This is a genomic window from Luteibacter sp. ME-Dv--P-043b (assembly GCF_030209605.1).
Classification (GTDB): Bacteria; Pseudomonadota; Gammaproteobacteria; order Xanthomonadales; family Rhodanobacteraceae; genus Luteibacter.
This window is the reverse complement of the sequence record NZ_JARVRT010000003.1, coordinates 1-55,565: the sequence shown is the minus strand read 5'-3', so window position 1 is coordinate 55,565 and position 55,565 is coordinate 1. Positions and strand designations below refer to the sequence as shown.

The 55,565-nt window shown below is 65.9% G+C and carries 55 protein-coding genes, 1 tRNA gene and 1 pseudogene (1 of these 57 running past the window's edge); 18 read left to right on the top strand and 39 right to left on the bottom strand.

The window, feature by feature from the left end; genetic code table 11:
* A protein-coding gene (locus QRN34_RS01730) for an S-(hydroxymethyl)glutathione dehydrogenase/class III alcohol dehydrogenase (RefSeq protein ID WP_036140827.1) crosses the window boundary here: on the bottom strand, positions 1-81 show its 5' portion. The gene continues 1,032 nt to the left of window position 1, outside the view; only the first 81 of its 1,113 coding nucleotides appear in the window; its start codon is at positions 79-81; its stop codon lies off the left edge, out of view.
* Positions 82-212: 131 nt separating this feature from the next.
* Here QRN34_RS01730 and QRN34_RS01725 point away from each other — a divergent pair, with 131 nt between their 5' ends.
* From QRN34_RS01725 to QRN34_RS01710, 4 genes are all read left to right on the top strand, one after another.
* Positions 213-1,109, top strand: a complete 897-nt coding sequence (locus tag QRN34_RS01725) for a LysR family transcriptional regulator (protein ID WP_285401450.1) — start codon at positions 213-215, stop codon at positions 1,107-1,109.
* A gap of 389 nt (positions 1,110-1,498) precedes the next feature.
* On the top strand, positions 1,499-1,660 hold the full coding sequence (locus QRN34_RS01720) for a hypothetical protein (RefSeq protein ID WP_185754331.1): 162 nt from the start codon (positions 1,499-1,501) through the stop codon (positions 1,658-1,660).
* A gap of 615 nt (positions 1,661-2,275) precedes the next feature.
* Positions 2,276-2,881: an NAD(P)H-dependent oxidoreductase gene (locus QRN34_RS01715; RefSeq protein ID WP_285401449.1), complete on the top strand. Its 606-nt coding sequence runs from the start codon at positions 2,276-2,278 to the stop codon at positions 2,879-2,881.
* A gap of 104 nt (positions 2,882-2,985) precedes the next feature.
* A complete protein-coding gene (locus QRN34_RS01710) occupies positions 2,986-3,168 on the top strand; it encodes a CsbD family protein (RefSeq protein ID WP_036140824.1) in 183 nt (60 codons plus the stop codon).
* 58 nt (positions 3,169-3,226) lie between these two features.
* Here the strand turns inward: QRN34_RS01710 and QRN34_RS01705 are convergent, their stop codons facing one another.
* The gene (locus QRN34_RS01705) at positions 3,227-3,352 is read right to left on the bottom strand and encodes a hypothetical protein (RefSeq protein ID WP_255349640.1); all 126 of its coding nucleotides are present in this window, start codon (positions 3,350-3,352) and stop codon (positions 3,227-3,229) included.
* 176 nt (positions 3,353-3,528) lie between these two features.
* Here QRN34_RS01705 and QRN34_RS01700 point away from each other — a divergent pair, with 176 nt between their 5' ends.
* Complete coding sequence (locus tag QRN34_RS01700) at positions 3,529-3,678, top strand: hypothetical protein (protein WP_185754330.1); 150 nt, start codon at positions 3,529-3,531, stop codon at positions 3,676-3,678.
* On the opposite strand, the gene QRN34_RS01695 is transcribed toward QRN34_RS01700, so the two are convergent.
* A complete protein-coding gene (locus QRN34_RS01695; protein ID WP_185754329.1) occupies positions 3,675-3,851 on the bottom strand; it encodes a hypothetical protein in 177 nt (58 codons plus the stop codon). The genes QRN34_RS01700 and QRN34_RS01695 overlap by 4 nt on opposite strands.
* Before the next feature lie 209 nt (positions 3,852-4,060).
* Here QRN34_RS01695 and QRN34_RS01690 point away from each other — a divergent pair, with 209 nt between their 5' ends.
* The gene (locus QRN34_RS01690; protein ID WP_285401448.1) at positions 4,061-4,765 is read left to right on the top strand and encodes a Crp/Fnr family transcriptional regulator; all 705 of its coding nucleotides are present in this window, start codon (positions 4,061-4,063) and stop codon (positions 4,763-4,765) included.
* 5 nt (positions 4,766-4,770) lie between these two features.
* On the opposite strand, the gene QRN34_RS01685 is transcribed toward QRN34_RS01690, so the two are convergent.
* The 4 genes and pseudogenes from QRN34_RS01685 to QRN34_RS01670 form a co-directional block, all read right to left on the bottom strand.
* Positions 4,771-5,052 carry a DUF3820 family protein gene (locus tag QRN34_RS01685; RefSeq protein WP_285401446.1) on the bottom strand — a complete coding sequence of 94 codons (282 nt, stop codon included), beginning with the start codon at positions 5,050-5,052 and terminating at the stop codon, positions 4,771-4,773.
* The gene (locus tag QRN34_RS01680; RefSeq protein WP_285401444.1) at positions 5,045-5,281 is read right to left on the bottom strand and encodes a hypothetical protein; all 237 of its coding nucleotides are present in this window, start codon (positions 5,279-5,281) and stop codon (positions 5,045-5,047) included. The genes QRN34_RS01685 and QRN34_RS01680 overlap by 8 nt, the downstream gene beginning before the upstream one ends.
* A 68-nt stretch (positions 5,282-5,349) precedes the next feature.
* Positions 5,350-5,595, bottom strand: a complete 246-nt coding sequence (locus QRN34_RS01675; RefSeq protein WP_285401443.1) for a DUF2188 domain-containing protein — start codon at positions 5,593-5,595, stop codon at positions 5,350-5,352.
* Positions 5,596-5,746: 151 nt separating this feature from the next.
* Positions 5,747-6,475, bottom strand: a pseudogene (locus tag QRN34_RS01670) (NAD(P)-binding domain-containing protein); the annotation flags it as partial.
* 114 nt (positions 6,476-6,589) lie between these two features.
* Here QRN34_RS01670 and QRN34_RS01665 point away from each other — a divergent pair.
* Positions 6,590-7,612, top strand: coding sequence for a TraB/GumN family protein (locus tag QRN34_RS01665; RefSeq protein WP_285401441.1), 1,023 nt, complete (start codon positions 6,590-6,592; stop codon positions 7,610-7,612).
* On the opposite strand, the gene QRN34_RS01660 is transcribed toward QRN34_RS01665, so the two are convergent.
* From QRN34_RS01660 to QRN34_RS01645, 4 genes are all read right to left on the bottom strand, one after another.
* Entirely contained in the window at positions 7,579-8,637 is a 1,059-nt protein-coding gene (locus tag QRN34_RS01660; RefSeq protein WP_285401440.1) for a DUF4105 domain-containing protein, read from the bottom strand. The genes QRN34_RS01665 and QRN34_RS01660 overlap by 34 nt on opposite strands.
* Positions 8,634-9,047, bottom strand: a complete 414-nt coding sequence (locus QRN34_RS01655; RefSeq protein ID WP_285401438.1) for a PAS domain S-box protein — start codon at positions 9,045-9,047, stop codon at positions 8,634-8,636. Before QRN34_RS01655 ends, QRN34_RS01660 begins: the two co-directional genes overlap by 4 nt.
* Before the next feature lies 1 nt (position 9,048).
* Entirely contained in the window at positions 9,049-9,420 is a 372-nt protein-coding gene (locus QRN34_RS01650; RefSeq protein ID WP_285401436.1) for a response regulator, read from the bottom strand.
* Positions 9,421-9,535: 115 nt separating this feature from the next.
* Positions 9,536-10,066: a tetratricopeptide repeat protein gene (locus QRN34_RS01645; RefSeq protein WP_285401434.1), complete on the bottom strand. Its 531-nt coding sequence runs from the start codon at positions 10,064-10,066 to the stop codon at positions 9,536-9,538.
* A gap of 125 nt (positions 10,067-10,191) precedes the next feature.
* On the opposite strand from QRN34_RS01645, the gene QRN34_RS01640 reads away from it, so the two are divergent.
* Positions 10,192-11,172, top strand: a complete 981-nt coding sequence (locus tag QRN34_RS01640; protein ID WP_285401432.1) for an NAD(P)H-quinone oxidoreductase — start codon at positions 10,192-10,194, stop codon at positions 11,170-11,172.
* A gap of 12 nt (positions 11,173-11,184) precedes the next feature.
* Here the strand turns inward: QRN34_RS01640 and QRN34_RS01635 are convergent, their stop codons facing one another.
* From QRN34_RS01635 to tpiA, 5 genes are all read right to left on the bottom strand, one after another.
* Positions 11,185-11,643: a hypothetical protein gene (locus QRN34_RS01635; RefSeq protein ID WP_285401430.1), complete on the bottom strand. Its 459-nt coding sequence runs from the start codon at positions 11,641-11,643 to the stop codon at positions 11,185-11,187.
* A gap of 19 nt (positions 11,644-11,662) precedes the next feature.
* Entirely contained in the window at positions 11,663-13,726 is a 2,064-nt protein-coding gene (locus QRN34_RS01630; RefSeq protein WP_285401428.1) for a bifunctional diguanylate cyclase/phosphodiesterase, read from the bottom strand.
* Positions 13,727-13,920: 194 nt separating this feature from the next.
* Positions 13,921-14,005 (bottom strand) — tRNA-Leu (locus QRN34_RS01625).
* Positions 14,006-14,038: 33 nt separating this feature from the next.
* Entirely contained in the window at positions 14,039-14,458 is a 420-nt protein-coding gene (secG, locus tag QRN34_RS01620) for a preprotein translocase subunit SecG (RefSeq protein ID WP_285401426.1), read from the bottom strand.
* Between the two features lie 24 nt (positions 14,459-14,482).
* On the bottom strand, positions 14,483-15,232 hold the full coding sequence (gene tpiA, locus QRN34_RS01615) for a triose-phosphate isomerase (RefSeq protein WP_285401423.1): 750 nt from the start codon (positions 15,230-15,232) through the stop codon (positions 14,483-14,485).
* Between the two features lie 159 nt (positions 15,233-15,391).
* Between tpiA and QRN34_RS01610 the strand changes: the two genes are divergently transcribed.
* The gene (locus tag QRN34_RS01610; RefSeq protein ID WP_285401421.1) at positions 15,392-17,845 is read left to right on the top strand and encodes a DUF3772 domain-containing protein; all 2,454 of its coding nucleotides are present in this window, start codon (positions 15,392-15,394) and stop codon (positions 17,843-17,845) included.
* 4 nt (positions 17,846-17,849) lie between these two features.
* On the opposite strand, the gene QRN34_RS01605 is transcribed toward QRN34_RS01610, so the two are convergent.
* The 5 genes from QRN34_RS01605 to QRN34_RS01585 all read right to left on the bottom strand — a co-directional run bounded on the left by QRN34_RS01605 (position 17,850) and on the right by QRN34_RS01585 (position 24,996).
* Positions 17,850-19,487 (bottom strand): serine hydrolase, encoded by a 1,638-nt coding sequence (locus tag QRN34_RS01605; protein ID WP_285401419.1) that lies wholly within the window; start codon positions 19,485-19,487, stop codon positions 17,850-17,852.
* Between the two features lie 66 nt (positions 19,488-19,553).
* Positions 19,554-20,459, bottom strand: coding sequence for a DMT family transporter (locus tag QRN34_RS01600; protein WP_285401417.1), 906 nt, complete (start codon positions 20,457-20,459; stop codon positions 19,554-19,556).
* Positions 20,460-20,561: 102 nt separating this feature from the next.
* Positions 20,562-22,394 carry an ABC transporter ATP-binding protein gene (locus QRN34_RS01595; protein WP_285401415.1) on the bottom strand — a complete coding sequence of 611 codons (1,833 nt, stop codon included), beginning with the start codon at positions 22,392-22,394 and terminating at the stop codon, positions 20,562-20,564.
* Between the two features lie 23 nt (positions 22,395-22,417).
* The gene (locus QRN34_RS01590; RefSeq protein ID WP_285401413.1) at positions 22,418-23,062 is read right to left on the bottom strand and encodes a Pr6Pr family membrane protein; all 645 of its coding nucleotides are present in this window, start codon (positions 23,060-23,062) and stop codon (positions 22,418-22,420) included.
* A gap of 2 nt (positions 23,063-23,064) precedes the next feature.
* Positions 23,065-24,996, bottom strand: a complete 1,932-nt coding sequence (locus tag QRN34_RS01585; protein ID WP_285401411.1) for a M1 family metallopeptidase — start codon at positions 24,994-24,996, stop codon at positions 23,065-23,067.
* Positions 24,997-25,181: 185 nt separating this feature from the next.
* On the opposite strand from QRN34_RS01585, the gene QRN34_RS01580 reads away from it, so the two are divergent.
* Together QRN34_RS01580 and gnd are read left to right on the top strand one after the other, a co-directional pair.
* A complete protein-coding gene (locus tag QRN34_RS01580; protein WP_285401409.1) occupies positions 25,182-26,153 on the top strand; it encodes a glutathione S-transferase family protein in 972 nt (323 codons plus the stop codon).
* Between the two features lie 71 nt (positions 26,154-26,224).
* A complete protein-coding gene (gnd, locus tag QRN34_RS01575) occupies positions 26,225-27,229 on the top strand; it encodes a phosphogluconate dehydrogenase (NAD(+)-dependent, decarboxylating) (RefSeq protein WP_285401407.1) in 1,005 nt (334 codons plus the stop codon).
* Between the two features lie 181 nt (positions 27,230-27,410).
* On the opposite strand, the gene QRN34_RS01570 is transcribed toward gnd, so the two are convergent.
* The 4 genes from QRN34_RS01570 to QRN34_RS01555 all read right to left on the bottom strand — a co-directional run bounded on the left by QRN34_RS01570 (position 27,411) and on the right by QRN34_RS01555 (position 31,309).
* Positions 27,411-28,391 (bottom strand): cation diffusion facilitator family transporter, encoded by a 981-nt coding sequence (locus tag QRN34_RS01570; RefSeq protein ID WP_285401405.1) that lies wholly within the window; start codon positions 28,389-28,391, stop codon positions 27,411-27,413.
* A gap of 90 nt (positions 28,392-28,481) precedes the next feature.
* Positions 28,482-29,465, bottom strand: a complete 984-nt coding sequence (locus tag QRN34_RS01565; protein ID WP_285401403.1) for a malate dehydrogenase — start codon at positions 29,463-29,465, stop codon at positions 28,482-28,484.
* A 37-nt stretch (positions 29,466-29,502) separates the two neighbouring features.
* Positions 29,503-30,702, bottom strand: coding sequence for an aminotransferase class I/II-fold pyridoxal phosphate-dependent enzyme (locus QRN34_RS01560; protein ID WP_285401401.1), 1,200 nt, complete (start codon positions 30,700-30,702; stop codon positions 29,503-29,505).
* Positions 30,703-30,802: 100 nt separating this feature from the next.
* The gene (locus QRN34_RS01555) at positions 30,803-31,309 is read right to left on the bottom strand and encodes a peptidylprolyl isomerase (protein WP_285401399.1); all 507 of its coding nucleotides are present in this window, start codon (positions 31,307-31,309) and stop codon (positions 30,803-30,805) included.
* 238 nt (positions 31,310-31,547) lie between these two features.
* Between QRN34_RS01555 and QRN34_RS01550 the strand changes: the two genes are divergently transcribed.
* Positions 31,548-32,546 (top strand): hypothetical protein, encoded by a 999-nt coding sequence (locus QRN34_RS01550; RefSeq protein WP_285401397.1) that lies wholly within the window; start codon positions 31,548-31,550, stop codon positions 32,544-32,546.
* A gap of 4 nt (positions 32,547-32,550) precedes the next feature.
* Here the strand turns inward: QRN34_RS01550 and QRN34_RS01545 are convergent, their stop codons facing one another.
* Positions 32,551-34,293 (bottom strand): 3-hydroxybutyrate oligomer hydrolase family protein, encoded by a 1,743-nt coding sequence (locus QRN34_RS01545; protein WP_285401395.1) that lies wholly within the window; start codon positions 34,291-34,293, stop codon positions 32,551-32,553.
* Positions 34,294-34,531: 238 nt separating this feature from the next.
* On the opposite strand from QRN34_RS01545, the gene QRN34_RS01540 reads away from it, so the two are divergent.
* Positions 34,532-34,957 (top strand): hypothetical protein, encoded by a 426-nt coding sequence (locus QRN34_RS01540; protein ID WP_285401394.1) that lies wholly within the window; start codon positions 34,532-34,534, stop codon positions 34,955-34,957.
* Here QRN34_RS01540 and QRN34_RS01535 read toward each other — a convergent pair.
* On the bottom strand, positions 34,941-36,230 hold the full coding sequence (locus QRN34_RS01535; RefSeq protein WP_285401393.1) for a glycosyltransferase: 1,290 nt from the start codon (positions 36,228-36,230) through the stop codon (positions 34,941-34,943). The two genes, QRN34_RS01540 and QRN34_RS01535, sit on opposite strands and share 17 nt — an antisense overlap.
* A gap of 147 nt (positions 36,231-36,377) precedes the next feature.
* On the opposite strand from QRN34_RS01535, the gene QRN34_RS01530 reads away from it, so the two are divergent.
* The gene (locus QRN34_RS01530) at positions 36,378-38,570 is read left to right on the top strand and encodes a pilin (protein WP_285401391.1); all 2,193 of its coding nucleotides are present in this window, start codon (positions 36,378-36,380) and stop codon (positions 38,568-38,570) included.
* A 127-nt stretch (positions 38,571-38,697) separates the two neighbouring features.
* A complete protein-coding gene (typA, locus tag QRN34_RS01525) occupies positions 38,698-40,542 on the top strand; it encodes a translational GTPase TypA (RefSeq protein ID WP_036140795.1) in 1,845 nt (614 codons plus the stop codon).
* 389 nt (positions 40,543-40,931) lie between these two features.
* On the opposite strand, the gene QRN34_RS01520 is transcribed toward typA, so the two are convergent.
* Positions 40,932-42,005, bottom strand: a complete 1,074-nt coding sequence (locus QRN34_RS01520) for a mechanosensitive ion channel domain-containing protein (protein ID WP_285401388.1) — start codon at positions 42,003-42,005, stop codon at positions 40,932-40,934.
* A 71-nt stretch (positions 42,006-42,076) separates the two neighbouring features.
* On the opposite strand from QRN34_RS01520, the gene QRN34_RS01515 reads away from it, so the two are divergent.
* The gene (locus tag QRN34_RS01515) at positions 42,077-42,607 is read left to right on the top strand and encodes a mismatch-specific DNA-glycosylase (RefSeq protein ID WP_285401386.1); all 531 of its coding nucleotides are present in this window, start codon (positions 42,077-42,079) and stop codon (positions 42,605-42,607) included.
* Here QRN34_RS01515 and QRN34_RS01510 read toward each other — a convergent pair.
* Positions 42,583-43,815 carry a cytochrome c gene (locus QRN34_RS01510; protein ID WP_285401383.1) on the bottom strand — a complete coding sequence of 411 codons (1,233 nt, stop codon included), beginning with the start codon at positions 43,813-43,815 and terminating at the stop codon, positions 42,583-42,585. The two genes, QRN34_RS01515 and QRN34_RS01510, sit on opposite strands and share 25 nt — an antisense overlap.
* 4 nt (positions 43,816-43,819) lie before the next feature.
* Positions 43,820-44,521 (bottom strand): c-type cytochrome, encoded by a 702-nt coding sequence (locus QRN34_RS01505; RefSeq protein ID WP_285401381.1) that lies wholly within the window; start codon positions 44,519-44,521, stop codon positions 43,820-43,822.
* 130 nt (positions 44,522-44,651) lie between these two features.
* Here QRN34_RS01505 and QRN34_RS01500 point away from each other — a divergent pair, with 130 nt between their 5' ends.
* Entirely contained in the window at positions 44,652-46,235 is a 1,584-nt protein-coding gene (locus QRN34_RS01500) for an amidase (protein WP_285401379.1), read from the top strand.
* A gap of 22 nt (positions 46,236-46,257) precedes the next feature.
* Here QRN34_RS01500 and QRN34_RS01495 read toward each other — a convergent pair whose 3' ends face one another.
* The 9 genes from QRN34_RS01495 to cmk all read right to left on the bottom strand — a co-directional run bounded on the left by QRN34_RS01495 (position 46,258) and on the right by cmk (position 55,075).
* Positions 46,258-46,662 (bottom strand): DUF2628 domain-containing protein, encoded by a 405-nt coding sequence (locus QRN34_RS01495; RefSeq protein WP_285401377.1) that lies wholly within the window; start codon positions 46,660-46,662, stop codon positions 46,258-46,260.
* 128 nt (positions 46,663-46,790) lie between these two features.
* A complete protein-coding gene (gene galU / locus QRN34_RS01490) occupies positions 46,791-47,669 on the bottom strand; it encodes a UTP--glucose-1-phosphate uridylyltransferase GalU (protein WP_285401375.1) in 879 nt (292 codons plus the stop codon).
* Positions 47,666-49,564 (bottom strand): nucleoside-diphosphate sugar epimerase/dehydratase, encoded by a 1,899-nt coding sequence (locus QRN34_RS01485; protein WP_285401373.1) that lies wholly within the window; start codon positions 49,562-49,564, stop codon positions 47,666-47,668. Before QRN34_RS01485 ends, galU begins: the two co-directional genes overlap by 4 nt.
* On the bottom strand, positions 49,551-50,588 hold the full coding sequence (locus QRN34_RS01480; RefSeq protein ID WP_285401371.1) for a glycosyltransferase family 4 protein: 1,038 nt from the start codon (positions 50,586-50,588) through the stop codon (positions 49,551-49,553). Before QRN34_RS01480 ends, QRN34_RS01485 begins: the two co-directional genes overlap by 14 nt.
* The gene (gene lapB / locus QRN34_RS01475; protein WP_285401369.1) at positions 50,585-51,757 is read right to left on the bottom strand and encodes a lipopolysaccharide assembly protein LapB; all 1,173 of its coding nucleotides are present in this window, start codon (positions 51,755-51,757) and stop codon (positions 50,585-50,587) included. The genes QRN34_RS01480 and lapB overlap by 4 nt, the downstream gene beginning before the upstream one ends.
* A complete protein-coding gene (locus tag QRN34_RS01470) occupies positions 51,754-52,014 on the bottom strand; it encodes a lipopolysaccharide assembly protein LapA domain-containing protein (RefSeq protein ID WP_285401367.1) in 261 nt (86 codons plus the stop codon). Before QRN34_RS01470 ends, lapB begins: the two co-directional genes overlap by 4 nt.
* A 150-nt stretch (positions 52,015-52,164) precedes the next feature.
* Positions 52,165-52,467 (bottom strand): integration host factor subunit beta, encoded by a 303-nt coding sequence (locus QRN34_RS01465; protein WP_036140786.1) that lies wholly within the window; start codon positions 52,465-52,467, stop codon positions 52,165-52,167.
* Between the two features lie 84 nt (positions 52,468-52,551).
* Entirely contained in the window at positions 52,552-54,225 is a 1,674-nt protein-coding gene (rpsA, locus tag QRN34_RS01460; RefSeq protein ID WP_285401364.1) for a 30S ribosomal protein S1, read from the bottom strand.
* Positions 54,226-54,394: 169 nt separating this feature from the next.
* Entirely contained in the window at positions 54,395-55,075 is a 681-nt protein-coding gene (gene cmk / locus QRN34_RS01455) for a (d)CMP kinase (protein WP_285401362.1), read from the bottom strand.
* Positions 55,076-55,193: 118 nt separating this feature from the next.
* On the opposite strand from cmk, the gene QRN34_RS01450 reads away from it, so the two are divergent.
* Positions 55,194-55,457: an acyl-CoA-binding protein gene (locus tag QRN34_RS01450; RefSeq protein ID WP_036140784.1), complete on the top strand. Its 264-nt coding sequence runs from the start codon at positions 55,194-55,196 to the stop codon at positions 55,455-55,457.
* Positions 55,458-55,565 lie beyond the last annotated feature (108 nt).

Genomic DNA, 55,565 nt, shown 5'->3' with positions numbered 1-55,565 from the left:
CGCCTTCGGACCCTGGACATCCACTTCTTCGATGGACAACGGCTTTCCTGCTTCCCAGGCAACAGCGGCGCGAGACTTCATGGCGGGCAATTCCTCTTACACTAAAGGCGGAACCGGCATGGCAGCCGGCGGTAGCGAGGATTTTAGCCATCCCCGGGCCTGTCGATTAGCCGCCCTGCAGGTGAAGCATTTTTACAGGGGAGCAAAGATCGATGCGTGCTTGGGACGGGATGGACGCCTTCGTCGAAGTGGTACGGCTAGGCAGCTTCTCCGCCGCCGCCCGCAGCCTGGGACTGTCCACGGCCTTCGTCAGCCGTGCCGTGAGCGCGCTCGAGCAACGACTCGGCACGCAGTTGCTGCACCGGACCACCCGCAAGCTCCGCCTCACCGACGCCGGGCGTCTTTACTACGAACACGCGCGACACCTGCTGGAAGGCTTCGATGCCGCCGACCAGGCCATCGTGGACTTCCAGGACGGATTGCGAGGCAACCTGCGCATCAGCCTGGCAACCACCTATGGCGAGCGCTACGTGGCGCCACTGGTCAATGCCTTTCTTGCCCTCCACCCCCAACTGGGCGTGGACATGGATTTCTCCAACCGTACCGTCGACCTCATCGAGGAGGGCTACGACCTGACGGTACGCACTGGCCTCCTGCCGGATTCCAACCTGGTGGCCCGACGCCTGGGCGAACGGCGGCTGTTCGTCGTCGCCTCGCCCGCCTATCTGTCGACGAATGCAGCGCCGGCGACACCCGACGACCTCGCCGGGCATACGCTCCTGCTGGGATCGGCCAGTCACTGGATCTTCGCCGAGCACGGCCAACCGCGGCAGCGACCTGTCCAGGGCCGCTATCGGGCCAGTTCAGGCCAGGCCTTGCTCGACGCGGTGCACCGCGGGCTCGGCATCGCTCAGCTGCCCGACTTCTACGTGGAGCAGGCATTGGTCGAAGGAAGCCTGGTCTCCCTGCTCGATCCATGGCGTTACGAGCACGGTGCGGTGTGGCTGGTGTACCCGCAGAGCCGCCACCTTTCCCCCAAGGTTCGCCAGCTTGCCGACTTCCTGGTGGAGCGGCTCCAGACACCCCCGTGGCGCCGAACGATCGTTTGAGTTAAACTAGGGTTAACGGATACAGCTGAAACGGTGAACGAAAGCCCGCGGTAAGGGTCTCTGGAAAGCGCTCCGACACACCGTCCGACGATTTTCTTGAACCTTTTCCTCACAAGCCTGTCCAACCTTTCAATGCCCGGGACCCCTTGTAATGTCCCGAGCCGCCCATACAAAAGGCGTGTAGTAAACTCGTTAGTTCAGGAATTAAGCCCTATCGGGTGATGACGAAAGCCTAACGAACCGATTGTTCACCAAACGAAACGGACTAACCGCCCAGCGCGCCTTCTTCAAGGCCCTGCACCGGCGTAAGGTCCCCACCACGTCAAAGACCGGCGACGTTGGTGCCAGAGCATTTCGCATCCGGTCACAGACGACTGGGAGACACGACCATGAACGAACTTCGCAACGAATACGGCATCACCACCTTCGAATACTCGACCGGCTTCCGTGCAGGCGACAGCAGCACCGGCCTCGATCTGTTCGGCGGTGAAATGGACGGTTACGACTGGCTGGGCGAGGTTGCCAGCCGACTCAGCGGTGACGCGGTCTAGGATCGCGTCATAGCCCGAAGCGCTTGCGCTCGGGTCATGGTTCCTGAAAAACGCATCGAGGCCCGTCATATGACGGGCCTCGATGCAGTAAAGACGACGCGAGGCCTGGTGGCCCGGTCGTGGCGGATAAACCGACGTCCGCCCCCTCAACCTTCCCCTTAGCCTCCGGCCCACCGGCGGCTTTCGCTTGCCTGGAAGCCTTCGGCCTGCCCGGGCACGCGGTAGAACGCCTCAGGGTTCAAGGAATCCGGATAGCCAACGCCTCGGGTGCCACAGGCGACGGGCCGCTGTCGTCTTCCGGTTGATCCGGGTGAGCAGGCCGTTCCTGCGGTTCCGTGCCCGGGCTACCGCCCGGTGTCTCGGGCCGCGGATCGGTCGGCGACTCTTCGGGAAGGACCGGTGAGCGACCGGGGGTTTCGGGCACGTAAGGACTTTGCATAGCGTCGGCAACCGTCAGCGTCATGGTGCATGCACGTTGCGCGACCCCGCGTGATATCGCTGTCACTTCGATGTCATCGGTGCAGGCCGTTACCGACGACATGCACATCCGAACGACATGTGCTGCACACCCCTTGTCCGAGGTTGGCGCTCCCCCTCGAACGAACGGAGCGTTGTATGGCACTCAAGGCCCTCGGACTGAACTGCACGCTTACGCGATCGCCCAAGCCGTCATCCAGCCAGAAATTGCTCGACCAGTTACTGGAAGGCCTGGAACGGCATGGCGTGGATGTCGACAGTGCGCGCGTGGTCGACCTGGACATCAAGCCCGGCGTCAGCCACGACGAAGGCAACGGTGACGCCTGGCCAGCGCTGCGCGAGCGCATCATGGCAGCGGACATCCTGGTCATGGTCACACCCATATGGATGGGCCAGCCCTCGAGCGTCAGCAAGCGTGTCGTGGAGCGCATGGACGCCATCCTGCGAGATATCGGAGACGATGGACGCTACCCGACGTTCGGCAAGGTCGGAATTGTCGGTGTGGTGGGCAACGAGGACGGCGCCCACCATGTCACCGCCGAACTCTACCAGGCGCTGGCCGATGTCGGCTTCACGATCCCGGCGGGAAGTTCCGCTTACTGGGTGGGTGAAGCCATGTCGGATACCAACTACATCGACTTGAAGAAGACACCGGCGAAAGTTTTGCAGACCATTGCAACGCTGACGACCAACGCTGCACATCTGGCCAAGCTGCTCAAGGCGTCCGGCTATCCGGCACCCTGAATACCATCAACCGGTGCCCACGCTTGCTTCACGCGGCGCTCATGGCGTCGAGGCGTAAACAGGGGACGCTGCGAATGACGCAGAGCCTGCAGAGGAACACCACCATGGACAAGAATCGCACCGAAGGCACCAAGCACGAAGTCAAGGGCGCCGTGAAGGAAGTGGTCGGCAAGGTCACCGGCAATCACGCGAAGGAAGCCGCCGGCAACATCGAGAAGAACGCCGGCAAGGCGCAGAAGGAAGTAGGCAAGGCCGCCGACAAGGTGCGCGACGCCGGCAAGCACTAAGTGCTTTGCACGAGGGACCCCAAGGGGTCCCTCGCTTTACGGGTACGCCCAACTACCCTCAGGTACAACCCCTGACCAGGAAGATCAGCAGCAGAACGGGAATGGGCACGCCCAGCACCCACAACAGGATGTACCCGATGCCGCCTTTCTGTTTGTCAGCCACCGCAATCTTTCCCTCGTCCATCGGACGTCCCTCCTCGTTGTTAACCGGAAGTCAGCGTCCATGGACAAGCGTGCATCCTGCGTGACGCGCACGACATGAGCCGTTTCGCAATAACGAAAGGCATGCACGCCATCGACGTGCTGGCGGTGACGCTGGACACTTGATCGGCACGACGCCGTGATCGGGAAATCGTACGCATGAACCGCACACGCTATTACGCACTCATCGCGCTGATTGTCGCGATGGTGGCCATCGTGGTCGTGGGAGCCATCCACAAGGGTGGTCCGGCCGGCGACACCCCGGACGACGGTGCGCGTGCGCCGGCAAGTCACGCCGCCGAGCGCTAGGCCGTCTGTTCTTCCACTGACTGGGCCGCGTCGTGGACGGCGGCGGCGCGCTGCATGGCCACCAGGAATTCGGTGCCGTAACGCATGACGAACGGCGCCACGGTGCCGGGCACGAAGCCCTCGGGCAAGCTGACGGTCTCTGATTCGGGCAAAAGCGTGGATCGACGTGCCATGGCCTGTAAGGCCCCCTTGTGGTTCCCCCAAGCGCTCTTTACTAAGGCAAATGCCAAACGGCGTCAAGCCTCCGCGATGCCATGGCCCCGTGCCATGACATGACCTCCCTTGCGGCAAATCGGCGCAAGCACCTGATCGGCTCCATGACTGTGCACCCGGCGGCGTAAAATGAAGATGCACGCCCTTCCGGCGTGCATGGAGGTCTACCGTGCCGCACCGTCTCGCCGCCGACAAGCGCCCCGCTCCCGCGCGTCGCACGTCGGCGTGCTGCAATGCCGCCTGTCGCCATGCCGAAGCGTGCGAAGCCACACGAGGTGGCGACCCTGCCCTCCTCGACATGCGCGATGTCGTCGAACGGGTGGGCCCCTTCTCGGATGGCGATCGCCTCGTGCAACCGGATGCCCCTCACCGAGCGGCCTTCGCCGTTCTCAACGGCATGGCCAAGACCGTCGGCGACGGCCGCGTGCTGGCGTTTCACCTGCCCGGCGAACTGTTCGCCCTGGAGGTCGCACGGAACGGAACGCACGGGCGTTCCGTCATGGCCGTGGGCAAGACATGGTTTTGCCGGTTTCCCCGCGAGGCCGTCGATGCGCTATGCGTGGAAAACGACGCGCTGACACGCCACCTCCGCATGCTGCGTCGGCGGGAACACACCGTCACCCGACATGCCGCGGAGGGCGTTGCCGCATCGAGGGTCCGCGACTTCCTCATCGACCTGCTGGACCGACGCCGCCGTTTCGACGAACACGCCCGCACGATCCCGTTGCCGATGTCGCGCGACGACATCGGCTCCTACCTGCGAATGAGTTCAGCCACGGTGACGCGCATGCTGGCGAAGCTGCGCGGCGACGGCATCATTGCCGTCCATGCGGACGGTGTGGACATCATGGACGACATCGCGCTGCGGCGTTGACCCGCTTAGGTCGGTCCACGCGTATCCCGTCGCCGCGCGGGCTGCCTGAGCGGATCGAGCAGGCTACGCAAGCCGTTGTGGTCGAGTTCCAGCATGATGGACAGCAAACGTCCCAGTTCGCCAGGAGGGAAGCCCTCACGCGCGAACCAAGCCAGATAGGGACCGGGCAGTTCCGCGATCGGCTTTCCCTTGAATTTACCGAACGGCATGATGGCCGTCGCGAGACGTTCCAGGTCGGCGCGAAACGTATCGGACGGTTCCGTCGGCGGCTGCGCGGGATCAGTCATCGCCCGGATCGAAGCCCTCGCGCTCCTTCATGAGCTTGCGAGCGGCTGCAACGCCCAGGTTAAGGCCTTCCGCGCAGGCGTCTTCCTCGTTCTCGTGCAGGGTGGTACAGAGCTTTTCGGCAACCTCGTCGCCGTCTTCGCTAATGACGTATTTGCCGCGCCAGCGCCCCGGCTTTGCCACGTAACATGAGCCTTCCACGTCGAAGTAACCGATCTTGCGATGCGTCATAGGTGGGATGATCCTCGTTCCAGCGCATCATCCTAAGCATCGGGCATCAAGACGACGTGCACTGGTGGCTACAGCAGTCCGCTGACCGGGCGCTTGGCACTGGATTCGAACTCGCGCCAGATGCCGTCGGCACCTTCGACCGAGACGAGTACCTGCAAACCGTTCTGTGCACCGAGCAGCTTGGACTGCTGAACGGCATAGGCGATGGCGGCGACACGCGTGTCGAAATTTTCCGTGGGCACGCCGTTCATCTGCACATGCCACAAGCCAGCAAGGTCCGGGCTGAACGGGATGTCGTAAATGACCAGGGCCATGGAAAAATGCGTAACCTCGAAGTTCCGTCGATGCGCTCGCGACGAGCGAGACAGTCCTGCCACGGAAGGGATGCGCAAGACTATCCGTTCGTACGTGTCGCCACAATGGAAGAAATGCCCAAAAAAAGCTTCACATGAAAGTCACGGCACATCAGCGCGGCGAGCCATCATCGCCCGGGCTGCGCGAGGTAGCACGCCATTCGGGGAGGCGATCACGGCCGGCGTCGAGCAGCCCCTGGCGCACACCCTCGATGTCACGATTGGACCCGTAGACGGGCGTGCCGGGCTGTTGCTTCCAGGAGTCCGCCAGCGTGCCGGCATCCACGCCATCGAAGCCGATGTCGTCGACCAGCTTCAGCACCTTGGCCTTGGCATTGGGGTCGTCGCCTGCCACCGGCAGGGCGATCCGGCGCTCGGCTGTCGATGGCACGCCCAGGCTGCCCAGGTGCTCGGCGTGGATATTGTTGAAGGCCTTGATCACCGGTCGCTTGAGTTGTTCAGCCACCCACTGGCTCTCGGTCAGGCCTTCCTCGATGCCGGCGATATGGCCATCGCGCTGCTGCGGATAGTAGTTGCCCGTGTCGATCACAACCGTTTCCAATGGCACGTCGGCGAACAGGTCGCCCGGCAGGTCGGGAATGCGGGACTCCGGAATGGTGACGACCACCACCTCGCCCCCGCGTGCTGCCGCTTCCACCGTCACCGGCACCGCGCCGGTCTCCGCGGCAACGGCGGACAAGGTCTCCGGGCCGCGCGAGTTGGCGATCAGGACATCGTGACCCGCTTCGCGAAAACGCCTGGCAAGCGCCTTGCCGATGTGGCCTGCGCCGATAATGCCGATCTTCATGTGCGGAACTCCGGTCCGGGAAAGTGATCCATGTTCACGATCCCATGTGAATGCCGGGCGAGCACCCGGTTAAGCGGTCACCCGGGCCAAGCGGCACTCCTCCCTTCAGCGTTCCTCCTTTAGCCTAACGCCATGACCCCGAACCGCATGCTCAGAGCCCTTGCCGCCCTCGGCCTCGTCCTGTCGGCAGCCCTCCCCGTTGCCGCGCAGACGCCACCGCCCGCCGTGCCACCGCCGGCCACGTCCGTGCCCCTGCTGGAAGCGGTGACGGTCAGTGGCGAGCAGCCGGGCCCGGGCTTGTGGCGGGCAAGCCGAGGGGGCCACACGCTGCTGATCCTCGGCACGCTCACCCCGCTGCCCAAGAACATGACCTGGCAGACGCGGGAGATCGACGAGGCACTGGCCCATACCGGGGCGCTCATCCTTCCGCCCAAGGTGGAGATCAAGCCCAATGCCGGGTTCTTCGGTCGCCTTGCGCTACTGCCCTCGCTGATCGGGGTGCGCAATTCGCCCGATGGCAAGACGCTGCAGGAGACCGTGCCACCCGACGTCTACGCCCGTTGGCTCACGGTGAAGGCGAAGTACATCGGCGACGATCGCAAGGTGGAGCGCTACCGGCCCCTTTTCGCCGTGCTGGAGCTGTACAAGGCGGCCATACGCAGCAGTGGCCTGGCCCGCTCGGGCGGCGTCACGCGCACAGTGATGGACCTGGCGACGCGCCACGGCGTAAAGCAGGTACCCGTCGAGTACACCCTGCTGGTCGACGATCCGCGCGCCGTGGTGAAGTCGTTCAAGCGTTCGAACCTGGACGACGTGGCGTGCTTCGCACAGAGCATCGACAACATCGACGCACAGCTGGCCGACATGGCCCGCCGTGCCAATGCGTGGGCGACGGGCGATATCGCCGCGCTGCAGGACGAACGCACCGCCCGGCAACGCATCACCTGCATGAACGCGGCGACCGACAGCGGCATAGCCCAGCAGATCGGCCTGACCGACATACCCAAGGCCGTGCGGGAGCGCTGGCTTGCCGCCGTGGATACCGCGGTGGCCGCCAACGACCAGACCCTCGCCATCGTGCCGCTGGACGACCTGCTGGGCACCGACGGCTACCTGAGCGCACTAAGCGCCAAGGGCTATAAGGTGTCGGCACCCGACGATGACGACTGAACCGACGGGACGCCGACGCGTATGGCCGACGAAAAATCGTCTTCCGCGGTGGTGGTCCGGGCACGGTCGGTGATGCGCCCGAGGCGCCGCCAGGTCTCCACGCCCAGGCGTGGGTCGAGCGCGCCGACGTCCATGAAGTATTCCGGTAGGTAACCCGTGAGCAGCAGGCGCGGGTCCAGCGGCAGGCCGCTGTCGATGCGCCGTGCCATGCGATAGACGATGGTGGTGCAGTTGGAGGTCACCGTGTTGTAGAAACGCGGCTCGTGCGTCATCCGGTTGGCGGCTTCCACGTAGGACACGAACAGCGAGCGCATGGCCTCGCGTGGCATGCGCAACGGGAACAGGTAGTCGTCCTCGCCGCGCACGTTGGTCCTGACGCGAACGATATCGCGCTCGTCGGCGGCAAGCAGGATCAATTCGAACTGCTTGAAGAACCCACCCACCTCGGAAAAGGCCTCGCCTCGCTCCCGCCGGATCTCGACCGAGAAGACCAGGTGGCGTCCGTCGTCGAAACCGAACGACAGCATGGCGTGCGCGATGGCCTCGCCCGACCAGTAGGAGAGGATCGCGTCCACCCCGGTGAGGTGATCGAGATCGTACTGGCGGGTTTCCCATCGTGCGTCGTAGTCGTCATCCGTGCGCCAGTCGAAATGGCGAACGTTGTGCAGGGTGACGCGCGAGCCGTCGATGGTTCCCGACACCAGCCGGCTCACGTCGTCCGCCCAGACGCGATCGTTCGACGGCCGCACGGTGGTCCACCACAGGACCAGTGCCGACAACGCGACCAGCATCGCCACCGGCGCCCACCAGGGGCGCCAGACGACCAGGGCGGCGCACAGGCCCAGCCACGCCACCGACCATGCGCCCGCGCCGACCATCCGCACGTAGGACGGCCCGGGCAGCTGGTAGCTCAGCGCAAGCGTGCCCCAGGCACCCGAAACGAACAGCACCAGCCCCACCGCCGCGCCGACGAGGACACGGGCAAGCAGGCGATATGTCCCGCCACGCGCGACACGGCTTCTCATCCGGGGCGCGGCTCGCCGACGGCGTCGTGGACCAGCACCGCCCCCACCTGGTCACCGTCCCGATCGCAGACCGGATACGACGTACCCTGCATGACCTGGCGGCTGCCGTCGGGGCGTCGCACGACCCATCGGGCATGCCGAATGGTCTCGCCGTGTTGGACGGAACGGGTCAGGGGCAGGTCATCGGAGGGATAGGGACGCCCTTCCTCCGTGAACAGGCCATACATCCGGCTGTAGTCTTCGGGGATCACCGCCAGCCGCACCCATCCGTGCAACTGGGCGGCGCGATCGTTGACATGCACGATGGCGCCGGCGGCATCCACGACGATGACTCCGAAATCGGTGTCCTTCAGGCTGCGCCACGGCTGTCCACCGTACGTCCACGGCTCGTCGAAATCGATACGCGACATGTCACCCCCTGGTCGATGTCGCCTGGTCCAGTGCATTTTCCAGCTGGTGAAGACTATACGGTTTGCAGACGACGGGCGCGCGGTACGTTTCGGGAATATCCGTGCTGAGCGTACCGGTGGCCAGCACGTAGGGAATGCCCCGCCGCTGCAGCTCGTCCAGTACCGGATAGGCCATGACACCCTGCAGGTCGAGATCGACCACCGCCACGTCGAACTGTTCCATCCGGGCGAGGCGGAGCGCATCCGTCAGGCAGGACGCGGACGCGGCGATGTCGAAGCCCAGCCGCTCCGTGAGCAGGTCCTTCAGCGCGGCAGCCAGGTCCGCATGGTCTTCGAAGACGATCACGCGCCGCGCCACATGGATGCTGCTCATGGAACCCCCGGACTTGCGGTGCTGTCTCCCCTTGCAGGCACGCTACACCGGTTGCCCACTGCCAGCCATACACCGAATGGCAAGGGCGCGCCGCCCCCGCCGAACGAGCCGAACCTCATGGCGCGGACGCGTCGTCCGCTGCTTCGACGATGAACGGTGGCGCGCCGCCATCGGCCTTGCCGTGGGAGCCGAGGTCGTCGCCGACCTTGGCCAGCCGCTGGGCGATACGTACGCCGTCACCGCGCAACGGATCGCCGGGCTTGCCCGCTTGTGCGCTGTCGATCATCGCCGCCTGTGCCTGCTTCAGGCGGACCACGCCCAGGTTATAGAGGGCCCGCGCATCGCCTGGCCTGATCTGGATCGCGCGGTCGTAAGCCAGCACGGCGTCGTCCTGTCGCTGCAGCCGGAAACGTGCATTACCCAGGTGGAACCAGGCATCGGCGTCGTCCGGAGCATCACGCACGAGCGCTTCGTAGAGGTCGGCGGCACGCTGCATGTCGCCATGGGCATACGCCAGGTGGGCCTCGCGCTCACGCTGCGCCACGTCGGCGCCCTGAGGCGATTCGGGCAAGGTCCCATGTGCGGCGCAACCCGCCAGCGCCATCAGGCCGGCAAGGAGCGAAGCCCGCAGTGTCACGTTCGTCATGGGTATCCCATCTCCATCGGCTTTGCCGTGCAGCTTGTCGCCTGGCCTGCAGCGCGTCAATGCGGCACACCCGCGCACGCGCCTCTTCACCCTCGCCTCGCGCGGGCGGCGCGATGCTCGTCGGCATGAAAGCCATCATCTTCGACGACTTCGGCGCGGCCGACGTACTGCACCTGGGCGAGGTGGACGATCCCACCCCGCGTGACGACGACCTGCTGGTGCGCGTGCACGCCGCGGGCGTGAACCGGGCGGATATCATCCAGCGCACCGGGGGCTACAAGCGGGACAACTTCGGCGACTCCCCGGTCATGGGCCTGGAAATCGCGGGCGAAGTGATCGCCGTGGGGCGCAACGTGCACGGCCATGCCGTGGGCGATCGGGTCATGGGTATCGTCGGCGGCGGCGCCTACGCGCCCCTGGCGCGCATCGACCACCGCATGGCCATGGCCATTCCGGAGGGCATGGACTATGCCGACGCCGCCGCGATCCCCGAGGCCTTCGTCACCGCCCACGAAGCGGCCTTCCACCTGGGACGCCTGGAATCGATGGATGCCATCCTGGTGCACGCCGGCGCGAGTGGCGTCGGCTCGGCCGCCATCCAGTTAGCCCACGCCGCCGGGGCACGCGTGTTCGCGACCGCCAGCGAGGGCAAGCTGGACCGCGTCCGCGGGTTCGGTGCGGATGTCGCCATCGACTACCGTGGCAGCGACTTCGCCGAGGCGATCGCACGCGAAACGGAAAAGCGCGGTGTGGACGTGATCGTCGACTTCATCGGTGCCTCCTACTTCGACCGCAACCTGGCCTCGCTCAACCATGGCGGACGCCTGGTCGAGGTGGGTCTGCTGGGCGGCAGTGCGAAGGCCAGCCTGCCCCTGGACCAGTTGCTGTACCGGCACCTGCAGATCATCGGCACGGTGATGAAATCCCGCCCCGCGGCGGTCAAGCAGGCCATGACACGGCGGTTCCGCGAGCGCTGGCTGCACCGTTTCAACGACGGCACGCTGCACCCGGTGGTCGATAGCCGCTTTCCCCTCGCGGAGGCCGCGGCGGCTCACGCGCACATGGAGTCGGGCAAGAGCGTCGGCAAGATCGTCCTCACGATGTGAGGACGATCGCTGTCAGGCCTTGAAGAAGGCGTCCGGTGTTTCCACCGCCAGCGGCTCATGCAACTCGAGCGTGCGACCCGCGTCGGCATAGGGCGCATACGGGACATAGATCAGGCGCGCGATCCCCGGCGCTTCGATATGCACGCGTATGCCGTTCCGGACAGGGGAGTTCAGCTCGGCCGGAATGGTCACGGGCGCAAGGAGGGCAGCCGCGGCCACGCCACCGTCGGCACAGGCACGTGTGAGCGCCTCCGCCGTCGACCAGTACACATCCAGGATGGGCGACTGCTCCACGTCAGGCGCAACCTCCCCTTGCACGGCGGAAAATTCACCGTGCACGGCCGAAAACTTGCCGTCCGTCGAAATGACCATGCCGAACGGATAGAAGTCGCCCTCTTCTTCCAGCCTGCCCTTGGCGAACGAGACGGTGAACTCGAAGAGTCGGTCGATCGGATCGGCGGTCTGGTTCATGGCGGTTCCGGTGGGTGCGTCAGCGCGCATCGTAATGCACCGGCATCGACAACGCGACCTGCGCGGGGGGCACCGGCCTGCCCAGCAGGTATCCCTGCAGTACGTTGCAGCCCAACCGCGTGAGCAAGGCCTGCTGCTCGGCGGTTTCCACGCCTTCGGCGACGATCTTCAGACCGAGGGTCTTGCCCAGGGCGACGATGGCCGAGACGATCGCCTCGTCGTCGTTGCCTTGCGTCAGCTCGGCGATGAAGCCCCGGTCGATCTTCAGTTCGTTGGCCGGCAGCTGCTTGAGATAGAGCAGGCTGGAATAACCGGTGCCGAAGTCGTCGATGGAAATGCCGATGCCCAGCGCCGCCACCTGGTTGAGGATGGCCAGGCTGGTGGCCGCGTCACGCATGGCGGTGGATTCGGTCACTTCCAGCACGAGGTGCCGCGGCTCGAGTTGGTGGCGATGCAGCGTGTCGCGCAGCACGTCGAGCAGGCCGGCATGGGTCAGCTGCACCGTGGACAGGTTGACCGCCACGGTCCAGTCCGTGTGCCCCTGCGCCTGCCATACGCGCATCTGCCGGCAGGCCTCGTCGATCACCCAGTTGCCGATGGGCACGATCAGCCCCGTGCGTTCGGCAACCGGCAGGAATTCGTCGGGCGCGATGATCCCCCGCCCGGGCGGTTGCCAGCGCAGCAGGGCCTCGACGCCGATCATGGGCCCCGCGGGGGACACCACCTTGGGCTGGTAGTGCAACAGGAATTCGCCGTTGTCGACGGCCCGCCGCAGGTCATGCTGCAGCTGCAGCTGCTGGTGCACGTTGGCATTCATCGCTTTTTCGAAGAAGCAGTAGCCATTACGCCCCTGCTCCTTCGCGTGATACATCGCCGCGTCGGCGTTGATCATCAGCTCGTGCGTGGTTCGCCCGTCCTCGGGGTAGATGGCGATGCCGATGCTGGCGGCGACATGGATGGCGTGGTCGTCGATCACGTACACCGCCGCCAGTTGGTCGACCAGGCGCTGCGACAGTTCCGCGGCGTCTTCCGGGCCGCGGATGTCGAGCACCAGCACGAACTCATCGCCACCCAGCCGTGCCACCGTGTCCTGTCCGCGCCCCAGCTTCAGGATACGAGCCGCTACTTCCTTGAGCAGCAGGTCGCCGACGTGATGTCCGTAGACGTCGTTCACGGCCTTGAACCCGTCCAGATCGACGAAGAGAACGGCAAGCTGGCGCCGGTCGCGTTCCGCCATGTCGATGGCGTGCTCCATGCGATCGCCGAGCAACACGCGATTGGGCAAGCGCGTCAGGTTGTCGTGCAGCGCGAGCTGCACCAGTTCGCTGTTTGCCCGGTCCAGCGACAGGGCCAGCGCGTCCGCACGAACGTCCAGCATGGACACGATGAGCGTGATGGCGAACACGGCGAGACTGACGACAATGACGACGAACGCAAGCCATTTCGCATCGATACCGGTATAGGCGGCACCGCACCAGCTATCCGCGGGGAACGCGGAAGCCGCCATCCCGGTGTAATGCATGCCGACGATGGCACAGCCCATGACCAGCGACGCGCCCAGCCGTGCCAGCACCACCCGCTCGCTATCGTGACGCAGGCGAAACGCGATCCACAAGGCGGCACCCGACGCCAGCACCGCGATCGCCACCGATGCCGCGAACAACCAGGGATCGTAGATCACCCCCGGCTGCATCTTCATCGCGGCCATGCCGGTGTAGTGCATCGTGGCGATGCCTGCCCCCAGCAGCAATGCACCGCCACAGAGGCGCCGGCGAGGCAACTGCGGCAGGCAGACCAGCCACAGGGCGAAGGCGGATGAGCCGACGGCGATCACCAGCGACAGCGCGGTGAGGCCCAGGTCGTAGCCCACGGCGATAGGCAACCGGAACGCCAGCATACCGATGAAATGCATCGACCAGATGCCGAAGCCCATGGCCACGGCGCCGCCGATCAGCCACAGCAACGAGGCACGGCCTCGCGCACCCGTCACACGGCTGGCCATGATCAGCGCCGTGTAGGACGCCAGCACGGCGACAACGAGCGAGAACACGACGAGGATGCCGCTATAGCTGCTTGCGAGCATGGAAAAGGGTTTGCCTGATGACGTCACCGCAGCATGCGGCTATAGGCGAGTATCGGCAAATTTACCAAATTATTGAGCTTTAGCGATCATCGAGTGTCTATGCATTCAGGTAGCGGCACCGGGTATTCGGGCACAAAAAAACCCGCTTTCGCGGGTTCGTTTGCGATCCGGTTGAGGTACTCCGAATCTTGCGTTGGTGCCCAAGGGGGGACTCGAACCCCCACAGCCTAAGCCGCTACCACCTCAAGGTAGTGCGTCTACCAATTCCGCCACCTGGGCATAACTTTTACAGCGTGTTGCAGGTATCGCTGATTACTTCTTGGCCGGTTCGGCGGGAGCCTGCGAGGCATCCTGCTTGGCAGCCGGGGTGTCGCCATTGGCAGCGGCGGGTGCCTGCGGCACGTCCGACGCAACCGGCTTCACCGGAGCATTGCTGGCGGGAGCGGCCGGGACCGTGGCACCGGACATCACGCCGAGATCCGCGGCCGGCTGCGGAGCACCCGAGCGACCGAGATAAATACCCATACCCAGGCTGAGCACGAAGAACAGTGCCGCAAGGATGGCGGTGGCCCGCGTCATGAAGCTGGACGAGCCGCGCGCACCGAACACGGTGGCCGACGCGCCGCCACCGAAACCGGAACCTGCGTCCGCGCCGGCACCGCGCTGCATGAGGATCAGCACGATCATCGCCGCGGCGATCAGGATATAGAAAACGCTGAAGAGGATGAACATGTCTTCTTGTTTGCCGTGTCGCGATTATCGCGCCGCGGCGCATATATCCAGGAAATCGGACGCTACGAGAGACGCACCGCCGATGAGTCCCCCGTCTACGTCCGGCTGGGCGAAAAGTTCGGCCGCATTGGCCGGCTTGACGCTTCCGCCGTAAAGCACCCGGGTCAGGAGCGAGATATTAACATCCTTTTTTGCCAGTTGGCTACGGATGAACGCATGAATTTTTTGCACCTTGTCCGGGGTGGCGGTTAGCCCCGTGCCGATGGCCCAGACCGGCTCGTAGGCAATCACGATGTCACGGAAAGCGTCCACGCCCATATGGTCCAGCACCGTGCCCAGCTGGCGGCCGATGACGGCCTCGGCCTGCCCCGCTTCGTGTTCGTCCTGCGTCTCGCCGACGCAGAGGATGGGCGTGAGGCCGGCATGCCGCGCGGCATGCACTTTCCTCGCCACCAGCGCATCGGATTCGCCATGGTACTGGCGACGCTCTGAGTGGCCCGCCAGTACCCAGGCGGCGCCCACGTCGCGCAGCATGCTGCCCGCCACTTCACCCGTGTAGGCGCCAGGTTGCGTGTGTTCCGATACATCCTGCGCCCCGAAACCCAGGCCGCTGGCAGCGTAGCGGCGCGCCAGGTCGTGCAGGAAGACGGCCGGCGGAAACGCCACGATGTCGACAGTGCCGGGCAACGCCTTTACCACCGCGCCGATCAGGTCGTCCGCCATGCCCGGCGAGCCATGCATCTTCCAGTTACCGGCGACGAGCTTCGTGCGCATGGGTCGGGTTTCCGTACGGGACTAGGGGCGGCAGGATAACGGCGGGTCACGGTGTGGCAAAGCTGCATTGCCGCATCGCCGGCCCGCGCGGGCCCTTTCGACCAGCGTAACGCAGCGACCGGCGTCCGGCATGGCCCGACCTGCCTTATGATCGCCCGCATGCGTACATTGAGAATTCTCTTCATCGCCCTGCTCGTCGCCACGAGCGGCCCCGTCTTCGCCCAGAGCGACGACGATTCCACGGCCTCGCCGGCACCTGCCGCGGTTGCCACGCCAGCCCAGCAGCTGGACGACCTTCGCGGCCAACTCGACCAGGTCGAGAAGGCCATGAAGGACGACCAGATAACGGACGGCAAGATCGACGACCTTCGTGGCAAGGCCACGGACATCGTGTCCAGCGCCCAGGCCGTCTCCGGCACGCTGCGCTCCAGCCGCGACGCCGCCAAGGCGCGTCTCGACCAGCTCGGCCCCGCACCGGCCGCCGGAGCGAAGGAAGCGCCCGAACTGGCGGCCTCGCGCAAGGACGCGACCAAGGCGTTCAACGCGGTGGATGCGCAGGTCAAGCAGGCCGACGGCATCGCACTGGAAGCGCAGCAGACCTCCGGCCAGTTGGCCGACCTGCGCCGCATCCGCTTCCAGCAGACCATCTCGCAGCGGACCAATTCCCCGCTGTCCCGCGCGTTCTGGTCCGATCCGGCGCAGGCCTTCCCGCGCGACTCGTCCAACCTGCGGGATTTCGGTAACCAGGTGAAGACCGACCTGGTTGGCAGCTGGACGCAGGGCAACCGCACTGCGCTGGTCACGTGCGTGCTGTTCGGCCTGCTGCTGATGACGGCCGTGCGCTTCTACATCGAACACCGGGTGCGCCACCTCACCGCCAACCGCATGCCGCCCGGCCGCCTGCGGCGTTCGGCCCTGATCCTCGGCATCGCGCTGACCTCCACCCTCACCACCGGCCTGGGCACGCAGTTGCTTTACCTGGGCATCAACTGGAACGACACGCTCAGCCACGACACCGACGAAATGGCCCGGCATGTCGTCAGCCTGGTGTTCTTCAGCGCCTTCGTCGCCGGTCTCGGTCGCGCCCTGATCTCCGCCAAGCGACCCTCCTGGCGGTTGCCCGCACTGGCCGACGAGACGGCCATGCAACTGCGGCGTTTCCCCATGGCGTTCTCCCTCGCCATCGTGCTGTTCCGCTTCCTCGAGGACCTCAACCGCACGATCGGCACCAGTCTTGCCGCGACGGTCATGACCAGCAGCGTGCAGGCGGTGGTGCTGACCGTGCTGGCGGCGCTCGTGCTGATCCGGCTTGGACGCACCCACCGCGCCGAAGGCGAGGACGAGGCGCCTCCCTCGCGCCCGGTCTGGACCAGCGTGCTGATCGCCGCCGCGTGGATCGCCATCGTCGCCGCATGGGTCGGCCTGCTGCTGGGCTACGTGTCGTTCGCGGCCTTCATGGCCGGGCGCGTGGTCTGGATCACCATCGTGATCGCGGCCACCTACCTCGCGATGCGCCTGGTCGACGACCTCTTCGAAACGCTGCTCTCGGAAAAGGGCCCGATGAGCGCCCGCGCCCAGGCCGTGTTCGGTACGCATCCCCGGTTGCTGGACCAGGCGGGCGTGCTGCTGTCCGGTGTCGTGCGCCTGGGCCTGTTCCTGCTCGGCCTGTCCGCCGCGGCGGCCGGTGCCGGCGGCAGCGTGCCCGATCTGCTCGAACTGGGCGGCAAGCTGCAGTCGCTGAAGATCTACAACGTCGAGCTGAAGCCCGACCAGATCCTCACGGCGATCGGCCTGTTCTTCGTCGGCCTGCTGGCGGTACGCACGGCGAAGAACTGGCTCGCCGACCAGTACCTGCCGCGGACCAACCTCGATCCGGGCATGCGCAGTTCGCTGACCACCCTGCTGGGGTATGTCGGCGTCGTCGTCGTCGTGGCGATCGCCCTGCTGGCGATGGGCCTGTCGGTACAGAACGTGGCCTGGGTGGCCTCGGCACTGTCCGTCGGCATCGGCTTCGGCCTCCAGGCCATCGTGCAGAATTTCATCTGCGGCCTGATCCTGCTGGCGGAGCGACCGGTCAAGGTGGGCGACTGGGTGGTGCTCGACGACGCGGAGGGCGACATCCGGCGCATCAACGTCCGCGCCACCGAGATCCAGGTAGGCGACCGGTCGACCATCATCGTGCCCAACTCGTCGTTCATCACCAAGCCGGTGCGGAACATGACGATGGCCAACCCGCAGGGACGCGTGCAGATCAAGATGCCGATGCCGCTGGACAGCGATCCGGTGGACGTGCGCAGCCACATGCTGGAAGCCATGGGCGCACACAACGCCGTGCAGGAGAGCCCTGCCCCGTCGGTCACCCTGGACGGCATCGATCGCACGGCGATGATGTTCGTCGCCACCTGCTACGTGGGCAGCCCGCGCGACGTGGGCAACGTCAAGAGCGACCTGCTGTTCGACATCATCGCGCGCCTGCGCGGCGCGGATATCCCGCTGCTGCGTCCGCAGGACCTGGTGCTGCGCTCCGGCGGTGCCATGCCTGAGATGCCGGGGCCGCCAGGCCCGACCGCCGCCGGTGCGCCGAAGGCATCGACGGACGATCCAGCAGGCTGAAGCGTTACTTCACGGGCGTGAGCCGCAGGTCCTGGAAGTCGAAGCTGAAGTCCGTCAGCGGCGACACCGGTTCCATGCGGATCTCGCGGACCTTGCCGTCCGGGTCCAGCGCGAAGTTGACGAACGCATCGCCGTTGAGCGAGCGATCGTCCCAGTGGGCGATGAACGTATCGTGCTGCCACGGCTCCAGCGTGCCGGTGAGCTGCGCCGTCTTGGTGAACGTCATGACCAGCTTGCCGCCCTGCCGGGTCACCTTGACGTCGCCGTACCACGGGTCACGGTACGTGCCCACGTAACCGTCCAGCGGTAGCGACGGCTTGGTGCCTTTCATGCGCGCCGCCTCGTGCGTCTTCATGCTGTCGTCGGCGTTGCCCTCGGATTTCTTCACGCCGGCCGCGTAGGCGGCGATCCAATCCGTCTTCGGTGCATCGGTGAAGGCATCGAGGGCGCGCATGGTGACCGCCTGGAAGGCGGCGCCGCTTTCCTGGTTGGTCAGCACCACGATGCCCAGCTTGAGATCGGGCACCATGGTCACGCGCGACACCATGCCCGGCCAACCGCCGGTGTGCCAGACCAGCTTGTGGCCGCGGTAGTCGGATACGAACCAGCCTTCGCCGTAGCCCGAGAAATTCGGCCTAGCCGCCTTCAGTTCGGGCACGCTGGGTTCAGGGATGCGGATGGGCGTGATCAGCGACCACATCTCGGCCTGGCGCTTCTCGCTGAACAGGCGTTGTGACTTGCCGGCGGCGTCGGTGTAGGTACCGCCGGCCAGCTGCATGGTCAGCCACTTCGACAGGTCGTGCACGCTCGAGTAGATGCCGCCGGCGGACGGATTGTTGCTCCACGACATGGGTCCGACCGGCTTCAGGTCCTTGAAATCGAACTTGGCATGGCCCGTGGCGATATCGTCGTTCGGCCCGATCGTGGTCGGTGCGTGCGTCTGCGACTCGGTCATGCCCAGCGGCACGAAGATGCGGTCGCGTACGAAGTCGGCCCACGGCTTGCCGGTGACTTCCTCCACCACCAGGCCGGCCACGGCGAAGAGAATGTTGTCGTACGCGTACTCGGCGCGGAAGCTGTTGGTCAGCGGCACGTAGCGGAGGCGCTGTACCACTTCACGGGTGGTGTACGAGGTGGTCGGCCAGTACAGCAGGTCGCCCGCGCCCAGGCTCAGACCGCTGCGGTGCGCGAGCAGGTCGCGGATGCGCATCTCGCGGGTGACGAACGGATCGGACATCTGGAACCACGGCAGCCGGTCGACCACGCGATCGTTCATGTCCAGCTTGTTCTCGTCGGCGAGGATGGCCAGCGACGCGGCGGTGAACGCCTTGGTGTTGGATGCGATGGCGAACTGCGTGTGTGCGTCCACCTTCTTCGGCTCACCCAGCTTGCGCACGCCCGAGCCCATCTCCAGCACGAGCCGGCCGTCCTTGACGATGGCCACCGCGATACCCGGTACGTCGAACTGCTTGCGCGTGGCATCGACGTAGGCGTCGAAGTCGGCCAGGGCAGCCGGACGGGCCGGTGCCGCGGTCGTTGCCGCGGATGGCACCGAAGCCGCATCCTGCGCCGGCGCGGCCAGCGCACAGGCGAGGCTGGCGCCACCGACGGCGAGGATATGACGAACACGAAGACGCGACATGCAAGGCCCCTGCGGCAAAAAACGATGCCGGGACTATTCCACGCATCGTCGTCCGGGGAAAGGGCCTCAGGCCACCTTGCGCTGCTGGCTGAGCAGCACGCTGCCGAGGATGATCGCGCCGGCCAGCGCCATCGTCGGGGTCAGCGCCTCGCCAAGAAACATCCATGCCCAGGCGACGCCGAACAACGGCACCAGGTAGGTCGCGGTGGCGGCACGCGGTGCGCCGATGCGCTGGATCAGGCGGAAATAGAACGCATAGGCCAGCCCGGTGCAGAGCACACCCAGCGCGATGACGGCCAGCCACGACGTCGCCGGGATGGGTGCGTCCGGCCAGGTCAGCGCGGCCAGGGGCGCGGTCAGCACGGTGGCGCCGAGCAGGCAGCCGGCAGCGACGGCGGTCGGGGCGATATCGGCGAGGTAACGTTTGATGAGGTTGCCGGCCAGCCCGTAGCAGAAGGCGGCCGCGGCACCGGCGAGCGCGGCCGGCGCCACGTTGTCGCCCGCCGTCCGCCCGCTGGCCAGGATCAGCACGCCGGCGAAACCGGCCACCAGCGCGATGGCCTTGCGCGTGCCGATGCGCTCGCCGAAGCCGACGAACGCGACCAGCGCGGCGAACAGCACCGTCATGCTGTTGGCGATGGCACCGATGCCTGCGGGAGCGCGCTCGGCGCCCCAGGCGAACAGCGTGAACGGCACCGCGGCACTGAGCGCGCCGAGCGCCAGCATCTTCCAAAGGTGCGACAGCCGAAGGGTCTTGCGTGCCCGCAGCAGCAACGGCAGCAGCACCAGCGAGCCGAACAGCAGCCGGGTCGCCACCATGGGAAACGGCCCGAAATCCTTCGCCGCCACCCGCATGAACAGGAACGATCCGCCCCAGATGGCGCCTAGCGCGACCAGTTCCACGGGTGTCCGCCAGTCGCGGTCTACGCCGGCAAGGCGGTTGTCGATCGGTGCATCGCTGGTGGCGGACATACGTACCTCTCCCTTGGGTAACGCCATTGTCGCCGGAACCGGACGGGCCACAAGCGCATTGCGTGCAAGTCAGCCTCGCATTCGTTTCATATCGGCGGCCGTTTACTCCGCGCCGACGAAACCGCCGGTCTGGTGCGCCCACAAACGCGCGTACAGGCCACCCTGGGCGATCAGCTCCGCATGGGTGCCGGTTTCCACGATGGCGCCGTGGTCCATGACCACCAGGCGATCCATCTTCGCGATGGTCGAAAGACGATGCGCAATGGCGATGACGGTCTTGCCGCGCATCAGCGTTTCGAGGCTTTCCTGGATGGCGGCCTCGGCTTCGGAATCAAGCGCCGAGGTGGCTTCGTCCAGCACCAGGATGGGCGCGTCCTTGAGCAGCACCCGCGCGATGGCGATGCGCTGTCGCTGCCCGCCGGACAGCTTGACGCCCCGCTCGCCCGCATGGGCGTCGTAGCCGGTGCGGCCCTCGCCGTCGGACAGCAGCGGGATGAACTCGTCCGCGCGTGCCTGGCGCACCGCCTCGGCCATCTCGGCCTCGGTGGCATCGGGTCGCCCGTAGAGCAGGTTGTCGCGGATGGACCGGTGCAGCAGCGAGGTGTCCTGGGTGACCACGCCGATCTTCGACCGCAGGGATTCCTGGGTCACCCCCGCCACGTCCTGGCCATCGATGAGGATCTGGCCGTCTTCCAGGTCGTAAAGGCGCAGCAGCACGTTGACCATGGTGGACTTGCCCGCGCCGGACGGGCCGACCAGTCCGATCTTTTCGCCGGCGCGCACCGTGAGATCGAGGCCACCGATGATGCCGCCGGCCTTGCCGTAGTGGAAGTGGATGTCCTTGAAGTGCACCTCGCCGCGGGTGACCGCCAGCGGCGCCGCGCCGGCACGGTCCACCACCGTGCGCTCCTGCGCCAGCGTGGTGATGCCGTCCTGCACGGTGCCGACATCCTCGAAGATGCCGTTGACCACCCACATGATCCATCCGGACATGTTATTGATACGAATGACCAGGCCCACCGCGAGCGCCACCTGACCGGTGGACACCGTGCCGCGCGACCACAGCCACAACGCCAGGATGCTGGTACCGGCGATCAGCAGGCCGTTGAGGGCGGTGATCGACGCATCCATGGTGGTGACCATGCGGCTGGACGAGCGCACCTTGTCGGTCTGCTCGACGATGGCTTCCTTCGCGTAGGCTTCCTCGCGGTTGGTATGCGCGAACAGCTTGAGCGTCATCACGTTGCTGTAGCCGTCGACGATACGGCCCATGAGCTTGGAGCGCGCCTCGGAGGCCTTCCACGAGCGCTCCTTCACGCGTGGCACGAAGAACACCAGCATGCCCACGTAGCAGGCGATCCAGCCCACCAGCGGCATCGCCAGCCAGATGTCCGCCCGCGCGAACAGGTAGATGGAGGTGCCCGCGTAGACGGTGACGTACCACAGCGCATCGACCACCTGCACGGCGGACTGCCGCAGCGACGGTGCCGTCTGCATGATGCGGTTGGCGATGCGGCCGGCGAAATCGTTCTGAAAGAACGAGAGGCTTTGCTTCAGCACGTAACGATGGTGCTGCCAGCGCATCATGCTGGTCATGCCGGGGTTCAGCGCCTGGTTGACCAGCAGGTCGTGCAGGCCGATGGACACGGGACGCAACACCACCACCACGAAACCCATCCACCACAGCGTGCGGGCATGGGTGGCGAAGAACGTGGCAGCGGGCGTCTTCTGCGCCATGTCCACCAGTCGGCCGAGGAAGTCGAAAAGCGCAACTTCGATCAGCGCCACGGCCAGGCCCACGACCAGCGCGGCACCGAAGATCTTCCATACCTGGCGGAGGTAGAACGCGTAGAAACGTACGACGCCCTTCGGCGGGGTCTGGTCGGGGACCTCGCGGAAGATGTCGATCAGGGATTCGAACCAGCGAAATATCATGCGTTCATTGTAGACCGAGAAGGTTACGGGCGTGCTCGAAGGCCGCGTGCGAGTGCACGGTCCATCGCGACCAATCCCATGCCCAGCCCGAGAAACAGCGCACCGACAAGGGCGCTGTTGAGCAGTACGGCGGCATAGCCCAGGTGCCTCACGTCCATGAACGGATACGGGTATTCATGCACCACGGCGCCCCGGGCAAGCGTCCAGGCAAGGAACACCACGGGGAATCCCAGCCAGCGCAGCGCATCGCCCCAGTCCAGCGAGCCGTGCGGCAACAAGGCGATCCACCAGACCAGGAACAGGAACGGCACCACGTAATGCAGGGCGCGGTCGGCGACGAGTTCCGGCCCCATGGGATGCCACAGCGACTGCAACACGGTCGCGTAGACCAGGCAGGTGACCGAGATCGACAGCGCCGCCAGTCCACGCACCCGCGGACCGCGCCAGAATCGCACGGGCGCCCAGCTGCCACCGGTGACCCACGCGGTGGCCACGAGGGCCACCAGCAGGTTGGACAGGATGGTGAAGAAGCTGAAGAAGCGCAGCGTCACCTCCGGCCATGGTCCGGACCACAGCGACAGCCAGTACTGCAGCATCAGCGCCGGCCAGGCCACCGCCGCGACGACCAGGGCGAACAGATAGGAGACCGCACCCACGCGTGGCGTCATGGTCAGCGCGGCCAGGTGTTGTTGATGCGATCGCGGTCGGGAAGCGCGTGGTCCGGATCGATCACCGCGCGGACGATCGCCTTCGTCCCGGGCAGGATCACCTCGAACGTGGTGTGCTGCTGCCAGGTTTCCACGGGGATGCGGATGTCCCGCGTGCTCCGGTCGGCGAAGGTTACCCGCAGCGTGGCCGGCATGACCAGGCGATCGAGGTTGGCCAGCGTGACCTTCGTGCCGGCGACCTTCGTCACCGCGAGGTCCAGCTCCCAGTTGTTGGCGTACCAGCCGCGCCAGAACCAGCCGAGGTCTTCACCCGTCTCGCTCTCCATCAGGCGGAAGAAATCGGAGGGCGTGGGATGCCGGAACGCCCATGTGGCGATGTACTTGCGGAACGCGGGGTCGAACCGCTCCGGGCCGACGATCTGCTCGCGCAGCAGCACCAGGCCAAGCGCGGCCTTGAAGTACGTGGCCGGATGGCGGTATTTCTCCTTGACCATGTCCGCGCCGATCAGCAGGTTGGGCGCATCGCGGTCGGCCAGCAGCGGCAGGATCTCGTCCACCGGGTTGCCACCCTTGGGGGCGTATTCGCCATCCCGCTTGGGCGCGAACTCGCCGCCGTGGAACGCGTCGGCTTCGTACACGTCGATGAAGGTATTGAAGCCTTCGTCCATCCAGGCGTTGCGGCGTTCGTCGGTGCCCACGATCATCGGGAACCACGTATGGCCGATCTCGTGCGCCGTCACCATGTGCAGGTCCTTGGGCGAGGCCTTCATCGGGTCGAACACGATGCCCGGATATTCCATGCCGCTGGCCGCGGAGCCGGCTTCGTTCACCGCCACGGGGTACGGATACGGGTACCAGCGCGCCGAGAAGTGTTCCACCGCGGCCTTCAGGTATTCCGTCGAGCGGCCCCAGGCGGTGTCGCCGACGCTCTCCACCGGATAGACCGACATCGCCAGCGCCTTGCGGCCTTCCGGCAGGTTGATGCGTGCGGCATCCCAGACATAGCTGGTCGAGGCACCGAAGGCGACGTCGCGCGTGTTCCGCATGCGGAACTTCCAGGTCAACGTGCCGCCTTTCGCGGGCCGGCTACCCGGGTCGGTCACCTCGGCCGGCGTACGGATCATCACCGTGGCGTCGCTGTCGTGCGCGCGGGCCAGGCGATCGCGCTGCGTAGCCGTGAGCACGTCCTCCGGATTGACCAGCTCGCCGGAGCCCGCGACGATCATGTCGGCAGGCACCGTGACGGCATAGTTGAAATCACCGTATTCGAGGTAGAACTCGCTGTTGAGATAAGGCGCGGTGTCCCAGCCACGCAGGTCGTCATAGACGCACATGCGCGGGTACCACTGCGCCATCTCGTAGATGTTGCCGTTCTTCGACGGCGCGAAGCCGGTCCGGCCACCGAAGTCGCCCGGCAGGTCGTAGGAATATTCGATCGTCAGCGTGATCTTGCCGCCGCGGGCCGGCAACGGCTGCGGCAGGCGCACCTGCATGCGCGTGTCGCTCACCACGTAGTTCGCCTTCACGGCCCGGCCGCCCTGCTCCACCGTCACCGTGGCGATGCGGTAACCGTCGGTATGCGACGTAGGCATCGCGCCGGCCGTGAAGTTGCCGCGGGCTTCCTGGGTAAACCGGTTTTCGTCCAGCTGCAGCCAGAGCACGTCCAGCGCATCCGGACTGTTGTTGGTGTAGTGCACGGTGGCCTTGCCCACCAGTGTGTTGCGGACCGGGTCGAGCGTGGCCGCCAGGTCGTAGTCCGCCCGGTTCTGCCAGAACAGTGGGCCCGGCATGCCGCTGCCGGAGCGATAGGCCGTGACCGGCTGCGGATAGGTGAACGGCGCGAACGCCTCCCGGGGGTCGAACGTGCCGGCGGCCGCGCCGAACGAGGCCGCCAGCGCAAGGCCGGCAAGCGAGAGACGGACTGGGTTTTTCATCGGGGGCACCCTGGGGACGACCCTTGAGCGTAACCGGCAAACCAAGCCGGCCTCTACCGTGCCAGAAGTCAGGCCAACGCGTGCGATCGCGCGGTGCCACCCGTGTTCACACACCGCCCTCACATGACGTAATCTTCGCTCGGCATGCGCTATCAAGGTGGTTTATCCCTGAAGGAGGGCTCCCCATGGGGTTGCTCGTCGAAGGCAGATGGACCACCGCAGGCTACGACACCGGCAAGAGCGGTGGACGCTTCGAGCGCGAGCCGACGCGCTTCCGCCACTGGATCACCCGCGACGGCGCGCCCGGCCCGACCGGCGAGGGCGGCTTCACGGCCGAGCCCGGCCGCTATCACCTCTACATCGCCCGGGCCTGCCCCTGGGCCCATCGCACCGCGATCTTCCGTGAACTGAAGGGACTGGACGCCCTGATCGGGCTGTCGGTCACCCACTGGCTGATGGGCGATGAGGGCTGGACGTTCGAGCCCGCCGACGGCGTGATCCCGGACACCGTCAACCACACCCGTTGCGTCCACGAGCTCTACCGGTTGTCCGACGCGACCGTGTCGGGGCGCGCCACCGTACCGGTCCTTTGGGACAAACAACGACGCTGCATCGTCAGCAACGAGTCGGCGGACATCATCCGCATGTTCAACACGGCATTCGACGGTATCGGCGCCACCCCGGGGGATTTTTATCCGGAGTCGCTGCGCGGGCAGATCGACGGCTACAATGCGCGTATCTACGATACGGTGAACAATGGCGTGTACAAGGCGGGCTTCGCCGGTACCCAGGCGGCCTACGACGAGGCCGTCCACCCGCTTTTCGATACGCTGGACTGGCTGGAAAGCCACCTGCGCGACCACCGCTACCTGTGCGGCGACACCGTGACCGAGGCCGACTGGCGGCTGTTCACCACCCTGATCCGCTTCGACGCGGCGTACCACGGCCACTTCAAATGCAACCTGCGCCGCCTGATCGACTATCCCGCGCTCCAGGCGTATACGCGCGCGCTGTATCAGGTGCCCGGCATCCGCGGAACGGTCGACTTCGCGCACATCAAAAAGCACTATTACCTGAGCCACCCCTGGCTGGACCCGACGGGCATCGTTCCCGCCGGCCCGGATGCCGACTTCGACACGCCCCTCGCGGCGGCCTGACCTCGCCACGCCTTGCATCCTGACCAGACAGCCACATATTCCCCCCCGATAAACACACGAGGACCCCACGCATGAAAATCGGCTTGATCGGACTGGGCAAGATGGGCGGCAATATCGCCCGCCGCCTGATGAGGGACGGTCACCAGACCGTGGTGTACGACAACAACGCCGACGCGCGCGCCACGCTGGCGAAGGATGGCGGTGAGGCCGTCGACTCCCTCGAGGCGCTGGTGCAGGCGCTGCCCTCGCCCAAGGTCGTGTGGGTCATGCTGCCCTCCGGCGAGATCACCGAGACCACGATCGCCAAGATCAGCGGCATGCTGGGCAAGGACGACATCATCATCGACGGCGGCAATACGTTCTACAAGGACGATGCCCGCCGTGCCGAGGAACTGGCCGCCAAGGGCCAGCATTACGTGGATGTCGGCACCTCCGGCGGCGTGTGGGGCCTCGATCGCGGCTACTGCATGATGATCGGCGGCGACAAGGCCACCGTCGATTTCCTCGACCCGATCTTCAAGACCCTCGCCCCGGGCGCTGGCGACATCCCGCGCACGGAAGCCCGCGACGGCCGTGATCCGCGCGTCGAGAACGGCTATATGCATGCCGGTCCGGCCGGTGCCGGTCATTTCGTCAAGATGATCCATAACGGCATCGAGTACGGCATGATGCAGGCCTTCGCGGAAGGCTTCGATATCCTGAAGAACCGTAACGGCACCCAGTTGCCGGAACGCGAGCGCTACCAGCTCGACATGGCCGACATCGCGGAAGTGTGGCGTCGCGGCAGCGTGGTGTCCTCGTGGCTGCTCGACCTCACCGCCAGCGCACTGGCCAAGGGCCCCGAGCTGGAGAACTACTCCGGTTACGTCGACGATTCGGGCGAAGGCCGTTGGACGATCAATGCCGCGATCGAGGAAGCCGTCCCCGCCGAGGTACTCACCTCCGCGCTGTTCGCCCGCTTCCGCTCGCGCCAGGACCACACCTACGGCGAGCGTCTGCTGTCGGCCATGCGCATGGGCTTCGGTGGCCACATCGAAGGCCGTGGCACGCCGCCGAAAGAAGGCGAGCATTCCTGAAAGGAACGCTTGAGCCGTTGAAAAAAGGCCCCTCGGGGCCTTTTTTCTGCCCGGCTTTTGTAGGAGCCGACGATGTCGGCGATCGCTCGCCTCGTTTTACGACTGGACACGCCTTGCTCCCCCCGGGCGAGCGGCCTTCGTCGCATCATGTGCGTCAACGGTTCGCGGACATCGTCCGCTCCTACGGGGTGGTTGCGCCGGGATGGGGCGTCGCGTTGTAGGCCTGGCCGTCGAGTTGGGCCAGGCGCTCGCGCCAGCGTTCGGGCGTCTGCGGCTTGATGAAGAGCGCCACGATAGGCAACTCGGCGGCCTCGGTCCGCCGTTCGATCTCGCGAATGCATTCCTCGATCTGCACGGTGGTCAGCGCATCGTCGAAGGCCGCGGACAAGGCGACCATCACATGATCCGGTCCGACCTGCACCGTCAGCACGCCATTGACGGCCTCGACGCCCGGGACCTCGCCGGCGATCCGGCACACCTTTGCCAGCAGCCCCGGCTGCGCCGGCTCGCCGATCAGCAGCTGCTTGCTCTCGCGCGCCAGTGCGAGGGCGGCCAGCGCCAGCACCACGGCGATCCCGACCGAGGCCCAGCCGTCGATGCGCGCGTCGTTGAACCGGTGCGAGCAGTAGACGCCGATCGCCGCGATGCCCAGGCCCAGCAGCGCCGCCGTGTCTTCGAACAGCACAGTGAAGGTGGTCGGATCCTTGCTACGTCGAAACGCCTCGAAATAACCCAGGCTGCCCTTCTTCCGCCGCACGCTCTTCAGCGACAGCCACCAGGACGCGCCCTCGAACAGCGCACTCGCCGCCAGCACGATATAGGCGACCTTCGGGTCTTCCAGCGGGGCCGGCGCCAGGATGTGGTTGACCCCTTCGTACAACGAAAATCCCGCGCCCAGGGATAGCACCAGCAGCGCGACGATGAAACTCCAGAAGTACAGTTCACGGCCAAAGCCCAGAGGATGCAGGCGATCGGGCGGGCGCTGCGAGCGTTTCAGCCCGTAGAGCAGCAACACCTCGTTGATGCTGTCGACCAGGGAGTGCACGCCCTCCGACAGCATCGCGGCACTGCCGGTGAGCGCGGCCGCGACGAACTTGGCCGCGGCAATGGCGACATTGGCGGCAAGCGCCACATAAACGACGAGTCGGGAACCTTCAGCCATGCGCCATCGTCGCGGCAGCGGTGTGTTCCGGAGGTAAAACGAAAAGGGCCGCGCCTCGCGGCGCGGCCCTCGACCGGTACACAGCGCCGGTTACTTGGCGAACAGGTGCTCGACGCCCGCGCGCTCCTCGCGCAGTTCCTTTTCGGTCGCGTCGATGCGCGCCTGCGAGAACGCGTTGATCTGAAGACCCTGCACGATGGCGTACTTGCCATCCTTGACCGTGACCGGGTAGCCGAAGATCACGCCCGGCTCGACACCGTAGGAACCGTCGGACGGAATCGCCATGGAGACCCAGTCGCCCTCGGCGGTACCGAGCGTCCAGTCACGCATGTGGTCGATGGCAGCCGATGCGGCCGACGCAGCCGACGAGGCGCCACGGGCCTTGATGATCGCCGCGCCGCGCTGCTGCACGGTCGGGATGAAGTCGCCCTCGTACCAGGCCTGGTCGACCTGCTCCAGCGCCGCCTTGCCCTTCACCGTGGTGGTGTGCAGGTCCGGGTACTGGGTGGAGCTGTGATTGCCCCAGATCGTCAGCTTCCTGATGTCGGTCGAGTGCGAACCCGTCTTCTCGGCCAGCTGCGACAGCGCGCGGTTGTGGTCCAGGCGGACCATCGCGGTGAAGCACTTCGGATCCAGATCCGGGGCGTTCTGCTGGGCGATCAGCGCATTGGTGTTGGCCGGGTTGCCCACCACCAGCACGCGCACGTCGCGCTTGGCGTGGTCGTTCAGTGCCTTGCCCTGCGGGCCGAAGATGGCACCGTTGGCCTCGAGCAGATCCTTGCGCTCCATGCCGGGGCCACGCGGACGCGCGCCGACCAGCAGCGCGTAGTCGACATCCTTGAAGGCGACGTTGAGGTCGTCGGTGGCGACCACGCCCGCGAGGGTCGGGAACGCGCAATCGTTGAGCTCCATGACCACGCCCTGCAGCGTGGGCAGCGCCGGGGTGATCTCGAGCAGGTGCAGGATGACCGGCTGGTCGGGGCCCAGCATGTCGCCGGCGGCGATACGGAACAGGAGGGCATAGCCGATCTGGCCGGCTGCGCCGGTAACGGCAACGCGAACGGGTGCTTTCATCTTTCGACTCCTCAGGGATATCGCGTGGGACTTTCGATCAGTTGAGTTCGGCGAAGAACTCGACGATGCGGGCCATGCCCTTGTCGAGCGCCTCGTCCGGGCACGAATAGGAAATACGCAGGGCGCGCGGCTCGCCGAACGCGGAGCCCGGCACGCAGGCCACGCCCTTGGCCTCCAGCAGCGCGGCGCAGAAGTCGACGTCGGACGTGATCGGCACACCATTGTGCGTTTTGCCGAAGGCCACCGAGATATCCGGGAAGGCGTAGAACGCACCCTGCGGTCGCGGGCAGACCACGCCGGGAATGGAGACCAGTGCGTCGTAGACACGGTCGCGCTTGGCGGCGAACTCGACGCACTTGGCGACCGGCACGTCCTGCGGACCGGACAACGCGGCCACCGCGGCGGCCGTGACCACTTCGGGAAGGCTGGTGATGTGGTTGGAATTGAGGACGGTGACCGCACGCGCCACGGCCACCGGCGCGGCGATGAAGCCCACGCGCCAACCGGGCATGCCGTAGGTCTTCGACAAGGAGTCGACGAAGATCGTGCGGTCCTTCAGTTCGGGACGCACGTGCACGAAGTTGTGATAACCCACGCCGTCGAACACCATCGTGTTGTAGATGTCGTCGGTGATGATCCAGGTATCCGGATACTTCGCAATGACGTCGGCCAGCGCGGCGATTTCATCCCGCGTATAGACCATGCCCGTGGGATTGGACGGGTTGTTGAACAGGAACACGCGCGGCTTGCGCGCCAGCGCTTCGTCAAGCTGCGCGGGCGTGAGCTTGTAGTGCTGCTCGGGCGGGCACGGCAGGATGTTGATCTTCGCGCCGACGATCTCGGCGATGTCGAGGTAGCTGGTCCAGTACGGCGCCGGGAAGGCGATTTCGTCGCCCTCGTCCAGCAGGGCCTCGGCCAGGTTGTAGAGGATCTGCTTGGCGCCGACGCCGGTGGAGACGTTCTCGCGCGTGTACCCGGTGAGCCCGAGTGCCTCGATATGGCCCAGGAAGGCATCGACCAGCGCATCGGCGCCACGGTTGCTGCCGTACTGGCCGGAATCCTTCGCCAGGGCTTCTCGCGCGGCGGCATACACATGCTCGCCGGGGAGGAAGTTGGGCACGCCGATCGAGAAACTGACGATGTCGCGGCCTTCGGCCTTCAGGCGCTTGGCCTTTTCGGCGATGACCATGATCGCACTGGGTTTGGCGCGACCCATTCGCGTGGCAAGCTGCGGCATCGTTTCCTCGGCGGGGCTGGGGCAAAGGCCGCTATTTTAACACGGCCCCCTAAGGAAAACGCCGCCCGAGGGCGGCGTCTGAACAGGAGGTGCGGGGCGCTCAGCGCGCGTCGAGCACTTCGTTCCACTTCGCGACCTGCGCGGACTGCTTCTCCAGCAGCGCGTCGACGTCGCCCTCGACGATGACCTTCTCGATGGTGTCGTCGCCGGCGATGGTGTTGACCACGGCCTGGTCTTCCGGTCCCACCACTTCACCGAACACGCTGTGCTTGCCGTCCAGCCAGGGGGTGGCACCATGGGTGATGAAGAACTGCGAACCGTTGGTGCCCGGGCCGGCGTTGGCCATGGACAGGACGCCCGGCTTGTCGTGCTTCAGGCTGGCGTCGAACTCGTCGCCGAACTTGTAGCCGGGGCCGCCACGACCGGAACCCTCGGGGCAGCCGCCCTGGATCATGAAATCGGGGATGACGCGGTGGAAGGTCTTGCCGTCGTAGTAGCCGCGCTTGGCCAGGTTGACGAAGTTGGCCACCGTCATCGGGGTCTTGTCGTCGTGCAGGCGCAGGTGGATATCGCCCTTGTTGGTCTTCATGGTGACGTTGATGGTCATCGCGATTCCTGTAACTCGTTGAAAAATAGGTCCATCCGCATCGCGCGTCCGGTCCTGGGGGCTGCAAAGGCTAACGAAGATGGCGCCACTTGGCTGCGAGTTCAAGCGGAAAAGCGTGACGACGGGGCAAAAGCGTAACGGATGCCCGGCGGGGCCCGAGCCTTGCCTACAACGGAAGGCGTATTTGCATCACGACTGAGCTGTCGTAAGTTGAAAAAAACTAAGTGAGAGCAACGACATGGATGTCGAAAAGAACTTACGGGCGGTCGCGCTCGCCCTGATCTTCACCGTTGGCCTGGGTGCCTGCTCGGCCCTGCCGACAAGCCAGACGCTGGCGAGTGACCACGCAGCCCTTCTCTCGCACACCGATCCGGCAACCCCATACGCCGAGCGCGAGCCCAGCGGTCCGACGGTAGTCCGGCACCTGCAGGCTCGTTACGACTCACAAGATATCGATTGCGGTCAGCCCGTGGGATCGTCACCGTCGCGCCCGTCTTTCCTCTGCACCGGCGTCCTTTTACGCGCCACGGTGCCCGGAAACTATTTCTCGTGGGATCCCAACCCCAATAGCAAGAAGGGCAGCGTGTCGTTCGCATGGCTGCGTACGGACGCGACCTTCCGTACGATCTACACGCCGCGTTACGCCAATGGCTTCATCATCCTGCCGGTGTTCTATGCGGACGACTTCAATTACGAAAAACTGCAAGTCCTCTGTGCCTTCCCGCTGGACGGCGGCACCGATAATCGGGACAGCCTGGGTTGCGGCATGTACGGCGCAGCAGCGCCACGGAGCAGACGCTGCGAGGATCAGGGCATCACGACGGGCGCCCAATGGGTGAGCAACTACCGCATCGGCAATACCTACACCACTATCTGCAGCTTCAATGTCAGCTCGGGCAGCGGTGACACGGCGCGGCGGTTCATGCAGATGGGCGCCGCCATGCGTCTGATGAACGAGCCGCTCGACCCCATCACACCGGACCGGTCATACACGAACGAACTGCTGATCGCGACATGGAGACAAGGCCTTGCCAGCACCTTTCCGATCGAGGCGTTTTTCTACCAGACCGGGGTCCCCGGTGGACCGGCCAACGCCAGAAAGGACCAGGGCGACTTCAAGAGGCAATCGGGTCGATGGGTGCCGGTGGTCAGCATGACCATGCCGAGCAACCGGAACGACAAGGTGAAATTCGGTTACAACGAGGCCGATCAGGACCCGACGATCCCGCATCCATAAAAGATCAGCGTGACGGCCATCCCAGCGATGCCGCCGTCAGCGCACCCGGCCCACGCGGCCGGGTGTCGCGAACCACGGCATCCTCCGGCAGTATCCTGCCCTCGGCGATATGGACCCATGCGCGATCGAGTGCGGCGTAGCCGAACGGAAGCAGGGGTACGTGGCGGTCACCAAAGTCCGGGAACGACAGGAATGCATCGAAGTGCTGGGCATACGGCACTTTCCAGAAAACGGGCGACCGGCCCGACGCGCGCAGCCAGGCCACGTACGGTTCGGAGCTGAAGGCGACGGGGATCAGGCCGTCCTGCGCGCCGTGGATCACCAGCACGGGAAGGCTCGCACGCGGGAGCCTCGCCACGGTGGATGCCACGCCGGCACGCAGATCGAGCGCATCCTGGCCCTGCCCGCCCCAGAGATCCCTCAGGCACCGCGTGCCCGGCAACGTGGGGTCCAGCGACACGTCCGTACCACCGGCCAGGGTCACGCCTGCGCCGGGCGGCACGCCGGACCCGTCGGCCCACCAGGACGCCCTGACCGCCGCGTCGAAGGGAGCGCCGATGTCGGCGCGGTAAACGAACCCGCAGGGCATGTGACCGGCCGCACGCCTTGTATAGGCCGACGCATACGCGGCGGCGACGGCGCGCCAGAGGTCCAGCGACGTGGACGCCGCGCCGACCTTCATCGCGTCGTCCTGCCAGCCCGCCGTGCGTAGCCGGTCCAGGGCCTCGTCGGCCTGGGCGCCGGGCATCGTCGCGTGCAGAAGGCCATGCGCTCGCAACATGGCGGCACGCAGGGCCCAGCCCGGTGGCGAGGCAAGCCCTACCCTGGCGAACGGTACGCCGTCGAAGAACCGCGAGCCCAGCGCCGCGGGAAGCCACAGCGCGGCTTCCGTGGCGTAGTCGTAGAACGCGCGGCCGCGCCCCTCGACATGGATGTTCGGTTCCAGCGCCACCACCGCCGCGAGGATGCCCTCGTCATCGTCGCCCGCGGCACGCAGCACGGCGCCGCCACCATTGGAAATGCCCGCGGCGAGGATGCGCGTGTTGCCTGCGGTGAACGGGGCTTCATCGGGAAACGCCTGATCGAGCATGGCCAGGCCGAATCGCGCAGCCTGTAATACATGCCGGCCCCAGTCCGCCTCGGGGTTGTCGCCCGAATGCGCGTGCTTCACCGCGATACCCGCATCGGTGGGTGCATCCGGCGGCTCGAATTCCAAAGGTATGTCACCCGCCTTCGCGCGGGTACCGTCGAGTGCCACGCCGGTGCGATCCGCTGTATCGAAGTAGCCCGACCCGGCCCCCTTGTCGGTGTAGACCACGGCACAGCCACGGGGCAGGCCCCAGCCGCCCGCCAGGGCGATAGAGCCGTAGATAGCCCGCGAACCCGGCGATGCCGTGACTACGAGGCAACGCTGCCCGTGGTCGAACGCATCGGGCACCTGCACCAGCACCCGGTGCGGCGCGCGGGCACCCGGCAGCGTGGCGAACGCGGTGTACTCGCGGCCCGGCACCGGTGGCATGCGGCCGTAGAGCGTGCCAAAACCACCGAGCGGACCGAGATCGGCGATACCTTTCCAACTGCTGTGGATCGCGCGGCGACGCAGTTCCGTCGGCGTGGGCGCCCCGGGCCGGGCGAAGGCCGACGGTGTGCCGGTCAGACCACTGAGGCCCAGCCCGGCGCTGAGCAGGTCGTCGCGGTCGCGATGCGTGGTGACGCGGACATCGCCGAAGGTGTCGGTGGAGGACATCGACGTTTCCTTTCGGCCGAGTCAGGAACGGAGGACGATGCGCCACCTTACCGCTGGATAGCAACACTACTACCTTGCCGATCCAACCCGGCATGCCCGAACAAGCCGCGACGGCACACCCCAGGACAGCCAATGGTCCGCCGCCGGAGGCCAAGATCACACCTCTAACGGCGTCCTAACAAAACACCCGCTCCCCGCCACTAGCATCGGCCATGCATCGATTCCCACGGAGCGACGGATGGAACGCGAACTGAGACTCGGCGGCAAGCGCATTGTCCTCCAGGACCCTAACGGCGCCCTGGCGCAGACCATCGATGCACGTAGCAGCCAGCCCCTGCCCGACACGTCGCGGACCCAGGCGAGCGAAGCAGCCCTGCTGCCACCCCAGGGGTTTCCGGATACGAACGATCCCCTCGGCGTCGCCCATGCCGAAGGCCAGCTTTACGGCGCCATCTACCAGGGCAAGGTGGGTCCAGCCACGTTCGTCGTGAGTGGCTTGCTGTCGTTGCTAGGCGTTTTGTGCGCCGTCGCCGTGATCAGCGAGCAGGCATGGAGCGCTCCGCTGCGTGCCGTGGCGGGGACGCTCGTGGTTCTGGCGGATGCATGGATCTTCTGGGTTGTCTATCGCCGCATGCGCGCGCGCAGGCTCAAGCACGCACGATAGCGCCGACCACCCGCAGCACCTCGGCCCGCGTATCCAGGCGGCGGTGCGCATCCGCCAGCGCCATGGCCCCGGCCTTGAAGGTGGGATCGGTGAGCAGTCGTTCCACCGCGACGCGCACGTCTTCGACACGGGCGGTGTTCGTTTGCAGGTCGATGCCCGCACCGGCCCACGCCACGCGTGCACTGACGTCCGCCTTGTCCTCGGTGAGGCCTGCGGCCACGATGGGAATACCGTGGGCAAGCGCCTGGTTGACCGTGTTGTAACCGCCATTGGTGACCAACACGTCCACCTTCGGCAGTAGCCATTCGAAGGGAAGATAAAGGGCGACCCGCGCGTTGGACGGAAGATTACCGTCGAGCGATGCCACCGGTCGGCCGCCGGTGGTCACGACCACGAGCACATCCGGCCTGTCCGCCAGGGCAGCCAGCGTGGGCTCGACCAACTGGCTGAAGTCATGGTTGGACAGCGTGCCCTGCGTGACCAGGACGACCTTGCGCGATCCGTCCAGATCGCCGGCCCAGGACGGCAGCGGCGCCTGATTCGGCGTGATGGGTAGAGCGCCGACGAAGCGGACGGTTGTCGGCATGTCGGGACGTGGGTATTCGAAGTCGGGCACGGTGAGCTGGATATGGGCATCGGGCAGGCAGGTCACCGCGTCGAGGATGTCCATCGACAACGGCGGTGCGCCGGCTGACGCCAGGCAACGGTCGATGTGCGCAGCAAACGGATGGGCGAACCGGCGTTCCACCTCGTCGGCGACGGTGGCATAGGCGGCTTCCTCGGCGGCATCGCGGGCGGGCGGCAGCCCCATGTTGCAAGGACCGCGGTCCGGTCGGTGCCACAGCAGGAAGGTGGTGCCGCACAGCAGGATGGCCGGCCGTGCCGAGCGCTCGCCGAGCAGGAAGGGAAGGACACCGAAAAAGAGGTTGTCGGCGACGATGAGATCGGCGGCGAAATGCGCCATGACCTCGCGCAAGCCCCGGTGCTGGGCGCCGAGGGGATCGGCGAAGACCCGTTTGAAATAGAAGAGCGTCATGGCGGGACCGGGTTCGAGCTCCGCGAATTCCGGATAGGCCGTGAGCATGTCACTGGCGTCCACGTCGGCCTCGCCCGGAAAGGGATGAAACCGGGCACCGATGGCTTCGATGCGATGGCGGAAGTGGGTGGCCGACAGGCCGACGACCTCGTGGCCGGCATCCACGAGCATGCGGCCGACGGCGAGGACGGCGTTGAGGTGGCCAAGCAGCGGGACCGACGTGATGATAATTTTCATCCGGGTATTGGACGACGCGCGGGTCGCCGAATCTGTCGGCGTAAAACCCGTCGGCACGTCGGTCGATGAGCCTGCCGAAGCCAGCCCGCTGGCTGCTATCCTCCGGTTCCCGGCAGGAGCCGGACGAACCCAAGGGGATAAAGAGCAATGATTGCCCGCCGTACCGTCGTGCTGTCCGCCGCCATCGTCGCGGCTCTCGGGCTGGCCGCCTGCCACAAGAAAGACGAAGCACCCGCCGCCGACCCGAAGGCCGTCGCCGCCGCTCAGGCCGCGATTTCCTCGCCCGCCTGGCTTCGCCAGCACCTGCCTGCGCAGACCGTCGCCTACATGCGGTTCCCCTCGCCCTGGGCCCTTGTCGGCGGCGCCCCCACGGGACGACCGCTGGACGCCGCGCTCTCGACCAAGGCGAACATCGACGCCATTGCAAAGGTGCGCGAGGCCATCGCCAAGGACGCCACGCTGGCCGATGCACGGATCGGACCGGCCTTGAGCCTGCTGGTGGGCGACCTGCGCTCGCCGGTCGAGGTGGCGTTGATCGACCCGCTCGGCATCCCTGCCCCCACCTCGCGCGTGGTCGCCACGGCGGCGCTCTCGTTCGATTCAGTGGATGCCTTCAACAAGCAGGTCGCGACCCTGTTCACCACGCCGGTACTCGCCGCACCGCTGGATGCCCGGGGCAACGGCAAGCTGGTCTCCGGCGGCGCCATCCGCTATGTCGCCGCCGAGCACCGCGTCTGGATAACGCAGTCGATGCAGCAGCCCAGCGACGGCGCCACCCTCGACGAACTGGTCGCCACGTTCGGCAAGTCCACGGCGGCAACCGCCCCGGCCACCCTTTCCGCACTGGAAGCCCGCATCGATACCTCCGGCCAGGGCCTGTTCGGCTGGGCATCCGTGCGTGGCGTGGGCGGTGTCGCCGCCGCGCAGGCCGGTGACAATCCCCTGGGCAAGCTGCCGGCGGATTTCGCCAGCAAGGCCGATGCGGTGGCGTTCGGCGGAGGCACGGTGGACGGCCGCGGCCAGTTCCGCATGATCGTGCACGCACCGCAGGCACGCCTGCTGCAGTACATCGCCCCGCGCTCGTTCGCCCCGGATTTCAAGACGGTCGGCAAGCCGCGCTGGGCCATGAGTGTCGCCTTGCCCAGCGCCGAGGGCTACAAGGCGTTCGAGGACAACCTCAACCTGGACTTCGGCCCCGAGAACGCCGGCAAGGTGCGTGGCGCCCTGGCAAAGATGCGCCAGACCTACGGCTTCGACGTGGCCGACTATACGAAGTGGCTGGGCCCGGAGTCGGTCGCCTTCGCGGACGATGCAGGCGAGTTCTTCGCCATCCGTACGCGCGACCGCAAGGCCTGGTACGCCCGCATCGACGAGATGACCAAGGCCGGCCGCTGGCGCAGCGGCGAGACCACCATCGACGATGCCCATGTCCACTGGCTGTTCATGCCCGGCGCGCCGTACCTGGCCGACGACGCCAATCCCTCCAGCGAGCAGATCAAACCCTTCCTGGCGCTGGCCCAGCGGGTGGGAACACGCCTGTACTGGGTGGAGGAAGGCGACTGGATCGTGCTGGCCAAGGTGCCCCAGGCACTGGCCGATCGCGCCGCCGGTAAGCCCGATACGTCCATCGCGGACTGGTTCAAGGATCGCAGCTATCCGGGCGTACGCACCTTGCTCGGCTTCACTGTCACCAGCCACGGCGCCCAGCGCGACGCGTACTACGCCTACATCCAGTTCCTGCAGTTCATGGGTGGCATCGCGGGCAGCGATATCGACGTCTCCGCCCTGCCCGCCGCCCATACGCTGGGGCTGCCCTCCGACGGCGTGCTCGGCGCCGCGCTGGAGACCGACCAGGACACGCTGGGGCTGTCGCTCACTTACGAACAGGCTCCGACGGAATTCATCGGCCACAGTGGCGCCGGTGGCGCGGTGGCCGGCATGGCCATCATTGCCGCCATCGCCGTACCGCAGTACCAGCAGTACATGCTGCGGAGCCAGGTGACGGCCGCGCTGACGGCGGCGGAGCCTGCGAAGAAGGCGGTCGCCGAACGACGGCTCGCCAGCGGCAAGTTCCCGTCGAGCAACAAGGCGGCCGGACTGGGGCCTGCCGACTCGCTGGGCAACGACTACGCCGGTTCGGTCGAGGTCGGCCAGGGCGGCGAGATCGCCATCACCCTGGACGGCGAGGCGCCGCATAAGGCCGACGCCAAGCTGATCGGCGGTCGCCTGGTGCTCATGCCCGAGATCGAGGCGGGCCGGGTGAACTGGACCTGCGCTGGCGACGGCATCGACGCGAAATATCTGCCGGCGACCTGCCAGGGCCAGCTTCCGGGGCTCTGAACCGAGGTCGGGGGGCGGGGTCGCCTGAACGGCGCCCCGCCAGTCATGCGAAAGTCGTCAAATTCCTTTATAATCGGCGGCTTCCCAACCTAAAGAGGCGATCCGGCTGTACGCCGGCGCATAACGCATGTCGATCGAATTCCTGCGCAACATCGCTATCGTCGCTCACGTCGACCATGGCAAGACCACCCTCGTCGACCAGCTTCTGAAGCAGTCGGGCACGCTCAACGAGCGTACCGTGCTCGCCGAGCGCGTCATGGATTCGAACGACCAGGAAAAGGAGCGTGGCATCACGATCCTGGCCAAGAACACGGCCATCACCTGGGAAGACAAGAAGACCGGCGTCAAGAACCGCATCAACATCGTCGACACCCCGGGACATGCCGACTTCGGCGGCGAAGTCGAGCGTGTGCTGTCGATGGTCGACACCGTGCTGATCCTGGTCGACGCGATGGACGGCCCGATGCCGCAGACGCGCTTCGTCACCCAGAAGGCGTTTGCGATGGGCTTCAAGCCGATCGTCGTCGTCAACAAGGTCGACCGTCCCGCCGCGCGTACGGAATGGGTGGTCGAGCAGGTGTGGGATCTGTTCGCCAAGCTCGGCGCCACCGACGAGCAGATGGATTTCCCGATCGTCTACGCGTCCGCGCTGAACGGCTACGCCTCGCTCGACGAGAATGCCCGCGAAGGCGACATGACCCCGCTGTACGAAGCGATCATGCAGCACGCACCGAAGCCGGACGTCGATCCGGAAGGCCCGTTCCAGATGCGCATCAGCCAGCTGGACTACAACAACTTCGTCGGCGTGATCGGCATCGGCCGTGTGCAGCGCGGTACCCTGAAGAAGGGTATGCAGGTCGCCGTGATCGACCGCGAAGGAAAGAAGCGCCAGGGCAAGATCGTCCAGGTGCTCGGCTTCCTGGGCCTCGAGCGCATCGAGCAGGACAGTGCCGAAGCCGGCGATATCGTCGCCATCTCGGGCATCCCCGACCTGACCATCTCCGACACGCTGACCGCGCCGGATACGCCGGAAGCGCTGCCGGCGCTGAGCGTCGACGAGCCGATGATCAGCATGACCTTCCAGGTCAACAACTCGCCGTTCGTCGGCAACAAGGATCTCTCGGGTGGCAAGTTCCTGACCAGCCGCCAGCTGCGCGAGCGTCTGGACCGCGAGAAGGTGCACAACGTCGCCCTCCGCGTCGAGGACGGCTCCGACGCCGACAAGTTCCTGGTCTCGGGCCGTGGCGAACTGCACCTGTCGGTGCTGATCGAAAATATGCGTCGCGAAGGCTACGAGCTGGCCGTGTCGCGCCCGGAAGTCATCCTCAAGGAAATCGACGGCCAGAAGATGGAGCCGATCGAGGAACTGGTGATCGACATCGAAGAGATCCACCAGGGCGGCGTGATGGAGCGCCTCGGCATCCGCAAGGGTGAGCTGAAGAACATGGTCTCGGACGGCAACGGTCGCGTGCGTCTCGAATACGAGATCCCGGCCCGTGGCCTGATCGGCTTCCAGAACCAGTTCAAGACCCTCACCCAGGGTTCCGGCCTGCTGTTCCACGTGTTCAAGGAATACGGCCCGTACACCCCGGCTCCGATCGCCAAGCGCCAGAACGGCGTGATGATCGCCAACGCCGGCGGCAACACCCCGGCCTACTCGCTCGGGCCCCTCCAGGAGCGCGGCAAGCTGTTCGCCGCCGAAGGCGACTCGGTGTACGAAGGCCAGCTGATCGGCATTCACGCGAAGGACAACGACCTCACCGTCAACGCGATCAAGCCGAAGCCGCTGACCAACATGCGCGCCTCCGGCAAGGACGATGCGATCCAGCTGACCCCGGCCACCAAGTTCACGCTGGAACAGGCCCTGGACTTCATCGACGACGACGAGCTGGTCGAAGTCACGCCGAAGGAAATCCGCATGCGCAAGAAGCACCTGACGGAACAGGATCGCAAGAAGGCGTCGCGCGGCTAAGGCCAGGCGATATTTGCGGTCTAAAAAGAGCCCGGCACATGCCGGGCTCTTTTTTTGTCACGTCGAAAAAAGCGGGTAGGAGCCCACGATGTGGGCGAACCCTCACTGTGACTATGGCGACTGAGGCCATGCACTCCATCCATGCGGGCGTTTCCATGTGTCGAACGGAGATGCTTTTAAGGCGCTTTAAAAGCCGTCTTAGGAGGGTCTAAAACGCTCGCCTGTGCGAAATGAGTCGCCTCATTCGCGATAGCTACCTTGAGGGTTCGCCCACATCGTGGGCTCCTACACGTGCGAAATGAGTCGCCTTATTCGCGATAGCTACCTTGAGGGTTCGCCCACATCGTGGGCTCCTACGGGTGCGAAAAGAGCTGCCTCATTCGCGATAGTTACGTTGAGGGTTCGCCCACATCGTGGGCTCCTACGCGGTAACGGGGCATGTAGGCGGGGAAGTCGCGGCGGACGAAGGCGATCAGGCCTTCGCGCACCTTGCAGCGCAGGTCGAACGACTTGCCGGAGTCCATCGAGCTGACCAGGGCGCGGATCTGCATCGCCTTGTCGTTTGCCTCGACCACCTGCAGCACGATGACGCGGCCGTCCCACTCGGCGGCTTCCTTGCAGAGGCGCTGCAACTCCGTGCGCAACGGCTCCAGCGGCAGGCCATAGTCGAACCACAGCAGCACCGAGCCGAGTATCTGCGAGCTGTTGCGCGTCCAGTTCTGGAACGGTGTCTCGATGAAGTATTGCAGCGGCACGATCATCCGGCGCTGGTCCCAGATCGCCACCACCACGTAGGTACTGGTGATTTCCTCGATGCGGCCCCATTCGCCCTCGACGATCACCACGTCGTCGATACGGATCGGCTGGGTCAGCGCGATCTGGATGCCGGCGATGAGGTTGCCCAGCACCGGCTTGGCCGCAAGACCCACCGCGAGGCCCGCCAGGCCGGCGGATGCGAGCAGGCTGGCACCGAACTGGCGCACGGCAGGGAATGTCATCAAGGCCACGCCCAGCCCGAGCACGATGACCACGACCATGCCGGTACGAGCCAGCACACGCACCTGCGTCTGCACACGCCGTGCGCGGAGATTGTCTTCCAGGTCGATGGGATTGAAACGGGATACCGTCGCTTCCAGCGCGCCGATGCAACGGACCAGGAACCAGGTGCAGGCCCCGATCAGCAGCACCGCGATCAGGTGTTCCAGGCCATCGATCAGGCGCGCGGGTTGCTCCGGCGCGGCACGGAAGGTCAGCAGCAGCATCGCCAGCGGTACGATCACTTCCATCGGCGCCTTGGCGCGCGCGATGATGCTGGCACCGCGCGGGTGCCGCAGGGTGAAGCGACGCAACAACAGGTCGACGAAGCGGCGGAGAATACCCGCGACGGCCAGCGCGATCACCACGATCAACGCGAAACGCGTCCACGGATGCGAAAAATCGGGCATCCAGTCGGAAGGGTTCATGGGTGACGAGCCTAACGCCCCGGATGTCCACATTTTGTTGTGATGCAGCAATCGGGAGGTAAAACGTCCGTATGAGTCACGACGATCCACACGGTTTCATCCTCCCCGACGTGCTCGAAACGGGCCTGGCACTGGTGTTCTGCGGCACTGCGGCGGGTACGCGATCGGCCCGCGACAGCGCCTATTACGCCCACCCGGGGAACATGTTCTGGCGCACGGTACATACGGTGGGCCTGACACCGCGGCTGCTGGCACCCGCCGAATACCCCTTGATGCCGGGTTTCGGCATCGGCCTGACCGACCTGTCGAAATTCCATTACGGCAACGACGCCGAGCTGCCCCGCGACGCGTTCGATGTCGCCGCGCTGCACGAAAAGCTGGCGCGATTCGCCCCGCGCGCCCTCGCTTTCACCAGCAAGCAGGCCGGACGCTCCGCACTCGGCAGGCCGGTCGGTTTCGGACGGCAATCCGTGGATATCGGCCACACCGCCGTCTTCGTGCTGCCCTCCCCGTCCGGCCAGGCGCGGCGATCGTGGGACATCGAGCCCTGGCGACAGCTCGCGGCCTTCGTGCGCGATCAGCCGCCCGGCGTCGATCGATAGGCGCGCACGTCGCCAGGTGACACGGCCGAGGCCTTGTTCGACCAAGCCTGCCGGATGTACGTCACGACTGCCGCCGCATCGTCGTCGCCGAGCTTTTGCGAGAAGGGCGGCATGGAATACGGACGCGGGTTGTCGCGCGTGGCGGGCGCGAAGCCACCGCTCAGCACGATGCGGATCGCGTTGATGCCCGTGGGTTCGGTGACCGAGACATTGCCGTCCAGCGCCGGGTAGGCATCGCCCTTGCCACGCCCGTCGTAGCCATGGCATTGCGCACAGTGCGCCACATAGACCGTCTTGCCGTTACGCGCGAGGTCGTCCGCACCGGCCGCGGATTCGCTTTGCTCGGCGGATTCGCGTTCCGGCAGCGCGGCCAGGTAGCTCGCCATGGCGGCAAGGTCGGCGTCGGTGAGGTGCTGCGTGCTCTGCAGCACCACCTCGGCCATCGGCCCCAGTGCCGTGCCTTTCGCGGAACGACCGGTCTTCAACAGTGCCACCACATCCGCTTCCGTCCAGCCGGACAGTCCACCGTGGCGGCCCATCGACAGATCCGGCGCATACCAGTTCTGCGTGGGGATGATGCCACCGGCGAGGTAGGGCTCGGTGAGCATGGCACCGAAGCGGTTGCGACTCGCGTGGCACTCGTTGCAGTGGCCCAGGCCCTGCACGAGGTAGGCACCGCGGTTCCATGCCGGCGACCGTTTCGGATCGGGCTGGAACTCGCCCTCGTCGAAGTACAGGGCACGCCATGGGGCCATCATCGAGCGCATGCTGTAGGGCCAGCGCAACGTCGGCTCGGGTACGGCGCGCTTCACGGGCGCCAGGCTTTTCAGATAGGCGAAGATGGCATCGGTGTCCGCGCGCGTCACCTTCGTGTACGAGGTGAACGGGAACACGGGATACAGCGAGCTGTCGTCGTGGCCCTTGCCTGCGTGCATGGCACGGTAGAAATCGTCGGCATCCCAGGTGCCCAGGCCGGTCTCGCGATCGGGCGTGAGGTTGGGCGCAACGATGGCGCCGAACGGCGTACCGATAGCGCGGCCGCCGGAAAACGGCACGCCGCCACGCGCGGTATGGCACGACGCACAATCGCCTGCCACGGTGAGGTAACGGCCACGCTCCTCGACGGTCTCGGCATGCAACGAAACACCCGCGAGGGCAAGGAAGACAAGACCCAGGCAACGGACAAGACGCGGGATCGGCAGGTTCATCGACTCATCCTCCCAGCACGCCGCAGCGCATCGGCGGCGTCACGCTGCCGGCCGGTTCGGCATGGGTGTCGTCGGGCACGGGCCGGGTGGCCAGCCACGCCGATACCGCGCTGATGTCCGCATCGCTCAGGCGACTGACGATCGTCGCCATGCAGTCCGGTGCCGTCGTATTGCGCGTGTCGGTGCGCCACGCACCCAGCTGCGCGCTGATGTAGTCGTACGGCAGGTTGACCAGCCCCGGGATATCCGGCTGGACACCGGCCAGGCGCGCACCGTGACAGGCGACGCAGGCGGGCACGCCTTTCTGCGCATCGCCGCGCAGCACCAGCTGCTCGCCACGTGCCGTGGCGCGTGGCGACATCGCCGGTGCCGGCTGCTTCGTATAGGGCACCTGCTGGGCGGAGAAGTAATCGGCGATCTCGCGAAGGTATGCGTCGCTCAACGGAGCGACGGTGTATTCCATGATCGGGTAATGCCGCAGGCCTTTCTGGAAGTCCTGCATCTGACGGTGCAGGTAGCCCGCCGGTTTGCCGGCAAGGCGCGGATTGAAACCGTTGTCGCCACCCTCGCCATGCACGCCATGGCAGCTGGTGCAGGCGGCGATGCGTTGCACCAGGGTGTCGGGCACCGCGGTCGTGTCCGCGGCGTGCGCCGTGAGGGCGCACAGTGCGATGACGGCGACGGCGAGTCGGCTCGGAAGACGCATGGACACTCCCTGGCGTAACGTTGGCGAAGTCCACCGCAGGCGCGGCCGGACGTGGCGAGGTTCGAGTATAGCCATGCGCGACAGGTGCCAGATCGGGCATCATCGGCAGACGTCCGCCAGGGGGAACACCATGCCGCACCTGCCCAGAAAACCGGCCGCGCTCGTCGTTGCGCTGGCGCTCGCGCTGACCGGGGCCGCCGCACACGCCCGTGACGCAGTCGATGACGACGCCTTTGCATCCATCGCCACCCTCCGCCAGGCGTATGCATCCGGGACCTTGACGCCCGAAAGCCTCACCGCCCTCTTCCTCCGGCGTATCCAGAGCATCGACAAGGCGGGTCCTTCGATCCATGCGGTGCTCGAGACCAACCCCGACGCGCTGCCCATCGCGCGCAAGGCAGGCCGTGAGGGCCCGCTGGCGGGCATCGCGATCCTGCTCAAGGACAACATCGACACCGGCGACCGCATGCTCACCACGGCCGGCTCGCTGGCCCTGGCGACCAAGCCGGCGCCGCACGATGCCACCGTGGTGGCGAAACTGCGCCAGGCCGGCGCCGTGATCCTCGGCAAGACCAACCTCAGCGAGTGGGCGAACATGCGCTCCACGCACGCCACCAGCGGCTGGACGGGGCGCGGCGGCCTGACCCTCAACCCCTACGTGCTGGATCGCAACGCCTGCGGCTCGAGTGCGGGCTCCGGCGCGGCGGTCGCCGCCGGCCTGGCCACGGTGGCGATCGGCAGCGAGACCGACGGTTCCATCATCTGCCCCGCCTCGATGACCGGACTGGTCGGGATCAAACCCACGGTCGGGCTGGTCAGCCGTGCCGGCATCATTCCCATCTCCAGCAGCCAGGATACGGCCGGCCCGATGACACGCAGCGTGGCCGACGCCGCGACGGTGCTGGGCGTCATTGCCGGCAGCGACCCGCGCGATCCCTCCACGAAGGACGCGGACAAGCACGCCACCGACTACACGCGGTTCCTCGACCCGAACGCCCTGCGTGGCAAGCGCATCGGCGTGGTGCGCCAGCTGGCCGGCATCGAACCCAATGCCGATCGCGCCCTGGAGCACACCATCGCCTTGCTCCGGGCACAGGGTGCCACCGTGGTCGACAACGTGGCCCTTCCGCACCTGAAGGAACTGAGCGAGCACGAGTTGGACGTGATGCTCTACGAATTCAAGCACGGCATCGACGCCTACCTTGCCGGGCGTCCCGACCAGCCGATGAAGAATCTGGCCGATCTCATTGCGTTCAACGAACACGAGGCGGCGCGCGAGATGCCGTGGTTCGGCCAGGAACTGTTCCTGCAGGCACAGCAGAAAGGCGACATCACCGATCCGGCGTATATCGCGATGCGTGACGACAACCGGCGCCTCGCGGGGCCCGACGGCATCGACGCCGCGCTGGCGAAAGACCACCTCGACGCCCTGCTGGCGCCCAGCTGGGGACCGGCCTTCGTCAACGACCTGGTCCTGGGCGATCATGTGGTGAGCGGCGACCCGACCGTCGGTGGTGTATCCACACCCGCGGCGATCGCCGGCTACCCGTCGATCACCCTGCCCGTCGAGTTCGCGCACGAGCTGCCCGTGGGCGTGGTGTTCTTCGGTACGAAGTGGAGCGAACCGACACTGATCGCCATCGCCTATGGCGTGGAGCAGAAAGCCCGGGCCTTCCGGCGCCCGGGATTCCTGCCGACGCTGCCGACGCACTGATCGGCAGCGTCGTGGCCCTACATCAAAGGCGCATGCCTTCGAACGGGTTCCAACTGTCCTGGCCCTTGACTCGCTTGAGGTAGAACGAGTAATTGGCCACCAGCATGTAGAACACGCTGAAGCCCGCACCCAGGCCGCGATACACGACCTCCGGTGCGTTGAACAGCGTCATCAGCACCATGACCACCACCTCCATGCCGAGGATGACGAGGGCCTTCTTCCACAGGCCGAGGATGACGAAGTAGATCGGGCCGAAGAAGAACGCGAAGAAGTTGGCGTTGACGATGAGCTTCTGCTTGAACGGAAGCTTCTTCAACTCTTCCTTGTAGCGCGGGGAACTGGGACCGCCGAAACGCTCGAAGAAGGCGAAGCGGGTGTTCCACTTCGCATTGAGCGTGGGGTCGGTGACGAACTCGGCTTCTGCCATGGCATAACTCCTGTGGGGATATCGCGCGGGACACGCGAGCGCAGGATGTTACGCACGTAACGCCGTTACGTAACCACAAAAAAACCCGCACCTTTCGGTGCGGGTTTCTGTAGGGCCGAGCCTGGAACTCAGGCCTTGTTGGCGAACTCGCGGACGATCGGCGCGAGCTTGGGATCTTCCAGCGCCATGGCCATCGTGGCGCGGACCAGGCCGGCCTTGTTGCCGCAGTCGAAGCGCGTGCCGGCGAAGCGGTAGGCCAGCACCTTGCCCTTGGCCTTGAGCAGGTCCTCGATGGCATCGGTAAGCTGGATCTCGCCGCCGGCGCCCTTCTCCGTCTTCTTCAGGTATTCGAAGATCTCGCACGGCAGTACATAGCGGCCCACCACGGCGAGGTTGGACGGGGCGTCGGCTGGCTTGGGCTTCTCCACCATATGCCGGATGACGGTGGCGCGGTCGGTGACCGCCTCCGTCGCGTCGACGATGCCGTACTTGTCGGTGTCCTGCTCGGGCACTTCTTCCACGGCGATGACACCGGCGTCGTTGGCGTCGGCCACCTCGGCCATCTGGCGCAAGGCGCCCGGGCCCGTCTTGTTCCAGATCAGGTCGTCGGGAAGCATGACGCCGAAGCGCTCGTTGCCCACCACCGGCGCGGCGCGCAGCACGGCGTCGCCCAGACCGAGGGCTTCCGGCTGCGTGACGAACACGCAGCGCACGTGCCGAGGCAGGATGCCCCGCAGGATGGAAAGCAGCTCGTCCTTGTGCTTCTCGGCCAGCTTTTCTTCGAGTTCGTAGGCCTTGTCGAAGTAATCGGCAATGGCATGCTTGTAGCGGTTGGTGACGAACACCAGCGTGTCGGCACCGGCGTCGACGGCCTCGTCCACGGCGTACTGGATCAGCGGACGATCGAGCACCGGCAGCATTTCCTTGGCTACCACCTTGGTCGCGGGGAGGAAACGCGTACCGAGGCCAGCCACGGGAAATACGACCTTGCGCAGGGGTTGGGTCATGCGATGTCTCCACTTTCGTTACGACGTAACGGCAGCACGTTGTCGCTTTGCGGCTCGCTCCAGCGGAACGACGGCAGCAGCTGCGACACGCACCGACGCAGGGTTTCTTCATCGAACGCCGCCACGGCCTCCTCGGCCCTGGCCAGCTGCACCTGGAGCATTTCCCACGAGACCTGGCGATGTTGCGCCTGGAAGATCTTCGCGTGGGTCGTGCTCGTATAATTCTCCAACGGGTGGAACAATTCTTCGAACAGCTTCTCACCCGAGCGAAGACCGGTATAGACGATCTGGATGTCCGAGCCGGGACGCTTGCCGGCCAGGCGGATCATCTGCTCGGCGAGGTCGCGGATCTTCACCGGGTCGCCCATGTCCAGCGCGAAGATCTCGCCGCCCTTGCCCAGGCTCGCCGCCTGCAGGATCAGCTGGCAGGCCTCGGGAATGGTCATGAAGTAACGCGAGATCTCCGGGTGGGTGATCGTCACCGGACCGCCCTGGCGGATCTGCCGGCGGAACAACGGCACCACCGACCCGGCGGAATCCAGAACGTTACCGAAGCGAACCGTAATGAAACGTGTAGACGTATGCGCCGCAAGGTTCTGGCACCAGATCTCCGCCATGCGCTTGCACGCGCCCATGACCGAGGTCGGATTGACCGCCTTGTCGGTGGAGATCAGCACGAACGACGCCGCACCGCAGCGCACCGCGGCGTCGGCGACGACGCGCGTGCCGAGCACGTTGTTGCGGAAGGCCTCGCGCAGCTGGCCCTGCAGCATGGGCACGTGCTTGTACGCGGACGCATGGAAGACGATCTGCGGCTGCGTTTCCTGGAACAGGCGGTTGATCGCCGTGGCGTCGCGGGCGTCGGCCAGCACGCCGTTGAAGATCAGCTCCGGATAGGCCGAGGTCAGTTCCTGGCCGATGCGGTAGAGGTTGTATTCGGACATCTCCACCACGGTGAGCGACGCCGCACCCAGGCGAGCCACCTGCCGGCAAAGCTCCGAGCCGATCGAGCCGCCGCCACCGGTCACCAGCACCCGGCCGCCGCTGATGTTCTCGCGGATCGCCGTCCAGTCCAGTTCGACCGCATCGCGGCCGAGCAGGTCCTCGATGGCGACTTCCTTGATTTCGTTGAACTGGGCGCGGCCCGCGACCACATCCTCCAGGCGCGGCACCGTGCGGAACGGCAGGCCGGTGCTTTCGCAGAAGGCCACGATGCGGCGCATCTGTGCCGTGGTGGCGCCCGGCACGGCGATGAGCAGCATCTGCACGGCTACCGCCTTGGACAGCTCGGCCAGCTGGTCCACGGTGCCCAGCACCGGGATGCCGCCGATCTGGGCCCCGCGCAAGGCCGCGTTGTCGTCGACGAAGCCGATGACGCTGTAACGGCTGTCGCGGCGCAGGTCACGCGACAAGGCCTCACCCGCGCGATCGGCGCCCACGATCAGCACACGCTTGGTCGGCGTGGACTGGAACAGGTCGATGCGGCTGTCCTTCCAGAAGCGGTAGCTGAGGCGCGGCGCACCAAGCAGCACCACCAGCACCACGGGGTAGATCATGAAGACCGACCGTGGGACGCCATCCAGGCGCGAGTACATGACCATGGCCAGGCCGATGATCAGGGTGCCGAAACACGTGGCGCGAATGATGTTCCACAGGTCGGGGAGGCTGGCGAAGCGCCATACGCCCTTGTAGAGACCGGTCCAGTTGAACACCGCGCCCTGCACCAGCAGCACGATGGGAAATTCCATCGGCAGGTAGGATATGGGTGCCAGGTCCGGCATCACGGCGTAACGGAGGGTTTTCGCAATCCACCAGGCGAACGCGGCCATGGCCAGGTCGTGCGCGACGACCGCCGTGCGGGGGTGGATGATGCCGATGAACTTACGCAGAAACATGTCGCTCCCTTCGACGCAAGCCATAACGCTTGCCAGTACGCCAGACCGCGGCTCCCGCCAGGTAGGTCGCCACGAAACACACGGGCGCCGCCGCCGGGAAGCGGAACGCGATCCATGCGACGGGAACACAGACGAGAACATTCCATGCGAGGTAGGCCAGGCCTACCCTGCGATGCGATGCGCCACGCCTCACCAGCCACTGGTAAAGGTGTTCGCGGTGCGGAGTGTACCAGCGCGCACCGCGCAGCATTCGCACGAGCAACGTCAAGGTCGCGTCGATGACGAAGGCTGAGGAAAAGACCAGCGCGGGCCAGAGGAGTTCCGTACGCCACGCCCACAGCACCGCGGACAGCGCGAACACCATCAGGCCGACCGTGGCGCTGCCTACGTCGCCCATGAAAATGCGGGCCGGCGACCGGTTGAACCACCAGAACCCGAGCGCGGCGGCCGCCATGGCCAGGCCGGCGCCGGCAATGGCCGGGCTGCCAGCCGACCAGGCCAGGGCCGCACAGGCGCCCCCGAAGAACATGGCCTGCTGGGCGGCCAGGCCGTCGATGCCGTCCATGAAGTTATGCAGGTTGATGCACCACACGCCGGCCAGCAGCAGGGGCAAGGCCCACCAGAGGCTGGCAGTCATGGACGCGACGGCGAGACACAGCAGGAGCGTCGCGGCCAACTGGATCGCCAGGCGCGGCCGGATCGGCAGCGAACCGTGGTCGTCGAGCCAGCCGATGCCCGCCACGGCGATGACGGCGACGGAAAACGCCGCTGTGATCGCAGCACCCGGTGAGACGGGCAGGAGCAGCAGCGCCGCCGGCATCCCGGCCAGCGCGCCCAGCACGATGCCGATGCCACCCCCTCGTGGCGTGGGCACGCTGTGCGAGCGCCGACGCCCGGGGGCATCCAGCATGCCGCGCCGACGGGCGTAGGCGATGGTGGCCCGGACCGCGGCGAACGAGACGAGGAAGGCAGCGAGGCCACAGGCGACCAGCGTCGGCAGGAGGCTGACGACAACGGGCGTCATTCGTTGGCGACGCCGTGAATGGGACGGACGGTGCCCCAGCTCTTGCAGCTCGGGCATTGCCAATGGTGGGCCTTGGCACCGAAGCCGCAACGGCTGCAGCGGTACATGGCCTGGCCCTCGAGCAGCTTGCGGGTCAGGTCGCGCAGGATCAGGTAGTTTTCCCGCGCCTCACCGGACACCTTGTCCATCGTGGCGTCGATGAGCGCCATCAGGCCTCGCACGGACGGCCGCTTGCGCAGCTGCCCGGTCAGGAAATCGATGGCGGTGCGTTCACCGTCCCTGCCCTCGTACAGGCGCGTCAGCGCCAGCACCGGCGAGATGCCGTGGTAGCGCTCCATGATCTCGCGCAGGAAGGTCTCGGCGCGATCCATCTGCTGCGATCGCGCATAGCAGTTGAGCAAGGGCGGGAGGATCTCCGGAACGAAGGCGATATCGGCAGCGATGGCGGCCTCGTACGACGCGATGGCATGCGGCAGGTCATCGTCTTCGGAGGAAAGCCGCCCTGCGATCATGTGCGCGCGCACGCAGTCGCTCTGGCAGGCGAACGCCTCGCGGACATAGTCGCGCGCTTCGGTGCGGGCGCCGTGCTGGCGCGACTGCTCGGCCAGTTCGCAGTAGAACTGCGCGATCATCGGCGACTCGTCTTCACTCGTCATCGTTTCCAGGCGACGCGCATGGTCGATCGCCTTGTGCCATTCGCGCTCGTGCTGGTAGATGGCGATGAGGTGGCGCAGCGCGGACGGGGCCAGCGCATCCATGGCCACCAGATCGGAAAACAGGGTTTCGGCACGGTCCAGCAAGCCCGCACGCATGTAGTCTTCGCCCAGTTCGAGCAAGGCCACCGTCTTCATTTCATCGGACAGGCCGGGCCGCGAGACCAGGTGCTGGTGCAGCCGGATGGCGCGATCCACCTCACCGCGCTTGCGGAACAGGTTGCCCAGGGCCAGGTGGGTTTCCACGGTGTCGCGGTTGTACTCCGCCAGGCGCAGGAATACCTCCAGCGCCTTGTCCTGCTCCTCGTTGAGCAGGTAGTTCAGGCCACGGAAGTAATCGGAGGACAGCGCGTTGACCCGCTCACCGGAACGGCGGGTATGCGTACGGCGGGCGAACCACCAGCCGCTGACGAAGGCCAGCGGGGGGACGAGCGCCAGCAACCAGATCGGATTCATGCGGTCGTTGCGCTGCCTACCTTGCGTTCTTTGCGCTCACGCCGGCGCAGGCGACGATGGGCGAAGGACGTGCCCAGCCAGGCAGTAAGGCCACCCAGTATCCAGCCAAGCAGGACGGCAGCGAGCATCGTCCCGCCCTTGGGCAGGGATGCCCGGGCGAAGCCGAAATCGAAGGCGACGAGGTCGGCATTCAGCGCACCGAAGACGACCCCGGCGGCAACGAACAACAAGAGGAAAAGTATGACGAGAAGGCGCATGGTCGGACTGTACCCGAATCGTGAACGCGATGGTGCAGCGCGATGGGGCTTTCGTACAGGTTGTCCGCCAAGGGTTGCCATACCCATGGGTGCCCACCAGGGGCGGGAACGTTGCACGCGTCACCGCATGAGGGCAAAAAAAACGCCGCGTCAGAGCGCGGCGTCGGTTTCCTCGATCAGGTTTACGCGTTCGCGTAATTCCTTGCCGGGTTTGAAATGTGGCACGTGCTTGCCCGGTAGGGCCACCGCTTCGCCGGTCTTGGGGTTGCGCCCCATGCGCGGCGGACGGAAGTGCAGCGCGAAGCTGCCAAAGCCGCGGATCTCGATGCGCTCACCCGTGGACAAGGCATGGCTCATCTGTTCGAGCACGCTCTTCACGGCGAGTTCCACATCGCTGAAGGCAAGGTGGGTCTGGCGCCGCGCCAGCGCCTCGATCAGTTCCGACTTGGTCATGGGTCCCCTGGTTCTTCTTTAAAGCTGAAGCAAAACACCAGTCAAACAACAGCGAGGGGCGGTGAACCGCCCCTCGCCCGACGGTTAGTCGGCCTTGTTCATCTGCTCCTTGAGGAGCGCACCGAGCTTGGTCGTACCGCCTGCGGCCGAGGCGTAATCGGCCATGGCGTCAGCCACGTCCTCTTCGTCCTTGGCGCGGATCGACAGCTGGAGCTGACGGCCCTTGCGGTCCATGCCGGTGAACTTCGCCTCGATGGCATCGCCGACCTTCAGGTGCGTCGTGGCATCTTCCACGCGCTCCTTGGCGATGTCGTTGGCACGGATGTAGCCCTCGACGCCTTCGCCCAGGTCGATGATCGCACCCTTGGCGTCCACTTCGCGGACCGTACCGGTCAGGATCGTGCCGCGCGGATTCGTGGCCATGAACTGGCCGAACGGATCCTGCTCCATCTGCTTGATGCCGAGGGAGATGCGCTCACGCTCCGGATCGACCGCCAGCACCACGGCTTCGACTTCGTCGCCCTTCTTGAAGTTGCGAACGAGGTCTTCACCCGAGGCCTGCCACGAGATGTCGGACAGGTGGACGAGACCGTCGATGCCGCCTTCCAGACCGATGAAGATACCGAAATCGGTGATCGACTTGATCTGGCCGGACACCTTGTCGCCCTTCTTGTGCATGGCGGCGAAGGCTTCCCACGGGTTCGAGCGGGTCTGCTTGATACCGAGGGAGATACGGCGACGCTCCTCGTCGACGTCCAGGACCATGACTTCCGTCTCGTCGCCGACCTGAACCACCTTGGCCGGGTTGACGTTCTTGTTGGTCCAGTCCATCTCGGAAACGTGCACCAGGCCTTCGACGCCCGGCTCGATCTCGACGAAGCAGCCGTAATCGGTGACGTTGGAGACCTTGCCGAACAGGCGGCTGCCGACCGGGTAGCGGCGCGCGATGGCGACCCACGGGTCGTCGCCGAGCTGCTTGAGGCCGAGCGACACGCGGTTGCGCTCGCGGTCGTACTTGAGGACGCGGACGTCCAGCTCGTCGCCGACGTTGACCACTTCCGACGGGTGACGCACGCGCTTCCACGCCATGTCGGTGATGTGCAGCAGGCCATCGATGCCGCCGAGGTCGACGAATGCGCCGTAATCGGTGAGGTTCTTGACCACACCCTTCACGACCGCACCTTCCGTCAGGCGCTCGAGCAGCTTCTCGCGCTCTTCCGAGAACTCCGTCTCGACGACCGCGCGGCGGCTGACGACGACGTTGTTGCGCTTGCGGTCGAGCTTGATGATCTTGAACTCGAGGTCCTTGCCCTCGAGGTAGACCGGGTCACGGACCGGACGCACGTCGACCAGGGAACCGGGCAGGAATGCGCGGACGTCCTTGATGTCGACAGTGAAGCCGCCCTTGACCTTGCCGGAGATCTTGCCGGTGATGGTCTCTTCCTTGTCGAACGCCTGCTCGAGGTCGTCCCACACCATCGAACGCTTGGCCTTCTCGCGGGAGAGCTTGGTCTCGCCGAAGCCGTCTTCGAGCGCATCGAGCGCGACCTTAACTTCGTCGCCCACTTCCACTTCGAGCGCGCCGTTCTCGTCCTTGAACTGCTCGATCGGGACGATGCCTTCGCTCTTCAGGCCGGCGTTGATCACCACCACGTCGTTGCGGATTTCCACAACGATACCCGTGACGATGGAGCCGGGCTTCAGCTTCGAAATGGCCTGCTGGCTCTGTTCAAACAGTTCGGCAAAACTTTCAGTCATCTTGATTCCAGGGTTATGAAAGGTCGTACCCGGCGCCTGCGTAACATCTATGAACGCCTGCGGACAGGGGACCCACCGGTTGTGGGCGCTGGAAGACCCTTGAGAGGCCGCTCCGCGCCGTTGCCATTGCCCCGTGCACACTGCACGGGAATCGTGCCGTGACGCGCCCTTACGGACGCACCACCGCGAATACGTTTGCCACCACCATATCGATCGGTATGCCGGTGGTATCGATGACCACGGCGCCCTCGGCGGGCTTCAACGGCGCGACCAGCCGCGACGCGTCCCGCTCGTCGCGCGCTTCGATCTCACGTTGAAGAACGGCAAGTGTAACGCTCAGGCCCTTATCCTTCAACTGCTTATAGCGCCTTTTCGCCCGTTCGGCGGCGCTGGCCGTCAGGAAGACCTTGTGCCCGGCATCCGGGAAAATCACCGTGCCCATATCGCGACCGTCGGCCACCAGCCCCGGCGCCTTGCGGAAGCCGTGTTGCAGGTCCAGCAAGGCCTGGCGGACGCTGGGGATCACCGCAATGGCCGACGCCGCAGCGCCGGCCGTCTCGGTGCGCAGCTCATCCGTAGCGTCGTGCCCGTTGACCAGGATGTGCGTCTCATCGCCCGTGGGACTCGGTTTGAAGCGGATCTTGACCGTCTGCGCGCAGCGGGTGACGGCGTCCACGTCGGACAGGTCGATACCCGCCTCCCCCGCCGCGTAGCCCACGGCGCGATAGAGGGCACCGGAGTCAAGCAGGTGCCAGCCGAGCTTCTCGGCCACCCGCCGGCTGATGGTGCCCTTGCCGGAGCCGGAGGGACCGTCGATGGTGAGGACCGGAGCGGCAGCCGATGCGGGCATGGGGGAAACCTCGTTCGCCAAACCGTCATGATATCGCGTCGGCGCGCGGCCGTCGGCGCATGGACGCATCGGCCACACCATGTTAAAAGGCGCCAAACGATCCACCGGGACCCATCCCATGTCCGACGACCTCCAGAGCCAGTTCGAGCAGGCTTACCTGGACATCACCCGTCTGGGGACGCGGCCGGACAACCATACGCTGCTGCGCATCTACGCCCTCTACAAGCAGGCGACCCAGGGCGACGCCTCCGGACCGAAGCCCGGCTTCTTCGATTTCGTGGGGACGGCAAAGCATGAGGCATGGTCGCGCCTGGCCGGGTTGCCGCGTGAGCAGGCCATGCGCGATTACGTCGCGCTGGTTCGGTCGTTGGAGGGGGGCTGATGTGAGTCTGGATGTGAAGGGCTCGCCTTTGGCTTCGCATTGGGCTTGGGGCCTGGAGCAAGAGCCGGCGGGTGCCACCCTCGGGGCCACGCCTGCGGCGACCCGTCA

Bases quoted from the DNA above. Each gene is read 5' to 3' on its own strand.
- QRN34_RS01680 (WP_285401444.1), bottom strand. From the start codon at position 5,281: ATGACGCATCGCAAGATCGGTTACTTCGACGTGGAAGGCTCATGTTAC.
- QRN34_RS01590 (WP_285401413.1), bottom strand. From the start codon at position 23,062: ATGACGCCACGCGTGGGTGCGGTCTCCTATCTGTTCGCCCTGGTCGTC.
- QRN34_RS01555 (WP_285401399.1), bottom strand. From the start codon at position 31,309: ATGACCATCAACGTCACCATGAAGACCAACAAGGGCGATATCCACCTG.
- QRN34_RS01645 (WP_285401434.1), bottom strand. From the start codon at position 10,066: ATGACGAACGTGACACTGCGGGCTTCGCTCCTTGCCGGCCTGATGGCG.
- QRN34_RS01550 (WP_285401397.1), top strand. From the start codon at position 31,548: ATGGATGTCGAAAAGAACTTACGGGCGGTCGCGCTCGCCCTGATCTTC.
- QRN34_RS01685 (WP_285401446.1), bottom strand. From the start codon at position 5,052: ATGACTGATCCCGCGCAGCCGCCGACGGAACCGTCCGATACGTTTCGC.
- QRN34_RS01570 (WP_285401405.1), bottom strand. From the start codon at position 28,391: ATGGCTGAAGGTTCCCGACTCGTCGTTTATGTGGCGCTTGCCGCCAAT.
- QRN34_RS01705 (WP_255349640.1), bottom strand. From the start codon at position 3,352: ATGGACGAGGGAAAGATTGCGGTGGCTGACAAACAGAAAGGCGGCATC.
- QRN34_RS01470 (WP_285401367.1), bottom strand. From the start codon at position 52,014: ATGCGCCTTCTCGTCATACTTTTCCTCTTGTTGTTCGTTGCCGCCGGG.
- QRN34_RS01725 (WP_285401450.1), top strand. From the start codon at position 213: ATGCGTGCTTGGGACGGGATGGACGCCTTCGTCGAAGTGGTACGGCTA.
- secG (WP_285401426.1), bottom strand. From the start codon at position 14,458: ATGTTCATCCTCTTCAGCGTTTTCTATATCCTGATCGCCGCGGCGATG.
- cmk (WP_285401362.1), bottom strand. From the start codon at position 55,075: ATGCCCGCATCGGCTGCCGCTCCGGTCCTCACCATCGACGGTCCCTCC.
- QRN34_RS01480 (WP_285401371.1), bottom strand. From the start codon at position 50,588: ATGACGCCCGTTGTCGTCAGCCTCCTGCCGACGCTGGTCGCCTGTGGC.
- QRN34_RS01495 (WP_285401377.1), bottom strand. From the start codon at position 46,662: ATGGCAGAAGCCGAGTTCGTCACCGACCCCACGCTCAATGCGAAGTGG.
- QRN34_RS01500 (WP_285401379.1), top strand. From the start codon at position 44,652: ATGCCGCACCTGCCCAGAAAACCGGCCGCGCTCGTCGTTGCGCTGGCG.
- QRN34_RS01545 (WP_285401395.1), bottom strand. From the start codon at position 34,293: ATGTCCTCCACCGACACCTTCGGCGATGTCCGCGTCACCACGCATCGC.
- QRN34_RS01660 (WP_285401440.1), bottom strand. From the start codon at position 8,637: ATGAGAAGCCGTGTCGCGCGTGGCGGGACATATCGCCTGCTTGCCCGT.
- galU (WP_285401375.1), bottom strand. From the start codon at position 47,669: ATGACCCAACCCCTGCGCAAGGTCGTATTTCCCGTGGCTGGCCTCGGT.
- QRN34_RS01515 (WP_285401386.1), top strand. From the start codon at position 42,077: ATGAGTCACGACGATCCACACGGTTTCATCCTCCCCGACGTGCTCGAA.
- QRN34_RS01630 (WP_285401428.1), bottom strand. From the start codon at position 13,726: ATGCTCGCAAGCAGCTATAGCGGCATCCTCGTCGTGTTCTCGCTCGTT.
- QRN34_RS01595 (WP_285401415.1), bottom strand. From the start codon at position 22,394: ATGATATTTCGCTGGTTCGAATCCCTGATCGACATCTTCCGCGAGGTC.
- QRN34_RS01485 (WP_285401373.1), bottom strand. From the start codon at position 49,564: ATGTTTCTGCGTAAGTTCATCGGCATCATCCACCCCCGCACGGCGGTC.
- QRN34_RS01655 (WP_285401438.1), bottom strand. From the start codon at position 9,047: ATGTCGCGTATCGATTTCGACGAGCCGTGGACGTACGGTGGACAGCCG.
- tpiA (WP_285401423.1), bottom strand. From the start codon at position 15,232: ATGCGCACGAAGCTCGTCGCCGGTAACTGGAAGATGCATGGCTCGCCG.
- QRN34_RS01710 (WP_036140824.1), top strand. From the start codon at position 2,986: ATGGACAAGAATCGCACCGAAGGCACCAAGCACGAAGTCAAGGGCGCC.
- typA (WP_036140795.1), top strand. From the start codon at position 38,698: ATGTCGATCGAATTCCTGCGCAACATCGCTATCGTCGCTCACGTCGAC.
- QRN34_RS01635 (WP_285401430.1), bottom strand. From the start codon at position 11,643: ATGAACCAGACCGCCGATCCGATCGACCGACTCTTCGAGTTCACCGTC.
- QRN34_RS01675 (WP_285401443.1), bottom strand. From the start codon at position 5,595: ATGGCCCTGGTCATTTACGACATCCCGTTCAGCCCGGACCTTGCTGGC.
- QRN34_RS01715 (WP_285401449.1), top strand. From the start codon at position 2,276: ATGGCACTCAAGGCCCTCGGACTGAACTGCACGCTTACGCGATCGCCC.
- QRN34_RS01720 (WP_185754331.1), top strand. From the start codon at position 1,499: ATGAACGAACTTCGCAACGAATACGGCATCACCACCTTCGAATACTCG.
- QRN34_RS01600 (WP_285401417.1), bottom strand. From the start codon at position 20,459: ATGTCCGCCACCAGCGATGCACCGATCGACAACCGCCTTGCCGGCGTA.
- QRN34_RS01565 (WP_285401403.1), bottom strand. From the start codon at position 29,465: ATGAAAGCACCCGTTCGCGTTGCCGTTACCGGCGCAGCCGGCCAGATC.
- QRN34_RS01520 (WP_285401388.1), bottom strand. From the start codon at position 42,005: ATGAACCCTTCCGACTGGATGCCCGATTTTTCGCATCCGTGGACGCGT.
- QRN34_RS01700 (WP_185754330.1), top strand. From the start codon at position 3,529: ATGAACCGCACACGCTATTACGCACTCATCGCGCTGATTGTCGCGATG.
- QRN34_RS01530 (WP_285401391.1), top strand. From the start codon at position 36,378: ATGATTGCCCGCCGTACCGTCGTGCTGTCCGCCGCCATCGTCGCGGCT.
- rpsA (WP_285401364.1), bottom strand. From the start codon at position 54,225: ATGACTGAAAGTTTTGCCGAACTGTTTGAACAGAGCCAGCAGGCCATT.
- QRN34_RS01450 (WP_036140784.1), top strand. From the start codon at position 55,194: ATGTCCGACGACCTCCAGAGCCAGTTCGAGCAGGCTTACCTGGACATC.
- QRN34_RS01665 (WP_285401441.1), top strand. From the start codon at position 6,590: ATGCTCAGAGCCCTTGCCGCCCTCGGCCTCGTCCTGTCGGCAGCCCTC.
- QRN34_RS01560 (WP_285401401.1), bottom strand. From the start codon at position 30,702: ATGCCGCAGCTTGCCACGCGAATGGGTCGCGCCAAACCCAGTGCGATC.
- QRN34_RS01510 (WP_285401383.1), bottom strand. From the start codon at position 43,815: ATGAACCTGCCGATCCCGCGTCTTGTCCGTTGCCTGGGTCTTGTCTTC.
- QRN34_RS01465 (WP_036140786.1), bottom strand. From the start codon at position 52,467: ATGACCAAGTCGGAACTGATCGAGGCGCTGGCGCGGCGCCAGACCCAC.
- QRN34_RS01640 (WP_285401432.1), top strand. From the start codon at position 10,192: ATGAAAGCCATCATCTTCGACGACTTCGGCGCGGCCGACGTACTGCAC.
- QRN34_RS01650 (WP_285401436.1), bottom strand. From the start codon at position 9,420: ATGAGCAGCATCCATGTGGCGCGGCGCGTGATCGTCTTCGAAGACCAT.
- QRN34_RS01605 (WP_285401419.1), bottom strand. From the start codon at position 19,487: ATGTCGCGTCTTCGTGTTCGTCATATCCTCGCCGTCGGTGGCGCCAGC.
- lapB (WP_285401369.1), bottom strand. From the start codon at position 51,757: ATGAATCCGATCTGGTTGCTGGCGCTCGTCCCCCCGCTGGCCTTCGTC.
- QRN34_RS01540 (WP_285401394.1), top strand. From the start codon at position 34,532: ATGGAACGCGAACTGAGACTCGGCGGCAAGCGCATTGTCCTCCAGGAC.
- QRN34_RS01610 (WP_285401421.1), top strand. From the start codon at position 15,392: ATGCGTACATTGAGAATTCTCTTCATCGCCCTGCTCGTCGCCACGAGC.
- QRN34_RS01585 (WP_285401411.1), bottom strand. From the start codon at position 24,996: ATGAAAAACCCAGTCCGTCTCTCGCTTGCCGGCCTTGCGCTGGCGGCC.
- gnd (WP_285401407.1), top strand. From the start codon at position 26,225: ATGAAAATCGGCTTGATCGGACTGGGCAAGATGGGCGGCAATATCGCC.
- QRN34_RS01505 (WP_285401381.1), bottom strand. From the start codon at position 44,521: ATGCGTCTTCCGAGCCGACTCGCCGTCGCCGTCATCGCACTGTGCGCC.
- QRN34_RS01580 (WP_285401409.1), top strand. From the start codon at position 25,182: ATGGGGTTGCTCGTCGAAGGCAGATGGACCACCGCAGGCTACGACACC.
- QRN34_RS01695 (WP_185754329.1), bottom strand. From the start codon at position 3,851: ATGGCACGTCGATCCACGCTTTTGCCCGAATCAGAGACCGTCAGCTTG.
- QRN34_RS01535 (WP_285401393.1), bottom strand. From the start codon at position 36,230: ATGAAAATTATCATCACGTCGGTCCCGCTGCTTGGCCACCTCAACGCC.